The sequence below is a fragment of the Micromonospora sp. B11E3 genome (assembly GCF_039871625.1).
Classification (GTDB): domain Bacteria; phylum Actinomycetota; class Actinomycetes; order Mycobacteriales; family Micromonosporaceae; genus Micromonospora.
Map to the genome: position 1 here is coordinate 1 of NZ_JBDPMC010000061.1, position 41,395 is coordinate 41,395.

The following is a 41,395-nucleotide window of genomic DNA, read 5'->3' on the forward strand; positions in this document are numbered from 1 at the left end:
CCCCCACCCCCGCCTGACCTCCGCGATCTTGCAGTTTCGGCCCCCCGACGAACGGGGCAAATGCCGCGAACCAGGGGCCATAGGTGCAAGATCGCCGGGGGAGAGGGGAGAGAGGTGCGGGGTCAGGCGCGGAGGGTGGTGGCCAGGGCGCGGCCCAGGGCGCGGCCCGAGCGCCAGGCCGTCTGGACACGGGAGGTGACGCCGAACGCGTCCCCGGCCAGCCCGATCCCGTCGGCGTCGAGGTGGTACGTCCCGTCGCCGCCGACGGTCGGCTTCGCGTACGTCCAGCGGTGCACGTGCACGTGCTCGGCCGGCTCGGGCAGGCCGAACAGGTCCCGGACCGCCTGCTCGATCGCCGGCGCGGCCCCGGTCGGCTGGGCGAGGTGCCCGGCGGCGAACTCCGGTGTGGTGTGCGCGACGAGCACCGGCGCCCCGTCGCCGCGCCGGTCGCCGTCGTCGCAGACGACGGTCAGCAGCGGGTGGTCGTTGACGAACGCGCCCCGGAAGTCGGGCCACCGCCGGCCCGGGAAGCGCAGCACCCCGGTCAGCGACGGCGACCACCGCTGGGCCTGCACGGCGGCGGTCGCCGCCGCCAGGGCCGGGTCGAGCAGCAGGGCCGCCTGGGGGCCCGGCATGGCCAGCGCCACGGCGGCGCAGGGCTCTCCGTCGACCGTCGGGCCCGGCTCGACCCCGAGCACCAGCCGGTCGACCGTGACCGGCAGCCCGGCGGCCAGGTGCTCGATCAGCGAGCGAAGCCCGCGCGGCGCGGCCCAGCGCATCGGGCCGGGAACCTCCCGCCGGCCCTGCGCCGAGTACGCCACGAACGTGTCGGTCCACTCCCGGGCCAGTCCGGCGGCCGCCCAGCCGCGCACCACCTCGGCGAAGTCCGGGTCGCTCACGGTGAAGTACGCCGCGCCGATGTCGGCGGGACGCCCGTCGAACCGCTTGCTGGCCATCCGGCCGCCGGCTACCCGGGCGCGCTCCCGGATCTGCACGGGCACGCCCGCCCGCACCAGCTCGGCCGCGCACGCCACGCCGGCGATCCCCGCACCGACCACCACAACCCGCGCCCGTTCGGCAACCACCGGGCGATGGTATGCGCGCCGGACGGATGCGCCGCTGAGCGGGGCGCGTGTCGGCCGCCCCACCGAACGCCGGTCCCTGTGGAGCTGCCCCACCTGTGCGTCCGGGCGCCGTGCCCCGTCTGTGCGGGCAGCTCCACAGGCGGCGGACCAGGCAGACCGCGCGGCGGACCAGGCAGACCGCGCGGGCCGGGCTCAGCGGCGCGTCGGCAGGCGGTGCAGCTCGACCCGGCCGAGCCGCCCCGCCACCACCTCCGCCGTCAGGTAGGTGGCGTACGGCTGCCGGCGCCGGTCCGTCGGCGAGCCGGGGTTGAGCAGGCGCAGCCCGCCCGGGGCGACGCTGTCCCAGGGAATGTGCGAGTGGCCGAAGACGAGCAGGTCGCAGTCCCCGTACGCGGCGGCGCAGCGCTCCTCCCGGCGGACGCTCGGGCCGGTCTCGTGCACCACCGCCACCCGCAGGCCGGCGAGGTCGACCCGGGCCACCTCGGGCAGCCGCGCCCGCAGCTCGGGCCCGTCGTTGTTGCCGTACACGCCGACGAGCCGGCGGGCGCGGCGCTGCAGCGCGTCCAGCAGCGCGACGTCGACCCAGTCTCCGGCGTGCAGCACCACGTCGGCGGCGTCGATCGCCGCCCAGAGCTGTTCGGGCAGGTCCCGGGCCCGCTTCGGGACATGGGTGTCGGCGGTGACCACCAGGCGCACGCCCACCATTGTCGCCCGAGCCGGGTGGGCGCGCGCCCTTCCGCGTCACGCGCCCTGGCCCTGGTTCTGCATGAGGCCGCCGTCCATGAAGTACGTCGACCCCGTGACGTAGTCGGCGTCGTCGCTGGCCAGGAAGACCGCCAGCCTGCCGATCTCCTCGGGCTGGGCGGCCCGCTTCCACGGGATGCTCTGCACCTGTTCCTCCAGGTACTTCGGGTTGTCGATCGCCTCCTGGTTGAACGGGGTGAGCACCATCCCGGGGCCGATGTTGTTGACATTGAGGTGCATCGGCGCCACCTCCAGGGCGAGGCTCTTGGCGAACTCCAGCAGCGCCCCCTTGCTGGCGTCGTAGTCGGCGCCGCCGGCCCGGGCCACCTCCTGGTGGATGGACGTGATGTTGATGATCTTCCCCCGGCCGCCCTGGTCCCTGCGGTGCCGCACGAAGCGGCGGGAACAGAAGAAGGCGCCGTACACGTTGGTCCGGATCGCCCGGTCCCAGGTCTCGGTGTCCAGGTCGGCGACGGGAATGCCGGAGGCGTCCACGCCGGCGTCGTTCATCAGCACGTCGAGGGTGCCGAACTCCGCCAGGGCCTCGTCGAACATCGCCTCGACCTGCCGCTCGTCGCTGATGTCGCCCTGCACCACCACGGCCCGCCGGCCCGCCTCGGCCACCTTGTCCCGGGTGTGGTTGGCACCGGCGTGATCATGCAGGTAGTGCACCACCACGTCGGCGCCCTCGCGGGCGAACTCGATCGCGGTCGCCTGGCCGATGCCCGAGTCCGAGCCGGTGATCAGGGCGGTCTTCCCCGCGAGCCGTCCGGTCATCGCTGCTCTCCCTCCGTACGTCCCGTACCGACGGGCACGGGCCGACGCGGACGGTCCGCGCCCTGGCGTCGCCGCTCCGCCGCGTCGGTCAGCAGGCCCGCGGCGTTGATCAGTCCGATGTGCGAGAACGCCTGCGGGAAGTTGCCCAGCTGCTCCCCGCTGACCTGGTCGATCTGCTCGGCGTACAGCCCGAGGTCGTTGACCCGCGCCGCGAGCCGCCCGAACAGGAGGTCGGCACGCTCCAGCTCCCCGGCCAGCGCCAGGCAGCCGACCAGCCAGAACGAGCAGATGACGAAGCCGGCCGGGTCGGTGTCCCAGCGGCGCAGCAGGCCGTCGCGGGACAGCGCGGCCTCGACCACGTCCATCGTCGAGCGCATCCGCGGGTCGTCGGCCGGCAGGAAACCCACCAGCGGCATGATCAGGACGGAGGAGTCCAGCTCGTCGGAGTCGAAGGCCCCCGTGTACGCGCCGAGCCGATCGTTCCAGCCCCGGCTCAGCACCGCCTCGCGTACGGCGTCGCGCGCCGCCGCCCAGCGGGCCACGTCCGCCGGGTCGCCGATGCGGGGGCCGAAGCGCACCGCCCGGTCCAGCGCCGTCCAGCACTGCACCTTCGACGACACGTAGTGCCGCTCGGCGTCCCGCGCCTCCCACATGCCGGCGTCGGGCCGGCGCCAGTCGGTGACCGCCTGGTCGGCCAGGTCGCGCAGCAGTTGGCGCACCTCCGGGGCCATCGGGTCGAGGTAGTGGCGCATCAGCCAGGCCGCGTCGAGGACCTCGCCGAGCACATCGGTCTGCCGCTGCCGCCAGGCGTCGTTGCCCACGTAGACCGGCCGGCTGTCGGCGTACCCGGAGAGGTGGTCGAGGGGATGCTCGGTGAGGTCCCGCTCCCCCTGGACGCCGTACATGATCGGCACCGGCTCGTCGCCGATCCGGCCCATCGCATGGGCCACCCAGGCGAACTGCCGGTTGGCCTCGTCCGGACAGGCCGCCAGCCACAGCGCCTGCAGGGTGAGGCTGAAGTCGCGGACCCAGACGAAGCGGTAGTCGTAGTTGCGGTCCCCGCCCAACTGCTCGGGCAGTGACGTGGTCGCCGCCGCGACGATCGCGCCGCTGGGCTGGTACGTCATGCCCTGCACCACCAGCGCGCTGCGCCGCACCTGCTCCGGGTACCGGCCGTGGTACGGGTGCAGCCCCGCCCAGGACCGCCAGCCCTCGGCCGTACCGGCGACCGTCCGCGCCGCGTCGGGAACCTGCGGCGGGCCGGAGTCGTACGTCGGGGCGTACCCGAGGGTGAAGCCGTACGACTCGCCGGCCCGGACGGTGAACCTGGCGGTCGCCTCCCCTGGTCCGTCCTCCACGGCAACGGGCACGTCGCCGCGCAGCCGCAGCCGCTCCGCCCCGGCCGTGGCGTCGACCCCGCCGTCGTCCTCCACCAGGTAGGGGGTGACCCGGCCGTACTCGAAGCGCGGCCGGTACCGCAGCCGCACCGGCACCGCGCCGGAGAGGCCCTCCACCAGCCGCGCCAGCACCCGGGGCGAGCGCAGCCCGATGTCGTGCCCCCGCGCGCCCGGCTCCAGCGCCAGCGCGTCCGTCACCGCCACCGACCCCGTCCGGGTCGTGAACACGGTACGCAGCACCAACGTGTCGTCCAGGTACGCCCGCTCGGCGCCGAAGTCGTCCTCGGGCCGGATGGACCAGTGCCCGGCGTCGTCGTCGAGCAGCCGCCCGAGGACCGACGGGGAGTCGAACCGGGCCGGACACCACCAGTTGACCGAACCGGCCCGGTCCACCAGGGCCGCGCTGCGGCCGTCGGCCAGGAAGCCGTGCTCGGCGATCCGTCCGCTGTCCACGCCGGTGCGTACCCGGCAGCCCGCCGATCAGGCGCTATGTCGGCGACATGGCGGCGTCCGCGTGCGCCGGTCCGCGCCATGTCGGCGACATGGCGGTGCCGGGCGAGGTGTTAACGCCCCGGCGGGGGCGGGAACCCGGGCGGCTGACGAAGGAGGATGCTCATGGACAGACCCTCGAGCCAGACCGCCGCCTGGCGTCCCGGGATGCCGGGCCGCGACAACCTCCCGTCCGGCCCGGGGGGCCAGCCGGCGCCGCCCGGCGCCGACGGCCACGGGCCGGAGACCGGGGCGCCCGCGGTGACGATCGGGTCGTACCCGGACTACCCGTCCGCCCAGCGCGTGGTGGACTACCTGGCCGACAACCGGTTCCCGGTGGAGCGCAGCAGCATCGTCGGGACGAACCTCACCCTGGTCGAGACGGTGCTCGGCCGGATGACCACGGGCCGGGCCGCCCTGATCGGCGCGGGCACCGGGGCCTGGTTCGGCCTGTTCATCGGGCTGCTGTTCGGCGTCTTCACCGGTGGGAACTGGGTCGCCGTGATCCTGGTGGGCCTGGTGGTCGGCGCGATCTGGGGCGCCGTGTTCGGCGCGGTGGCCCACGCCATCACCGGCGGGCAGCGGGACTTCACCTCGGCCAGCGCCCTGCGTGCCGGCCAGTACGCGGTCATCGTCGACGCGGACCTGGCCGACCAGGCCCGGCAGTTGCTGGGCCGGATGCACCTGACGCCGACCGGCGCCACGGCCCGCTGACCCGCCGCGCCGCACGGGGTCAGCCGTCGGTGGCGAGACGGGCGTGCAGGTGTTCGTCGTACCGGATGCCGTCGCCGTAGCGGTACGACTCGCGCAGCGTGCCCTCGGCGACGTAGCCGGCGCGCTCGGCCACCCGGCAGGACGCCACGTTGGGCACGGCGTGGCACAGCTCGATCCGGTGCAGGCCGAGCCGCGCGAACGCCCACCCGGTGAGCAGGGTGACCGCAGCGGTGGCGACGCCCCGGCCGCGCGCCGCCGGGACGGTCCAGTAGCCGATGGCGGCGTCGCCCTCCTGGACTCGGACGCGGTGCAGGGAGATCGAGCCGAGCGGCACCTCCCCGGTCGGGTCGGCGACCGCGAGCGAGACGTGGTCGCCGGCGGACCAGTCGGCGCGCCGGCGGACCCAGCCCAGCGCGCCGGGCAGGTCGACCACCTCGGGCGACGGGTTCCACCGGGCCAGGGCCGGGTCACGCAGGGCCGCCAGCACGGCGGGGGCGTCCGCGTCCCGCCAGGGGCGCAGCAGCAGGCCGGGGGCGGCGAGTTCGAACGGGTCCACGAGGCAGCAGTGTGGCACGCCCGCGAACCGAGCCGCCCCCGAATGTTCGGTGGATGCTTCAAATCCGAATGTCCCCCGCCGGTTATGACGGTTGTCGCGCCGGTCACACCGGACGTCGAGCACTAGTTAAATTTTGAAGGAATGCTACTGTGGGCGCGTGACCGAGAGCTTGGACGCGGAGCGGATGGCCTGCTGGCGCGCGTACATCGAGTCGAGCCAGCGGCTGTTCACGCGCCTGGAGGACGACCTCCGGGCCGACAGCGAGCTGAGCTTCGCCGACTACCACGTGCTGGTCCTGCTCTCCGAGGCGCCGGGCCAGCGGCTGCGCATGGGTGAGCTGGCCGGCCGCCTGGTCTTCTCGCCGAGCCGGCTGACGTACCAGGTCTCGTCGATGCAGCGGCGGGGCCTGGTGGCCCGGCAGTCCTGCCCGCAGGACCGCCGCGGCAGCGAGGCGGTGCTCACCGCCGCCGGGCTGCTGGCCCTGCGCGAGGCCGCGCCGCACCACCTGCGCTCGGTGCGCGCCCACCTGATGGACGACCTCGACGACGCCGAGGTCGCCTGCCTGACCCGGGTCTTCGAACGCCTCGGCCGGCGGCTGCGCCCCGACCGCGACGACTCGTCCACCCACCCCGAGTAAGGAGTCCCGAGATGCCCGCCATCACCGTCGACGACGTCCTCGTCCTGCCCCGCCTGCCCCGGCTCGACGAGTCCACCAGCTACCGGCCGGTCCGCCGGCTCACGACCGCCCCCAGCGGGTACGAGGGTGAGGGCTTCCCGGTGCGCCGGGCGTTCGCCGGGGTTCCGATGCACGAGCTGGACCCGTTCATCCACCTCGACCAGATGGGCGAGGTCGACTACGCCCCCGGGGAGCCGAAGGGGACGAGCTGGCACCCGCACCGCGGCTTCGAGACGGTCACCTACATGATCGACGGGATCATGGAGCACCAGGACTCGACGGGCGGCGGGGGCACCATCACCGACGGCGACACCCAGTGGATGACGGCGGGCAGCGGCCTGCTGCACATCGAGGCCCCACCGGAGCACCTCGTCGTCAGTGGCGGTCTGTTCCACGGCCTCCAGCTCTGGGTCAACCTGCCCAGGGTGGCGAAGATGAAGCCGCCGCGGTACCAGGACATCCGCGGCCGGGAGGCGGCGCTGCTCACCACGCCGGACGGCGGCGCGCTGATCCGGGTCATCGCGGGCGAGGTCGCCGGGCACCGGGGGCCGGGCTCCACCCACACCCCGATCACCATCGCCCACGTCACGGTGCAGCCCGGCGCGGAGCTGAGCCTGCCGTGGCAGCCGGACTTCAACGCGCTGGTGTACGTGCTCGCCGGGCGCGGCACGGTCGGCGCCGACCGGCGGCCGATCCACACCGGGCAGTTGGCCGTGCACGGCGCGGGCGACGCGCTGCGGGTCACCGCCGACGCGCGGCAGGACTCGAACGCCCCGGCCCTGGAGCTGTACGTCATGGGCGGGCAGCCGATCCGGGAGCCCGTGGCCCACTACGGGCCGTTCGTGATGAACACCCGCGAGGAGCTGATCCAGGCGGTCGAGGACTTCCAGGCCGGCCGGCTCGGGGTCATCCCGACCGGGCGGATGCCGCACACCGGCGGGCAGGGCGACCGCGCCTGACCGACCCGACACTGGCCCCGGGGCCGCCCGCGGCGCCCGGGCCGGTCGGTCAGGAGACGGCGAAGATCCCGGCCACCCCCAGCAGCACCATCACCAGCACCGCCACCAGCGCGCCGCGCTCGCTCTCCACCGGCTGTTGGCGGTACTCGGTCACGGCATCGGTCGTCTCGGCGGGCATCGTGCGGCCTCCTCGGGTGCGCGTCGGGGTACGGGTGGGGTGTCGGGCACGGGCCGTCGGCCGGCTGACCGGGGGTACCGGTCGGCGTGCGGTCCGTCCACCGGGGTCCTACGGTGAGGACGTTGTCGACCTCGGGAGGAGCGTGCCCATGCGGGACTGGTTTCTCGCCGCACCGGAACGCGCCAACCCGGCCTCTGAGTTACCCGTCTGGACGGCCGGAAACCTCGCCGAGCCGCTCATTCACGGCGCCGCGTACTTCGACCGGCTGGTGGACGAGGTGGGGGCGCTGGGCCCGGGCGACCACCTGTTCTTCACCGACTGGCGGGGCGACCCGGACGAGCTGATGCGCCCCGGCGGCCCGACGGTGGCCCAGCTGTTCAGCCGGGCCGCGCAGCGCGGCGTGGTCGTCAAGGGCCTGGTCTGGCGCTCCCACCTCGACGCCCTGTCGTTCAGCGAGGCGGAGAACCGCAGCCTCAGCGAGGCCGTCTCCGCGGCCGGCGGCGAGGTGCTGCTCGACCAGCGGGTCCGCCGGGGCGGCTCGCACCACCAGAAGCTGGTGGTGCTGCGCCATCCCGGCGCGCCGGAGCAGGACGTCGCCTTCGCCGGCGGCATCGACCTGTGCCACAGTCGTCGGGACGACGCCGAGCACCGCGGCGATCCGCAGGCCGTGGCGATGTCGCCCCGGTACGGCGCCCGCCCGCCCTGGCACGACGTGCAGCTCGCGCTGCGCGGGCCGGTGGTCGGGGCGCTGGACACGACGTTCCGGGAGCGGTGGACGGACCCGACGCCGCTGGACTCGGAGAACCCGCTGGCCTACCTGCGGGACCGGCTGCGCAGCGCGGACCTGCGCCCCGACCCGCTGCCCGAGCAGCCGGCCGACCCGCCGCCGTGCGGGCCGCACCGGATCCAGGTGCTGCGCACCTACCCGGTGGTGCGCCCGCGTTACCCGTTCGCCCCCGACGGCGAGCGGACGGTGGCCCGCGGGTACGCCAAGGCGGTCCGCCGGGCCCGGCGGCTGATCTACCTGGAGGACCAGTACCTCTGGTCGACGGAGGTCGCCGACCTGTTCGCCCGGGCCCTGCGCGACAACCCGGACCTGCACCTGGTGGCCGTGGTCCCCCGGCACCCCGACGTCGACGGCCGGTTCGCGCTGCCGCCGAACCTGGTCGGCCGGGAGCAGGCGGTGGCGCTGTGCGACAGGGCGGCCCCCGACCGGGTGCACGTGTTCGACCTGGAGAACCACGCGGGCGACCCGGTCTACGTGCACGCGAAGGTGTGCGTGGTGGACGACGTGTGGGCGAGCGTGGGCAGCGACAACTTCAACCGCCGGTCCTGGACCCACGACAGCGAGCTGTCCTGCGCGGTGCTCGACGACACCCGCGACGGGCGGGCGCCGGCCGACCCCGCGGGGCTGGGCGACGGGGCCCGACGCTTCGCCCGGGAGCTGCGGCTGCGGCTGCTGCGCGAGCACCTCGACCGGGACCCGGACGGCGGCGAGGACGACGACCTGCTGGACCCGGCCGCGGCGGTGCGGGTGATCACGGCGGCCGCCGACGCGCTCCAACGCTGGCACGACTCGGGCCGGGTGGGGCCCCGGCCGCCGGGGCGGCTGCGCCCGCACCGCCCGGATCGCCTGCCCTGGTACACCCGCGCGTGGGCGCTGCCCGCGTACCGGCTCGTCTACGACCCGGACGGCCGGCCGCTGCGGGCGCGGCGGGCGGGCGCCTGGTGACCGGCCTGGGCGCCCGGGGCGCGGCGGCCGGCGGCCGGCGGGGCGACGGCGCTCTCCCCGCCCGGGTACGCGAACGAGGCGCGCGGGGAGTAGAAGCCGGCGGTGATGAGCAGCGGGTTGGCCGGGCGTAGCGGATAGACCGGGTGGTCCCGGTCGAGGAAGTCGACCGACTCGACCTCGAACGGGCTCACCGGCTCGGCCACGTACGGGTAGACGCCGCTGACCAGGCGCCCGTCCCGGGCGGCGAGGTAGCGGTGGTGGCCGTTGAGGACGACGTGGCCGGTCTCGCCGACGTGGACCCGTACGCGGATCAGCGGCACCCCGTCGACCTCGGTCTGCGTCATCAGGGTGCCGCCGTGCTCCGTGAGCCGGGTGCGGCCGTCCGTCGCCGGGGCACCACGGGCGGCGGCGTACCGGCGAACCTGGGGCTCGGAGCAGAGGTAGTGGGTCCACCAGCCGGCGGGCACCGCGCCGCCCGGGGCGTCCAGGCCGGCCAGCGACACCCCGAGGTACGTCAGCGAGTACGCCCCGACGCCGGAGGTCTGGGCGTCGTCGTCGACCACGTACTGGTTCATGAAGACCTGGTGGTCGGCGCGGGCGCACAGGCCGGGCGGCAGCAGGGCGGCCGCCGCGTCGGGGTCGGCCGGCAGCCAGCGGAAGTAGAGCATGCGGCTGTGCACGACGAGATGCGGGTCGGCGGGGTCCAGCACGATGCCCTCCGGGCCTGGGAGTGTTCCCAGCGACGGTACGGAACGTCCCGTCGAAGGGACAACCGCAGAGATCTGACAGCGGGGTCGCCTGCCGGGTTCGGGATCGACGGACAGGCCCGCGGGCATCGGCCGATCGGCCGACGCATGGCCGTTCCTACAGCCCTGCCGCCCGGGCCGAACCGTCGGGGCGGCAGGGCCGGCCCGGGCCGAGACGCCGCCCGGTCGCAGCCGGCGGCCGGTCACCCGGCCCGGCTCGCGGCTCCGGCTGGCCCCAACGACGGGGTACGATCAGCCACCCGAAGCCGTAATCACGATCACAACTTCCGCTTTCCGCGCCCGATTCAGGGTTTTTGTTCGCAAAAACGTCTTAAGTGCATCGTACTTTCGGCTAGATTTCCTAGGACCGACGGGGCTAAGGTGAGTCCCGAATGGCCCATACGAAGCTAAACCAGAGCGTCACGTCTTTTCTCCGCGGACGAGGTGCAGGGAGGACCACCCATGACCGCGCACACCATCAGCGGGCGGACGACAGCACCGTCCACCACCGGGAAGCTCGACCCGCGGGCCCTCAGCGACAGCGCCACCGACCTCCTCAACGCGATGGCCGCGCTGCCCGCCAACCACCCGTCGCGCGCCGCGCTGCGGGACCGGGCGATCGAGGCCTGGCTGCCGCTGGCCAACCACCTGGCCCACCGCTACAGCGGGCGGGGCGAGCCCACCGACGACCTGGCGCAGACCGCCGCGGTCGGCCTGATCAAGGCCATCGACAAGTTCGACCCGTCCCGCGGCGTCGACTTCGCCGGCTACGCGATCCCGACCATCATCGGCGAGCTGAAGCGGCACTTCCGCGACCGCACCTGGGACATCCGGGTGCCCCGCCGCCTCCAGGAGCTGCGGCTGGCCATCTCGGACGCGAACAGCTCCCTGCTGCAGACGCTGGGCCGCTCCCCGACGGTCGCCGACATCGCCGCCCACCTCAAGATCACCGAGGAGGAGGTGCTGGAGGGCCTGGAGGGCGCCCGCGCGTACAACGCCGTGTCGCTGTCCACCCCGACCGGCGACGGCGACCGGGCGACCGAACTGGGCGACATGCTCGGCGGCGAGGACGGCGAGTTCGAGCTGGCCGAGCTGCGGGTGGCCCTCGGCCCGGCGCTCGCCACGCTCGACGAGCGCGAGCAGAAGATCCTCACGCTGCGCTTCTACGGCAACCTGACCCAGTCGCAGATCGCCGACCAGATCGGCGTCTCGCAGATGCACGTGTCCCGGCTGCTGGCTCGGGCGCTGACGAAGCTGCGCGGGCAGCTCGACGGCACGTACTAGGCAACGGCGGGCGACCCGCCCGGCCCGCGATCGGCGGCGGCCCCCTCGCGTCCCCTCGGACGCCCGGGGGCCGCCGCCGTCTCGGCGTCAGGCTGCCGGTCCCCGTCCCGGCTTCCGGCTCACCGCCGGGCGGTCGCCTCCGGCCCGGCGGGCGCGGGCGCCACCTGCCCGGCGGGCGCGGGACCCGCGTGGCCGGCGGACGCGGGCGCCGCGTGGCCGGCGGGCGCGGGACCCGCGTGGCCGGCCGGCGCAGGCGCCGCGTGGCCGGCCGGCGCGGGCGCCGGGGCCGCGAGCAGGGCCGCCGCCTCCGCGCCCAGTCCGATCCGGGCGTACACGTCCGGCCGGGTCGCGCGCAGCAGCAGCGCCCAGAGCACCCCGAGCAGCGCCAGCACCGGGTACGCCGCCGGGACGGCCCAGCGCAGCGGCGAGTCCGCCGCGACACCGAGCAGGACGGCGAAGTCGCCCACGGCCACCACGCCGATGGCGACCAGGCACACGGTCGCGAGCCCCGGGGCCACCAGCCGCTGCCACGGCCCCTCCCCGGCCGGGTGCCGGGCGAAGTACGCGAGCACCGCGATCGAGGTGACGGCGATCAGCAGCAGTACCCCGAACCCGCCGCCGGCGCTCGCCCGGTAGAACAGTTCCAGCACCGGGTCCCCGCCGTGCACCGCGTACAGCAGGATCACCGCCAGGCCGAGGGCGCTCTGCGCGAGCGACGCCACCCGGGGCGAGCCGGTACGCGGCGCGGCCCGCCCGAACGCGGCCGGCAGCACCCGTTCCCGGCCGAGCGCGAACGCGTACCGGGCGGTGGCGTTGTGGAACGAGATCATCGCGGCCAGCAGCGAGGTCACGAACAGCACCTCCCCGACGGCGACGGCGGTGTCCCCGAGGTGCTTCCCGGCCAGGTTGAAGATCAGCCCGAGGCCCTGCTCCCCGGCCTCCGCGGCGATCCGCTCCGGCCCGGTGGCCACGGTCATCGTCCACGAGGACAGGGCGTAGAGCGCGGCGACGAGCGCCACCGACAGGTACGTGGCCGCTGGGACGGTGCGGCCCGGGTCCCTGCTCTCCTCGCGGAGCAGCACCGCGGACTCGAAGCCCACGAAGCCGATCATGGCGAGCACGAGCAGCGCGCCGGCCCCGGGCACGAGGAGGCTGTCCGGTGACAGGGCGGTGAGGCTCGCCGTCCCGCCGGCCGGGTCGCCGAGGTGCCCGAGGTCGAACGCCAGGATCACCACGACCTCGGCGGCCAGCAGCGCCGCGAGCACCAGGCCGTTGACCCGGAACAGGCCGAGCGTGGCGACCAGGGCCCAGCTGGGCAGGGCCAGCAGCCACCAGTCGGGGGTGATGTCGAACAACCGGTCCAGCACCGGGGCCGCCGCCGCGCCGATCGCGCCGTACATGCCGATCTGGAGGGCGTTGTACGCCAGCAGGGCGACCCAGGCCGCGCCGACGCCGGCGGGCCGGCCCAGCCCCCGGGAGACGTACGCGTAGAAGGCGGCCGGGTTCTCCACCCGGCGGGACATCGCCACGTACCCCACGGAGAACAGGGCGAGCACCGCCGCGACCGCGAGGAACGCCAGCGGCATGCCCGTGCCGCCGGTGACCGCGTACCCGGTGGTGACCAGGCCGGCCAGCACGGCCAGCGGCGCCGCCCCGGACAGCACGAAGAGGACCACCGACGGCACGCCGAGCCGGCCGCGGGCCAGGGCGACGGAGACGCCGCCGGATCTCCCGGGTGTCGCCGTGGGGGGCATGGGGGCGGCTCCGATGGTGAGGCGTGGGTGCGGAAGGCGGACGGTCAGGGAATGCCGCGCAGCACCGCGGCGCCGACGGCGGCCTCGGTGTGGGCGACCAGCTCCCGCAGCGGCGGCGGCAACGCCGGGACGAGGACGTCGAGCCGGTGGTGGGCGCTCGGGTCGACGCTCCACAGCAGCTCGCGGGTGAGGCCGGCCGCGCAGACCAGGCCGAGCAGCAGCGCGTCCGGCGCCGTCGGCGGTGCCGGCCGGTCCAGCAGGGCGCGCAGCCGGGTGGCCGGCCAGGCGACCGCGTTGAGGTCGAGCGGGACGTACGTGACGGTGGTGCGCAGCAGCCGCCGGCTCTCCCGCGGGCTCAGCACCCCGGCGCGGGCGAGCCGCTGGGCGACCGACGCCGCCGCGCTCCGGGCCAGGATGCCCAGCCAGGTACGGACGGCCTGGGGCTCGGGCTCGCCGACGAGCTGGTCCAGCACGGTGTGGGCGAGGTCGTCGGCGGGCGGGCGGCGGTCCACCACGGACACCTGTCCGCCGGAGACGGCGATCTGTCCGAGCAGGACCAGCTCACCGAGCAGGCCGGCCGCCAGACCGATGCCGGCCGCCGTCGGATGCAGCTTCGCCCTGCCCCGGCTGTCGTCGTGGGAGATCAGGTAGAACTCGTCGGCGATGAGCACCGAGCCTCCCGATCGACCGTCCACAACTGACGGGGTGAAAGGATGCCCGGCGGCCGGCTGCAACGCAACTCCCGTTTTGACCGGTTGCACTCCGTGCTCGCACGACCTGCGGATCTTGGCGTGACAGACTCGGAGGGTGACCGCGAGCCCGACCGTCCGCCGCCGCCGCATCGCCCGCGAGCTTCGCCAGTTGCGCGAGCGCGCCGGGATGACCCTCGATGTCGCCGCGCGCCAACTGGACATGTCCAAGAGCAACCTGTCCCGCATCGAGACCGCCCAGATCGGAATCAAGCCCCGGGACGTCCGCGCCGCGCTGGCGCTCTACCAGGTCACCGGCTCCGACGCCGAGGCGTTGATCGAGATCGCCCGGGGCGCCCAGCAGCGCGGCTGGTGGCAGAACTACAGCGACGTGCTGCCCGAGTGGTTCGAGTTCTACGTCGGGCTGGAGGCCGAGGCCGCGTCGCTGCGGACGTACGAGGCCGAGGCCGTGCCGGGGCTGCTGCAGACCGAGGCGTACGCGCGGGCGATCTACCGGGTGACCGCCGGCGAGGAGGGCGTCGAGCGCAAGGTCGCCGCGCGGCTGCACCGGCAGAACGTCCTGCACCGGGAGAACCCGGTCGAGCTGTCGGTGGTGCTGAACGAGGCCGTGCTGCTGCGTCCGGTCGGCACCCCGGCCGGGATGGCCGAGCAGTTGGCTCACATCGGCCGAGTGGCTCGACTACCCAACGTGACGGTGCAGGTACTTCCGTTCTCGGCCGGCGGCCACCCGGCGATGACCACGCCGTACGTCATCCTGAGCTTCCCCGACGCCGCCGACGCGTCCGTGGTTTACCTGGATAACCTCACGATGGGGCTGGCTCTGGAGGGTGCCGACCACGTGCGCGGGTATAGCCTGTTGCACGAGAAGCTGTGCGCCATGGCGCTGTCTCCGGCGGACTCGTTGGCCCGCTTGGAGGAGGCTTCTCGTCACTTCGCGTGACGCCTTGCGGCACGCCAGGAGAAGACGAGAGGTACGGCATGACCGCGCTCGACCTGTCCCGGGCGGCCTGGCGCACCAGCAGCCGCAGCAGCGGCAACGGCAACTGCGTCGAGGTGGCCCCGGCGGACGGCAGCGTCGCCGTCCGGGACTCCAAGGACCGTTCTGGTCCCGTGCTGGTCTTCCCCCCGTCGGCCTGGGCCGCGTTCGTCGCCGGCCTCGACGCGGTACGCCCCGACTGACGCTCCCGGGGCGCGGTGCGAGAGTAGGACGGTGCTCGCCGACGTACCCCTCGACCTGCCGGTCCGGCCCGCCCTGCCCGCGCTGCTCGACGCGCTGCGCGCGGCCGGCGGCGCGGTCCTCGTCGCGCCGCCCGGGACCGGCAAGACCACCCTCGCCCCGCTGGCCTTGGCCGGGGAGGTCGCCGGGCGGGTGGTGATCGCCCAGCCGCGCCGGGTGGCCGCCCGCGCGGCGGCGCGCCGGATGGCGGACCTGCTCGGCGAGCGGGTCGGCGAGCGGATCGGGTACGCGGTGCGCGGCGAGCGGCGCGTCGGCCCCGCCACCCGGGTCGAGGTGGTCACCACCGGCCTGCTGGTGCGCCGCCTGCACCACGACCCGGAACTTCCCGGCGTCGGCGCGGTACTGCTCGACGAGTGCCACGAGCGGCAGCTCGACGCCGACCTGGCGCTCGCGTTCACGGTGGAGGCGCGCGCGGCCCTGCGTCCCGACCTGTGGCTGCTGGCCATGTCGGCGACGCCGGACGCGGACCGGTTCGCGGCGCTGCTCGGCGCGGACGGCGTACCGGCCCCGGTGGTCCGGGCGCCGGCGGCGCTGCACCCGGTGACCCGGATCTGGGCCCCGCCGCCGCGGCCGGCCCCGGTGACCGCGTCCGGCCGGGTCGCCCCGGCGCTGCTGGACCACGTCGCGGCCACCGTCCGTCGGGCCCTGCGCGAGCGCGCCGGGGACCTGCTGGTATTCCTGCCCGGGGTGGGTGAGATCGCCGCGGTCGCGGGCCGGCTGGCCGACCTGCGCAACGAGGTGGCCCTGCTGCCGCTGCACGGGCGGCTGCCCGGCGCCGAGCAGGACGCCGCGCTGCGCCCGGCCGACCGGCGGCGGGTGGTGCTGGCCACGGCCGTGGCGGAGAGCAGCCTGACCGTGCCCGGAGTGCGGGTGGTGGTCGACGCCGGACTCGCCCGGGTGCCGCGGGTGGACCTGGCCCGCGGGCTGGGCGCGCTGGTCACCGTGCCGGTGTCCCGGGCGGCGGCCACCCAGCGGGCCGGCCGGGCCGGCCGGGAGGCCCCCGGGCACGTCTACCGGTGCTGGTCCGAGGCGACCCACGAGCGGCTGGCCGCACAGCCGGAGCCGGAGATCGCCACGGCCGACCTGACGGGGTTCGCCCTGGAGCTGGCGGCGTGGGGCGACCCGGACGGCACCGGCCTGGCCCTGCCCGATCCGCCGCCGGCCGCGGCGCTGACCGTCGCCCGGGACACCCTGCGGGGATTGGGCGCGGTGGACGCCGAGGGGCGAATCACCGACCGGGGGCGGGCGATCGCGGGCGCGGGGGCGCATCCCCGGCTGGCCCGGGCACTGCTCGACGGCGCCGCACGGGTGGGCGCCGTCCGGGCCGCCGAGGTGGTGGCGCTGCTGGCCGAGGAGGGCGTCGCGGGGCCGGGCGACGACCTGACCGCCGCGTGGCGCCGGCTGCGCGGGGGCGCGGACGGCGCCGCCACGGCCCGCTGGCGTGCCGAGGTACGCCGGCTGCGCGCGGCCGTGGACGACGCTGCCCGGGACCCGGCCGTCCGCTCAGGCCTCGCCTCGGCAGCGGCTGACACCGTGCGCGACGGCCCCTTTGCTCTGCACCCACCGACGCGGCGGCCCCCCACCGAGCCACGAAGCGACGACCCACGACACACCCACCCACGACACGACCACCCGCAACGCGACCACCCACGACGCGACCACCCGCAACGCGACGATCCGCGACGCGACGATCCGCAACGCGACCACCCACGACGCGACCACCCACGACGCGACCACCCGCGAAGCGACGATCCAGGCCACCTGCCCGACGATCTCGCCGCCGCGCTGCTGGTCGGCCTGGCGTACCCGGAGCGGCTGGGCCGGGCGCGCCGCGCCGGCGGGTCGACGTACCTGATGGCGGGCGGGACCGCCGCGGAGCTGGCGCCCGGCTCCGGGCTCGCCGGGTCGGCGTGGCTGGCGGTCGCGGTGGCCGACCGCTCCCCCGGCGCGCCGACCGCCCGGGTCCGGCTGGCGGCCCCGCTCGACGAGGCGACCGCCCGTGAGGCCGCCGGGCCGCTGCTGCGCTCCGGACGGGAGGTGGCCTGGGCCGGCGGGGACGTCGTGGCCCGGGAGACGGTCCGGCTCGGCGCGATCGAGCTGGCCTCACGGCATTTGCCCCGGCCCGACCCGGCGCTGGTCGCCGAGGCCCTGCGCGACGGGCTGCGCCGGGACGGCCTGGCGCTGCTGACCTGGACGCCGGCCGCGCACGCCCTGCGCGAGCGGATGGCGTTCTGCCGGCACGCGCTCGGCCCCGACTGGCCGGACGTGGGCGACGCGGCGCTGCTGGCCGGAGTGGACGACTGGCTGGGCCCCGAGCTGACCGCCGCCCGCCGCCGCGCCGACCTGGCCCGGATCGACGTGGCCGCCGCGCTGCGCCGGCTGCTGCCCTGGCCGCAGGCGGCCCGACTCGACGAGCTGGCGCCGGAACGGCTCGCCGTGCCCAGCGGGTCCCGGGTCCGGGTGGACTACACCGACCCGGCCGCCCCGGTGCTCGCGGTGAAGCTCCAGGAGACCTTCGGCTGGGCCGACGCGCCGCGGATCGCCGGCGGCCGGGTGCCGGTGCTGCTGCACCTGCTCTCCCCCGCCGGGCGGCCGGTGGCGGTGACCGCCGACCTGGCGTCGTTCTGGCGGGGCGGGTACCCGCAGGTCCGCGCCGAACTGCGAGGCCGCTATCCCCGGCACCCCTGGCCCGAGGACCCGACCACGGCCGAGCCGACCCGCCGGACGAACGCCCGCCGTTGACCCGCCGCCGGGCGGCCGTGGGACTGCGCCGACCCGGCGGGCGGCCCGGGATTGCCGCCATGTCGCCGACACGGCGGTGTCCGGCGGCCGGGATTGCCGCCATGTCGCCGACATGGCGGCGCGGCCCACCGGCGGTCAGCCCTCGGCGACCACGTCGCCGATGACCACGGTGACGTTGTCGGGGCCGCCCGCGCGCAGCGCCAGGTCGATCAGCTTGCGGGCGCAGTCGCCCCGATCCGGGCACCCGGCGAGCACCTCGGCGAGGGTGTCGGGGCGGACCACGTTCGAGAGGCCGTCGCTGCACAGCAGCCACCGGTCGCCGGCCCGGGGCACCATCGTGGCGTACGCCGGGGAGACCTCGTCGCCCTGCAACGCCTGAGTCACCACCGCACGGCGGGGGTGGCTGGCGGCCTGGTCGGGGGTGATGAGGCCCTGGTCGACGAGCATCTGCACGAAGGTGTCGTCGCGGGTGACCTGCTTGAGCACGCCCTCCCGGTGCAGGTAGGCGCGGGAGTCGCCGACGTGGGCGAGGGCCAGGACACTGCCGGTACGGGCGAACAGCAGGGCGGTCAGCGTGGTGCCCATGCCCTGCCGCTCCGGGTCCTCCTCCACCGCCTGCCGGATTCTGGCTGTCGCCAACTCGATCCCGCTCTGCAGGGCGGCGACGAGGGCGTCCTCCGGTGTCTCCAGGTCCAGGGGCCCGATCGCGTCGATCGCAATCCGGCTGGCCAGGTCACCGGCAGCCATCCCGCCCATGCCGTCGGCGACGGCGACGAGCCAGGTGCCGGCGTGCAGGGCGTCCTGGTTGCCGCTGCGGATCAGCCCGCGGTCACTCGCCCCCACGGAACGCAGCTTCAGGGTCATGGGACGCAGCCTGCCAGTTGGAGGGCTCGGTTGTCTCTAGGAGATCGCCAACCTCGTCGCGTGGCGCGGCGCATCTCACCGAAAACCCACCGCATCCGCGCCCTGCAGGATCGCGCAGTTTCCTGGAAACGGTGGCCTCCTTGGGCGCTGCCCTCTGGAGCCAGCAACTTCCCCGAAGTTGCTGCCCGCCGCGCTCGCGAGGCAGCAACTTCACCGAAGGTGTCGGAGCGGTCAGGGCGTGGGGCGGCGCATCGCGACCCGGGCGGCGGGGTCCAGGCCCAGGGCCGCCTCCGCGGCCAGCAGGGCGGCGAGCCCCGGCGTCAGCTCGGCGGGTGCCAGGGGGCGGAAGCCGCAGCGGGCGTAGTACGGGGCGTTCCACGGCACCGCCTGGAACGTGGTGAGGGTGAGCGCGGGCAGACCCCGCCCGCCTGCCCACGCGCCGACGTGATCGAGCAGCGTACGGCCGATGCGGCGGCGGGCGAAGTCGGGGCGCACGCTGAGTTGCTGCACGTGGGCGGCCCCGTCCAGCGGGTCGACCACGGCGAAGGCGGCCGGGGCGTCGGCCGGGTCGACGGCTACCCAGGCCCGGCCGGCGCGCTGGAACCGGGCCAGGGCGTCGAGGGGCAGCGGCGGCATGTCAGCGATCGCGACCATGCCGATCGCGCGGAACAGTTCGCCCGAGGCCACCTCGATCCGCTGGAGTGCCGTCAGCTCGTCGGGCCTGGCGGCCCGCACCCGTAGGGAATCCACATTCGACACCCCAGCAGCGCAACGGCCGTGGCCGCAAATCGATTTCGCCCGCCTAGGCGCCGCGGCGGCGCCGGCGCCCCGACCGCGCAGGCGCCCCAGCCATGCGGGCAACTCCACAGGGCCGGCGTTCACTGCGTCGTGCGGCGCGAGGGGACGCCCCGCCGCGGCGGCGTGCAATGGGCCGGGCCCGTCAGCCGATCTCCTCGTCGACGAAGCACCAGCGCCACTGCTCGCCCGGCTGGATGGAGCGCATCACCGGGTGCCCGGTGGCCTCGAAGTGCCGCGTCGCGTGCTGGTACGGCGACGAGTCGCAGCAGCCGACGTGCCCGCAGGTCAGGCAGGAGCGCAGGTGCACCCAGTCGGCGTTGCCGACGGCCACGCAGTCCGGGCACTCATCCGTCGTGTGCGGCTCGGCCGCGCCCGCCCCCGTCAGGTGCTCGCAGCTCACTCCTCCACCTTCCGTCGCAGCAAGGATTCCTCCAGGTCCAGGTCACGGTACGCCCGCACCAGCGCCTCCTCCGGAATCCGGCCGGCGTCGCGGGCCGCCCGGAACACCTCCCGCTCCGCGTCGATCATCTCCTGCCGCAGCCGCGCGTACGCCTCGGACGGGGTTTCCCGCTCGGTGCCGCCCAGCCGTTCCCAGGCCAGGTTGGTGCGGTCCTCCAGCATCCGGCGGGCCCGGTCGGCGACGGACTTGGGAACCGTGTCGGCGAGCGCGTCGAGCCGTTCCCGGGCCGCCCGGCTGGCCTGCTGCTGCACCGCCGCGGCGGAGAGCGCGTCCTGCACCGGGTCGTCGGGCGGCAGCCGCAGCCGGCGCGCGACCATCGGCAGGGTGGCGCCCTGGACGACCAGGCTCACCACGATCACCGCGAAGGCCAGCCAGATGAGCAGGGCCCGCTGGTACGGCCGGTCCCCGGCGAGCGTCAGCGGGAGGGCCAGGGCGGCGGCCAGCGTGACCACGCCCCGCATCCCGGCCCAGCCGATCACGACGGGGAACTTCACCGACGGCGCCGGGTCCCGCTGCCGCACCCGGGGCACGAGCCGGGCCAGGTAGGTCGCGGGGAACAGCCAGACGAACCGGGTCAGGAAGACGGTCAGCAGCACCGCCGCGGTGATCCCGACGAGGGAGCCGAGCGGCTCGTCCAGGTCGCGGAGCACCTCCCGCAGTTGCAGCCCGACCAGCAGGAACACCAGCCCCTCCAGCAGGAACCGGGTCAGCCGCCAGAACGCGGCGACCTGGAGCCGGGAGGCGGCCGACATCAGCAGCGGCATCCGGTGGCCGATGCCCAGCCCGGTGACCACCACGGCCACCACCCCGGAGGCGTGGATGTTCTCGGCGGCGAAGACCACCGCGAAGGGGATGATCAGCGACAGCGCGTTGTCCAGCACGGCGTCGGTGATCCGCCGGTGCAGGAAGCTGAAGACCACCACGCCGAGCAGGCCGATCACGATGCCGCCGCCGGCGGCGACCAGCACCTCCCGGGCCACCTCGCCGGCGCCGACCCCGCCGCCGGTCGCGGTGACCGCCACGATCGACACCCGCAGCAGCACCAGCGCGGTCGCGTCGTTGAGCAGGCTCTCGCCCTCCAGGATAGTGACGACCCGCCGGGGCAGCCCGACCCGCCGCGCCACCGCCGTCGCCGCGACCGCGTCGGGCGGGGCGACGATCGCGCCGAGGGCCAGGCAGATCGCGTACGGCAGGTGCGGCAGGAACAGGTGCACCACCGTGCCGACGACGAACGCGGTGAACAGTACGAGCCCCACGGCCAGCAGCAGGATCGGCCGCAGGTTCAGCCGGAACGCCGGCACCGACGTCTCCAGGGCCGCCACGTACAGCAGCGGCGGCAGGATGCCCACCAGCACCAGTTCCGGGTCGAGCCGGACGTGGGGGAAGCCGGGCAGGAAGGACAGCAGCAGGCCCAGCACCACGAGCACGATCGGGGCGAGCAGGCCGAGCCTGCGGGCCAGCGCCGCGCCGAGCGTCGCGATCGCGAGGAAGACGACGACCTCGAACAGTCCCTCCATGGGATACGAGCCTAGGCCGCCAGCCCGTCGTACCTGCTCACGCCTCCCGCAGCTTGGGCAGCACCTCGGCGCCGAACGCGTCGACGAACGCGCGCTGCTCCTGCCCGACGTGGTGCAGGGCGATCTGGTCGAAGCCCAGTTCCACGTACTCCGCCAGCCAGCCGAGGTGCCGGCCGAGGTCGGCCGAGACGTTGACCGTCGAGGTGACCCGCTCCATCGGCACCTGCTCGGAGACGGCGTCGAACAGCTCGGCCGTCTCCAGGTCCCAGCAGACCGGCGGGGCGAAGACGTTGCTGCGCCACTGGTCGTACGCGAGCGCCTCGGCCTCGGCCTGGTCGGGCGCCCAGCTCAGGTGCACCTGCAGGTGCAGGGGCCCGCGTCCGCCGGCGTCCCGGTAGGCGTCGATCATCTTCCGCAGGTGCTCGCGGGGGGCGTTGACGGTGATCAGGCCGTCTGCCCACTCGGCGCACCAGCGGGCGGTGGCGACACTGACGGCGGCGCCGATCAGCGCGGGCGGCCGCTCGGGGCGGGTCCACAGCCGCGCCCGGTCCACCCGGACCAGGCCGTCGTGGCTGACCTCCTCGCCGGCCAGGAGGGCCCGGATCACGTCCACGCACTCGCGCAGCCGGGCGGCGCGCACGTCCTTGCGCGGCCAGCCGTCGCCGGTGATGTGCTCGTTGCTGGCCTCGCCGGTGCCGACGGCGGCCCAGAACCGTCCCGGGTACATCGCGGCGAGGGTGCCGATCTTCTGCGCGACGATCGCCGGGTGGTACCGCTGGCCGGGCGCGGTGACCACCCCGAAGGGCAGCCCGGTGGCCTGGAGCGCGGCCCCGAGCCAGGACCAGGCGTACCCGGAGTGCCCCTGGCGGGCGCTCCACGGGGAGAAGTGGTCGGACGACATGGCGGCGTCGAAGCCGGCGCGCTCGGCGTGGACCACCGCCTCCAGCAGCCGGCCCGGGTGGATCTGCTCGTGCGAGGCGTGGAGGGCGAACACCGTCATGGGCGCACTCCGTACCCACGCCCCCGCCCACCCATGCCTGCGCGCGGCTACTCGGCGTGCGCGCCCGCCCCCGCCGACGGCGCGCCCTCGCCCACCCAGACGGTCTTGGTGTTGCAGAACTCGCGCATGCCCAGCGCGGACAGCTCGCGGCCGTACCCGGAGTTGCGCACCCCGCCGAACGGCAGCTCCGGGAACGACGTGGTCATCCCGTTGACGAAGACGCTGCCCGCGTCCAGGTCGTCGGCGAAGCGCTCCTGCTCGGCCGGGTCGGTGGTCCAGGTGTTGGAGCCCAGGCCGTACGCCGTGCCGTTGGCCACCTCGACCGCCTCGTCGTACGACGACACCCGGAACAGGCCGGCGACCGGCCCGAACACCTCCTCCGACCACATCCGCATCCCCGGGTGCAGGTCGGCGACCACAGTCGGCGGGTAGAACCAGCCGTCCCCGGCGGGCAGTTCGCCGCCGCAGAGCACGCTGGCCCCCTTGTCCGCCGCGTCCCGCACCTGCCCGTCGACCTCGTCGCGGCCCCGCTCGGTGGCCAGCGGGCCGACGTCGGTGTCGGCGTCCATCGGGTCGCCGACCCGCAGGGCGGCCATGTTCGCGACGAACCGCTCGGCGAACGCGTCGTACACGTCGGCGTGGACGATGAACCGCTTGGCGGCGATGCAGGACTGGCCGTTGTTCTGGCAGCGGGCGGTGGTGGCGACCTCGGCGGCCCGGTCCAGGTCGGCCGAGGGCATCACCACGAACGGGTCGCTGCCGCCCAGCTCCAGCACGGTCTTCTTCAGGTTCCGCCCGGCGCTGGCGGCGATGGACCGGCCGGCCCCCTCGCTGCCGGTGAGGGTGGCGGCGCGGACCCGGGGGTCGGCGAGGATGCGGTCGACGGCCTGCGAGCCGACGAGCAGGGTGGTGAACGCGCCCTCGGGGAAGCCCGCCCGGCGGAACAGGTCCTCCAGGTACAGGGCGGTCTGCGGCACGTTGGACGCGTGCTTGAGCAGGCCGGTGTTGCCGGCCATCAGGGCGGGCGCGGCGAAGCGGATCACCTGCCAGAGCGGGAAGTTCCACGGCATCACCGCGAGCACCGGCCCCAGTGGCTGGTACCGCACGAACGCCCGGACGGCCTTGACCGCCCGCGCGTCGGCCGGCTCGTCGGCCAGCATCCGCTCGGCGTGCGCGGCGTAGAACCGGCACGCCGCGGCGCACTTGGTCACCTCGGCCTTGGCGGCCGCGTACGTCTTGCCCATCTCCGTGGTCATCAGCCGGGCGGTGTCGTCCCGCTCGGCGTCGAGCCGGTCGGCCGCCGCGGACATCCACCGGCCGCGCTGGGCGATCGTGGTACGGCGCAGGTCCCGGAACGCCAGGTCGGTCCGCTCGATCGCGGCGTCGACCTGCTCGTCCGACATCGGGTCGTACGTCTTGAGCACCTGTCCGGTGGCGGGGTTGGTGGTGGCGATGGGCATCTCGTACTCCTGTCACTCGAACAGCGAGTGCCGCGCGCCCGGCTGCTCCCGGTGGCGCGCGGCCCGGCGGCGCTGGATGACGACCAGGTCGACCACGGCGACGGCGGCGAGGATCGCGCAGAGCACGCCCAGCCAGGCGACACCCGCCCAGAAGGCGAGCACGGCGAAGATCACCATCGTCACCAGGCCGAAGGTGGCGAGCACGAGGCGGAGGTTGAGCGCGCTGTACGCGTGGCCCACCGTGCCGCGGCGGCGCCGGGGCTGCGATCTCGTCATCCCTGCGAGCTACCCCGGTTCGCCCGGCTTAACCGACTCGTCCCGGTGCGACCGGTACGCGGGTGTCCGCAGCGGCGGTTCGCCGCGGGCGTCCCGCTGGCTGTCCGTACGCTGCTCACAACCCTGTGCCTGACCCCGCTGATGACGTACCTGGTGCTGCCCCGGCTCACCCGGGCCCTGCACCGATGGCTGCACGGCCAGCGGGCGCCCCGGCGCGCACCCCGCTGACCGCCCAGCACCGTCCACCGCGCGTCGGTCAGGTCGTCCGACACGCGTCCTAACAGACCGGAAGGCCGAGGCTCCATCCACCGGGCCGGCACATTTTCCGGTCCGCAACCGGAATCCGGCCACCCGGTCAGGTGTGGGGGAATCCTCCCAACGCGTCCGACCAGCCAGTATGCAAACCTCTCACCACTGCTCTGCAGGCATCGCCCACACCGTGGCCACCCGGACACCCGCGGTACGGGGGAACGCCTTTCTTCGACCTGGGGGAAAGTCTCGTGACGAACCTTGACGTCTCGCTGAAAAACGCGATGCAGATCGAGGGCGCGATCGGTGTCGCGGTGGTGGACTACACCAGCGGGATGACGCTGGGCGTGGCGGGGGGAACGGCCGAACTGGACCTGACCGTCGCCGCCGCCGGCAACACCGACGTCGTCCGCGCGAAGCTGCGCACGATGGAGATGCTCAACCTCGACGACGAGATCGAGGACATCCTCATCACGCTCGGCTCGCAGTACCACATCATCCGACCGGTCACCAGCCGCAGCGGTAAGGGACTCTTCCTCTACCTGATGCTCAGCAAGAACCGGGCCAACCTGGCGCTCGCCCGCCACCAGCTTCGCAGCGTCGAGGAGCAGCTGGAGCTTTGAACGCCTCCGGAACGTACGACACCGCACTCCCCCGCCGCGTCCCGCGGACCAGCACGCTGCCCCCGGCGGAGCACCTCCCGGCATCGCTGGCCGGCAACCTCTCCCTGCCGTACGGGGCGATCGACACCGAACTCTCGGAGCTCCGGCTGCAGATCCCCGGCGTGAACGGCTGCGTCCTGGGCGGCGTGGACGGACTCCTCATCACCCACAACATGCCCGAGGGCAGCCGGCCGGAGGACCTGGCCGCGCTCGCCGCGAGCACGTTCGGGCTGGGGCGGCAGGTCGGCCTGAGCCTCGGGCAGGGGCCGTTCCGGCAGTCCACCGTCCGCAACGCAGGCGGCTACCTGAGCGTCTACGCCGTCAACAGCCAGGCGCTGCTCGCGGTGGTCGGCGAGGACGCGGTGAACGTGGCCCGGCTCCACCTGAACGCCCCCGCCGTGGCCGAGCGCCTCGCGGTGCTGCTGGGCGCCGGCGGCTGAGGCCCGGCCCACCCTCCAACTGCTCCTAGCACACCCCGGCCCCCGGCGGCGGGTTCTGCCGGAAAGCCGACAGCAGCCGGCCGCGCACCCCCGCCCGGCGCGTACGGTTACCGCGCCGTCGCTCTCCGCCGCGCAGGAGTGGGGGATCATGCCACGTCGCTGGGTCACCGCCGTCGCCTGCCTGCTGGCCCTGACCGCGCTCGCCTGCGAGAGCGGCGGGTCCGCCTCGCCCCGGCCGTCCGGCCGTCCGCCCGCGCCGGGCTCGCCGGCGGTGATGGTCGCCCTCGGTGACTCGATCAGCACCGGCTTCGGCTCCTGCCTGATGCTCACCTCCTGCCAGCGCAACTCCTGGTCCAGCGGCGACGGGCTGCGGGTGGACAGTCACTACCGGCGGCTGCTCGACCGCGACCCACGCATCCGCGGCAAGGCGTACAACCACGCCGCGCCGGGCGCCCGGGCCGCGGCCCTCGCCGGGCAGGCCGAGGCGGCCGTACGCGACCGCGCCGACTACGTCACGGTGCTGATCGGGGCGAACGACGTGTGCCGGGGCGGGGTCGAGGCGATGACGCCGGTGGCGACGTTCCGCGCCGAGGTGGACCGCGGCCTGCGGGTGCTGCGCAGGGGCCGGCCGAAGGCGCGGGTGCTGGTGGTGAGCATCCCCGACCTGTACCGGCTGTGGCAGGTCGGGCACACCGACTCCCGGGCGCTGCGGGCGTGGCGGCACGGCGTGTGCCCCGCGCTGCTGGCCGACGCGGCCTCGACCGCGCCGGACGACGTGGCCCGCCGGGCCGCCGTCCGGCAGCGCATCGACGCGTACAACGCCGAACTGCGGGCGGCCTGCCGGGCGTACGGCTCGCGGTGCCGGCACGACGGCGGGGCCGTGCACCGGGTGCGGTTCAGCCTCGACCTGGTCAACGCGCTGGACTGGTTCCACCCGAACGTGGCCGGGCAGGGCCGGCTCGCCGAGGTGACCTGGCGCGCCGCGGGCTTCGACTAGAGCGACGCCGCGGGCCTCGCCCAGAGCGCGCCGCGGGCCTCGCCCAGAGCGCGCCGCGGGCCTCGCCCAGAGCGCGCCGCGGGCCTCGCCCAGAGCGCGCCGCGGGCCTCGACCAGAGCCGCCAGGGGTCAGGGACGGCGGGGCCGCGGTATCCCGCCCGGACCCGTCGCGCGGTAGAGCTGCCGGGACCGGTCGGCGAGATCCTTGGTGGCCGACGAGTTGGCCCAGGTGCCGAGGATGATCGCGGCGCCCGGCACGACCTTCGCGAAGAGCCGCTTCGCCGCGCGTACCCCGGCCATCCGGGCCAGCCGTACGCTCAGCCGCAGCATGACCCTGCCCAGCGCGGGCTGCCCGCCGGTGCCGAAGAGCGCCCCGGCCCGCTCCCGCCCGGCGGCCACGCCCAGCGCCAGCCGGGCGGTCTCGGCGGCCTTGTGCACCCGCTGCAGCACCAACAGGTCGGTGGCCCGGTCGGGATGCTTCGGGTCGGCCCCGTACGCCGCCGCGACGTGCAGCACCATCCGAGCCTGGGTCCAGGCGAGCACCCCGACGTCGATCACCGCGCCGGGCAGGCCGGCGGCGCCGGAGACCGCGCCCGACAGCCGCGCCAGGTTGACGAACCGGCGGACCGCCTGGTCGGCCAACTCGTCGGCCGGGGCGTCCGGCCGTTCCGCCCGGGCCCCCGCCGCCCACTGCGCCGCCTCCGGCCCGAGCCTGCGCACGGCCTCCAGGGCCAGGTGCTCCGGGGCGTACTGCGGATCCTCGCGCATCCGGTCCCACAGCGTGGCCGGCGGACCCTCCGGGGCGTCCGGGGCCACCGCCGGCGGCTGCGACGCCGGCTGGGGTGCGGGGGTGGTGGGCTGGCCGTCGGCGGGGGCGGGGTCGGTCACGGGGGCTCCCGGTGGTCGGTGACGATCGGGTACGGCGGGCGCGGCGCCGGGTCAGCGCCGGCTGGACAGGCGTGTGGCGAGCTGCCTCAGCTTCCGCTGGGTCTCCGGCTTGGCCAGTTCGCGGCGTCCCCGTTCGACCAGCCGCTGCCCCTGCGGGGACCGGAGGAACCTGCTGATCCGCTGCACCAGTGCTGACATGTCGCCCTCCTGTCGGTCGCTCCTCATCATGTGTACCCGGACCCGGCAACCATCAAGCGTCCACTATGGACGATAACGGTCCGCCGGCCGACCGGGCGCCGGCCCCCGGCGGGCCGGGCTCACCTGCCCAGGAACGCGTCGACCACCTCGGTCGCCCGCCACTCGTGCTGGGCGTACGCCCACGGGTACGCGGAGACCTGCACCGCCTGGGCGGCGTCGGTGAGCGCCATGTCCTCCCACCCCGGGATCTCCCGCAGCGCGGTGAGGAACTGCCGGGTGGCGAACGCGGGGTTCATGAGCTGGCCGACCTCGCCCCACCCGCTGCTGGGCCGCTGCTGGAACAGCCCGACGGAGTCGTGGTCCCAGCCGATGGCCTGGTGCGGGTAGTTCTGCGACTCGGGCAGCACCCCGCTGGCGTAGTTGTAGAGGTTGCTCTCCTGCATCGCCGTCGCCACGGCGATGACCAGGCCCCGCCGGGGGACGCCCATCTTCCGGCCGGTCGTCACGATCGTCTTCGCGTTGATCATCTGGACGCGGGTCAGGCCGGCCACCGGGGCGGGGTCGGCGGGGCGGGCGGGCGACCTGCGGGGCGCCGGCGTACGGGTGGTGTCCGGGTCGGCCGAGGGAGTGGCGGAGGGAGTGGCGGAGGGAGTGGCGACCGGTGTGCGGGGCAGCGACCGGGACGCCGCGTCCCCACCGGCGCGTTCGGCCGCGTCGGCCGTGGATCCGGCCCGGGTGGTGGGCTGGACCGCCTCGCCCCTGGCCTGGGCGAAGGCGGCCAGGCCGAGGCAGCAGACCACACCGGTGGCCAGCGCCACCCGCGCCCAGGCCGGGCCGGATCCGGGGCGGCCGGGCAGGAGGAGGTTTCGGAGCGAGCCGAAGCGGGTACGGGACAGGCCAGCGAGGGAACTCCAGGGGCGCCGGGGGGGCGCGCTGGCAGTGGTGGAGGCTGGCCGTTCGGGCGAGGGGGTAACGTCCGAACGGCCAGTCGTGCCACCGGGGCCGTACTGGTCGTCGAGGGTGCCGTCGTCGCGCATCTGACGAGGCTAGGCAGGCCGCGCGCCGCCGGCCCAGGCAGGCGGAGTGGTGGTTCCCACAGTTTTTCATCGAAAATGCGGATATTCCATTGATCGACGGGGCACCGCCTGGCACTTCGGGCGATCCGGACGGACCTCCGCCCCTGGCCGGGGCGGACCGACCCGGGCAGGTAACGTCCCGCCGGCGACCCGCCAGGATCGCGTCCCCATACCTCCGCCGTTCGGCCGGCGTCCACTCACCCAAACAGCCGATCACGCAGGTCCCCTACCCGGTCTTCCCCTGGCCACGGCCGAGGGGTCTTCCGGCGGATCACCCCCACGAGGAATGCACGAGGATGTCGGGTACGTTCCCCGAACCGGGAGCCGTGCGCGCCACGGCTTCCGCACGCTGATCCCCAGGGAGGTCCGCACCGGTGCTCGACCCACACGAGCTCTACGAGCTCACCGACGATCTGCCCGACCTCGGACAGCCTGTCCTCATCCAGGCCCTCACCGGCTTCGTCGACGCCGGGAACGCGACCCGGCTCGCCCGTGAGCAGCTGCTCACCTCGCTCGACGCGCAGCCCGTCGCCCGCTTCGACGTCGACCAGCTCTACGACTACCGGTCGCGACGCCCGCCGATGACCTTCGTCGAGGACCACTGGACGGAATACGAGGCCCCCCAGCTCGAGGTGCACCTGCTGCGCGACGACGACGAGACCCCGTTCCTGCTGCTCAGCGGCCCCGAGCCGGACCTGCAGTGGGAGCGGTTCGTGGCCGCCGTCGCCGGGCTCGCCGCCCGCCTCGACGTCCGGCTCACCGTCGGGCTCAACTCCATCCCGATGGCCGTGCCGCACACCCGCCCGACCGGGGTGACCGCGCACGCCACCCGGCGCGAGCTGATCGCCGGCTACGAGCCGTGGCTGCAGCGCGTCCAGGTTCCCGGCAGCGTGGGCCACCTGCTGGAGTACCGCCTCGGTGAGCAGGGCCGCGACGCGCTCGGCTTCGCCGCGCACGTACCGCACTACGTCGCACAGACCGAGTACCCCGCGGCGGCGGAGGTGCTGCTCGCCTCGGTGTCGCGCAGCACCGGCCTGCTGCTGCCCCGTGACGGCCTGCGCTCCGCCGCCGAGGTCGTCCGGGTCGAGATCGACCGCCAGGTCGCCCAGACCGACGAGGCCGCCGCCCTCGTGCGGGCACTGGAGGAGCAGTACGACGCGTTCGCCCGGGGCCGGGGGGAGAAGAACCTGCTGGCCGCCGAGACCGGTCCGCTGCCCACCGCCGACGAACTCGGCGCGGAACTGGAGCGGTTCCTGGCCGAGCAGGGCCGGCCGGGCGACACCCCGGGGAGCTGATCGGGCGGGCGGGCCCGGGATGGGGCAGGCTAGGGACATGCGCCTGGCCACCTGGAACGTGAACTCGGTGAAGGCCCGCCTGCCCCGGCTGCTCGACTGGCTGGCCACCACCACGCCCGACGTCGTCTGCCTCCAGGAGACCAAGTGCCCCGACGGGGCGTTCCCGGCGGCCGAGGTCGGCGCGCTGGGCTACGAGGTGGCCAGCCACAGCGACGGCCGGTGGAACGGGGTGGCGATCCTGTCCCGGGTGGGCCTGGCCGACGTGGCGGTCGGCTTCCCCGGCGAGCCGGGCTTCCCCGAACCGGAGGCGCGCGCCATCTCGGCCACCTGCGCCGGGCTGCGGGTCTGGTCGGTGTACGTGCCGAACGGCCGCGCCCCGGACGACCCGCACTACGCGTACAAGCTGGCCTGGTTCGCCGCCCTGCGCGACGCGCTGGAGCAGGAGCTGACCAGTCCCCTGCCGCTGACGGTCTGCGGCGACTTCAACGTCGCCCCGACCGACGCCGACGTCTGGGACCCGGCGCTGTTCGTCAGCTCCACCCACGTCACCCCGGCCGAGCGGGCGGCCCTGGCGGCGCTGCGCGACCTCGGGCTCAGCGACGTGGTGCCCACCCCGATGAAGGGCCCGCACCCGTACACGTACTGGGACTACCGGGCCGGGATGTTCCACCAGAACAAGGGCATGCGGATCGACCTCGTATACGCCTCGGCGCCCTTCGCCCGGACGGTCCGCTCCGCGTACGTGGACCGGGAGGCGCGCAAGGGCAAGGGGCCCTCCGACCACGCGCCGATCGTCGTCGACGCCGAGCTGGTCCCGGCCGTCGAGCCGCTCTGACCACTAGTGTGGAGCCATGGCGGTTGTGAAGATCAACGCGATCGACGTCCCCGAGGGCGCGGGCGAGGAGCTGGAGCGCCGGTTCGCGGCCCGGGCCGGCGCGGTGGAGAACTCCCCCGGCTTCCTCGGCTTCGAGCTGCTGCGCCCCGTCGCCGGGGAGAGCCGCTACTTCGTGTACACGCGATGGGAGTCGGAGGAGGCGTACCAGGCGTGGGCGTCGGGGCCGGCGCGGGCCGCGCACGCCGGCGGTCCGGGCGGCGAGCAGCGCCGGCCGGTCGCCTCGGGCGCGACGCTGCTGGAGTTCGAGGTCGTCCAGCAGGTGCCGGGCCGGGCCTGAGCCACGCTGACCCGGCCGACCCGGCCGGCTTGGCGGGCGGGGCGCCATGTCGCCGACATCGCGCGGCCCGCGCGGCGGGACACCCCCACGTCGCCGACAACGCGGTCTCCGCGGCGCCGGGAAGCCGCCACGTCGCCGACAACGCGCGGTCCGCGCGGCCTGGCGTCCCGCGGCGCGCGGCGGGACGGGTGCGCTCACGGGAGGCGGGTGTCGACCAGCGAGGCGAAGGCGATGACGTTGTCGGCGTAGCCGGTGCGCCCGCCGACCCAGTCGCCGCCGCAGGTGATCAGCCGGAGCGCGGGCGGGCCGTCGTCGCCGTACACCCGGTCGGCGGGCAGGTCGTCCTTGCCGAAGTGCTCGACGGAGTCCACCGCGAAGACCACCACCGTGCGGTCGGCCCGGGTCACCTCGATCCGGTCGCCGGCCTTCAGGCGGCCCAGGTCGTAGAAGACCGCCGGGCCGGCCTTCGTGTCCACGTGCCCGACGATGATCGCCCGGCCCGGCTCGCCCGGGGTCGGGCCCCGGTCGTACCAGCCGGTCTGGTCGTGCTTGCTCAGCGGCGGGACGGCGATCGACCCGTCCGGGGCCTCACCGACCGGATCCACGGGCGCGGCGACCCGGATCGCCGGCACGGCCAGGCTGACCGGGCGGCTGGCGGTGAGCCTGGCGGCCCCGTCGGCGGAGGCGGTCCCCCCGCCGGTGGCCCGGTCGAACGGCCCGACCGTGCGCCCCAGCCCCGCGCCGGTGGCGAAGACGCCGATCACCACCAGGACCACGGCCGCCGGCACCGACCAGGGCCGCCGCCGTCCCGCCGGGGCGGCCGATCCGGGTACGCGCGTGGACGCCACGGCCGCCCTCACCGCCTCCCGCCGCGGCCGGCCCGGGGCCGGCGTGCCGCGAACACGCCGATCGTCACGCCGGCCACGGTCAGCGCCAGACCGCCGGGCAGCAGCAGCCCGCCGGTGGCGTCCCGGGCGGTGCCCCCGAAGCCGGTGGCGGGGCCGCGGCTGGGCCGGTGCGTCGGCCCGTGGGTCGGTGTCGGCATCCGTTTGACCACCTGGAGCATCGTGGAGGCGGTCTCCTCGTCCCGGCACTCCAGCTTGACCGGGTAGTTGCCCGGCCGGGTGCGCTCCCGCACCATCGGGGACGCGGTGAGCAGCCCCCACTGCGGCTGCACGCCGATCCGGCCGAAGGCGTCGGAGACCACGATCGCGGGCACGGAGTTGTCCCGGCAGCTCGCCCGGATGCCGACGAGGAAGCCGGCCTCCACGGTGCCGGGGGTGACCTGGACGAAGACCCGGCCGGGCGGGACAGCGCCGGGGTCGGGCTGGTCGTTGCCGGGATCGGGCTGGGCCGCGGCGGGCGCCTCCGCGGCGCGCGCGACCGCCGCAAGGGGGCCGGCGAACGCGGTGACCACGATCGCCAGCGCGGCGCCGAGGCGAGCGGCTGACCCCATGACCCCTCCCGGCGCGGTGTCGCGACGCCGGGCGGCCGCCCGGCCTGCCATACGGGATGAATCCTCTCATCCCCGGTCGTACATCACATCCGATTCGGCGCGACCGTCGCGTACGCTCGGGTCGCTGTGACTGCCATCGACCAGAACCCCACCGGAACCGCGCCCCACCTGGCCCGGATCCGCACCTTCCATCCCCGCCGCGGCCGGATGAGCGGCCGGCAGGCCGACGCCCTCGACCGGCTCTGGCCCGCGTACGGCCTGACGATCGACGACGGCCTCGCCGCGCCGGTGGACCTGGCGTCGCTCTTCGGCCGACGGGCCCCCGTGGTGCTGGAGATCGGCTCCGGCATGGGTGACGCGACGGCCGCGATGGCCGCCGACGACCCGGACCGAGATTATCTGGCGGTCGAGGTGCACACGCCCGGAATCGGCAACCTGCTCGACCTGGTGGAGCGCCGGGGCCTGCCCAACGTGCGGGTGGCCCGGGGCGACGCCCTGGATCTGGTCCGGGCGCTGCCCGAGGAGTCCCTGGACGCGGTGCACGTGTTCTTTCCCGACCCGTGGCCGAAGGCACGCCACCACAAGCGGCGGATCATCCAGCCGGCGCACGTGGCGCTGCTGCGCTCCCGGCTGGCGCCCGGCGGCACCCTGCACTGCGCGACGGACTGGGCCGAGTACGCCGAGTCGATGCGCGAGACGCTGACCGCCGACCCGGGGCTGACCGACCCGCACGGCGGGTACGCGCCGCGACCCGATCACCGCCCGGTCACCCGGTTCGAGCGCCGCGCCCGCACCGCCGGCCGCCCGGTCTTCGACCTGGTCCACCTGAAGGGAACGGCCCCTTCTTGACTCCCCTGCGGCGACCGTCCGACGAAGCGGCACGGACGTCGGCGGCCGCCCCGGTTGGCGCTGGCAGCCATGATCCAGGCACCATGGACGCGCTATGACCCTCACCGCCGCGCTGCCCGCGACCGCCGACCCCGACACCCTCTACGACGCGTTCGCCGGCTGGGCGTCCGAGCGCGGCCTCGACCTCTACCCCCACCAGGAGGAGGCGGTCATCGAGATCGTCTCCGGGGCGAACGTGATCATGAATACGCCGACCGGCTCCGGCAAGAGCCTGGTCGCGATCGCCGCGCACTTCGCCGCCCTGGCCGACGGCCGGACCACCTTCTACACCGCGCCGATCAAGGCCCTGGTGTCGGAGAAGTTCTTCGCCCTCTGCGAGGTCTTCGGCGCCGACAACGTCGGCATGCTCACCGGCGACGCCAGCGTCAACCCGGACGCCCCGGTCATCTGCTGCACCGCCGAGATCCTGGCCAACCTCGCGCTGCGCGAGGGCGCCCGGGCCGACGTCGGCCAGGTGATCATGGACGAGTTCCACTTCTACGCCGAGCCCGACCGCGGCTGGGCCTGGCAGGTGCCGCTGATCGAGCTGCCGCAGGCGCAGTTCGTCCTGATGTCCGCCACGCTCGGCGACACCACCCGCTTCGTCGACGACCTCACCCGGCGCACCGGCCGGCCGACCGCCGTCGTCCGCTCGGCCGAGCGGCCGGTCCCGCTCCTCTTCTCGTACGCGACGACGCCGCTGCACGAGACCCTGGAGGAGCTGCTGGAGACCAAGCAGGCCCCGGTGTACGTCGTGCACTTCACGCAGGCCGCGGCGTTGGAGCGCGCCCAGGCGCTGATGAGCGTGAACGTCTGCACCCGCGCCGAGAAGGACATGATCGCGCAGGCGATCGGCAACTTCCGGTTCACCTCCGGCTTCGGCAAGACCTTGTCCCGGCTGGTCCGGCACGGCATCGGCGTGCACCACGCCGGCATGCTGCCCAAGTACCGCCGCCTGGTGGAGACCCTGGCCCAGGCCGGCCTGCTGAAGGTCATCTGCGGCACCGACACCCTCGGCGTCGGCATCAACGTGCCCATCCGCACCGTGCTGTTCACCGGCCTGTCGAAGTACGACGGCACGCGTACCCGCCTGCTCAAGGCCCGCGAGTTCCACCAGATCGCCGGCCGCGCCGGCCGGGCCGGCTTCGACACCCTCGGCCGGGTGGTGGTGCAGGCGCCCGAGCACGTCATCGAGAACGAGAAGGCCCTCGCCAAGGCCGGCGACGACCCGAAGAAGCGGCGCAAGGTCGTCAAGAAGAAGCCGCCGGAGGGCTCGGTCGGCTGGGGGAGGCCCACCTTCGACCGCCTCGTCGAGGCCGAGCCGGAGCCGCTGACCTCCAGCTTCCAGGTCAGCCACTCGATGCTGCTCAACGTCATCGGCCGGCCCGGCGACGCGTTCGCCGCGATGCGGCACCTGCTCACCGACAACCACGAGGACCGGGCCGCCCAGCGCCGCCACATCCGCCGGGCCGTCGCCATCTACCGGGCGCTGCGGGCCGGCGGTGTGGTCGAGGAGCTGCCCGAGCCGGACGAGGCCGGCCGCCGCGTCCGGCTCACCGTCGACCTCCAGCTCGACTTCGCGCTCAACCAGCCGCTGTCGCCGCTCGCCCTGGCCGCGATCGAACTGCTGGACCGGGAGTCCCCCGCGTACGCCCTTGACGTGCTGAGCGTGATCGAGTCGATCCTCGACGACCCCCGCCAGGTGCTGTCCGCGCAGCAGTTCAAGGCCCGCGGCGAGGCGGTCGCCGCGATGAAGGCCGAGGGCATCGAGTACGAGGCCCGCCTCGAACTGCTCGACGAGGTGACCTGGCCCAAGCCGCTCGCCGAGCTGCTGGAGGGCGCGTACGAGATGTACCGGCAGGGGCATCCGTGGGTGGCCGACCACCAGCTCTCCCCCAAGTCCGTCGTCCGCGACATGTACGAACGGGCGATGACCTTCACCGAGTACGTGCAGTTCTACGGCCTGTCCCGGTCCGAGGGTCTGGTGCTGCGGTACCTCGCCGACGCGTACAAGACGCTGCGGCAGACCGTCCCCGAGGACGCCAAGACCGACGAGCTGGTCGACCTCATCGAGTGGCTCGGCGAGCTGGTCCGCCAGGTGGACTCCAGCCTGATCGACGAGTGGGAGCGGCTGCGCAACCCGTCCGACGTCGCCGAGGCGGCCGAGGCGCACGCCGCCCTGGACGACCGGCCGCCGGCGGTCACCCGCAACGCCCGCGCGTTCCGGGTCCTCGTCCGCAACGCGCTGTTCCGCCGGGTCGAGCTGGCCGCCCTGCGCCGCTGGGATCTCCTCGGCGAGCTGGACGCCGAGGCGGGCTGGAACGCCGACGCGTGGGCGGACGCGCTGGAGCCGTACTTCGAGGCGTACGACTCGATCGGGACCGGGCCGGACGCCCGCGGCCCGGCGCTGCTGATGATCGAGCAGGGCCCGCAGCGGTGGACGGTCCGGCAGATACTCGACGACCCGGACGGCGACCACGACTGGGGCATCAGCGCCGAGATCGACCTGGCCGCCTCCGACGAGGCGGGTGCCGCCGTCGTCCGGATCACCGACGTCGGGCAGCTGTAGGACCTCTTTCCAGGGCCGTGGAACCCTCTTTTCCAGGGGCCGTGGAAACTCTTCACAGGGGCCGTGGAAACTCTTCGCAGGGGCCGTCCGGGATGCCCGGACGGCCCCTTTCGTTCCCTGGGCGATGTCAGCCCCGTCGATTAGAATGTATGTACTAATCGAAGTCCTGACCTGGGAGGACGTCCGTGACCGCGCCCACCTCCAGCACCCTCCCGCCCTACGCCACCCTCCTCGGCTTCACCCGGTACGTCGACCGCACCGGGCCGACCAAGGCCAGCTTCGTCGGTGGCCTACGCAAGCAGCGGGCCAGCAAGCACGGGTTCAACCCGCACGGCCAGTTCGTCAAGGCGCTCAAGGCCGACATCGCCTTCCACACCGGCGGCACCCACCTCGCCCAGGTGGCCGACCTCGTCAAGCCGCGCTGGCGCCCGCTCTACCAGGCCCTCGTCCCCGGGGCGACCGCCTGGCTGCACACCCTCGGCGAGCCGACCGGCGTCGACCTGGCGCAGACCCGCGACGCCCTGGCCATGCTCGGCGACCTACCTGTCAAGATCAACCCGCACTTCGGCATCCGATACGCCGACGGCCGGGCGGAGGCCGTCCGGCTGCACTTCGACGAGGCCCCGCCGAGCGAGGAGGCCGCCCTGGCCACCCTGCACCTGATGGCCCGGCACCGGGACGCGGTGCTCCCGCACGCCGAGCCGGTCCTGGTCGACGTCCGTCGCGGCGAGGCCCACCGCATGCCCGAGGGCGCCAGGCCCGACCAGATCGAGCAGTGGCTGGCCGGCGAGGCGGCCGCCTTCCGCGCCATCTGGTCCACCGCCGCCTGACCCACCGCTGCCTGACCACCGCTGCCTGACCCACCGCCACCCACCCGCCCACCCACCCCCGCCCCCCACCCCGCGCGCCGCGCGCGGCGCGCCGCGCCCCACCGCGCCCCAAGATCCGCGCAACTTCGGTGAACATGCTGCATCGCCGCGCCGTGACCCGGCATCTTCGCTGAAGTTGCGCGGATCTTGCAGTCCTGGCAGGGGATCGAGGTTATCCACAGGGGTCGCGGAGGGGGGTCGGGGGCGGTCAGGGTTGGTGGATGGCGGTTTCTCCTCGGCGTCCCGATCAGTTGCGGGGGCGCGTCTTCCGGGGTTCACAGGTCGTCGCCCGCGGGCTGCTGACCCGGTCCGAGCTGCGCAGCCGGGCCTGGCGACCGCTGTTCAAGGACATCTACGTCGATGCGAACGTCCCTATCTCGCACCGGCTCCGGTGCGTCGCAGCCGCCCGGTGGCTGCTTCCCGACGGCATCACGATTGCCGGGCGCAGTGCGGCCGCCCTGTTCGGCGCGGGGACCGTCGATGCCACCGCCCCTCTCGACGTCCTGGTGCCCGCCGGTCGGCGCTTCGGTCCCGTCGCCGGCCTCGCCGTGCACACGGCGGCGATGACGGAAGGCGACATCCGGCAGCGCGACGGGATCCCGGTGACCACGCCGGAGCGCACCTGCTGGGACCTGGCACAGTGGCTCGGGGTCGAGGATTCGGTGGCGCTGGTGGACTGCCTTGTCCGGCACGGGCTGGTTCGCCCCGGTCAGCTGCGAGATCGAGCCCGGGCCAGCGTGGGCGTCCGGGGCTGGAAACGCATGCTCCGCGTCGCCGAGTTGGCCGACGGAGGGGCCGAGTCGCCGCAGGAGTCGCGGGTGCGGGTCCGGCTCGTGCTTGCCGGCCTTCCACGACCGGTGACGCAGTTCGTCGTGGAGCGGGACGGCCGGTTCATCGCCCGGGTCGATCTCGCCTGGCCGGAGCTGAAGGTCGCGGTCGAGTACGACGGACTGTGGCACCACGACCCCGAGCAGTTCCACCGCGACCGGCAACGCCTCAACCGCCTACTCGGCGAGGAGTGGGTCGTCCTGCACCTCACGGCAAAACGCTTCGGCACGGACTTCGACGGCTTCCTGACCGAGCTCCGCCGAGTCTTGTCCTCCCGCACCGCTCGCTTGCGCTGACGCGAAGATCCGCGCAACTTCACGGGAGCTGCTGCCCCGTCCAGTATCGAGGCAGCATCTTCCCAGAAGTTGCGCGGATCTTGAGCGGCCCCGAAGGGCGAGGCGGGTCAGGCGGTCAGGTACTTGGCCAGGTCGTCGAGGATCTTGTTGGCGGCGCCGACGCCGATGCCGGTCATCCAGACCTCGTCGGAGACCACGTACGCCTTGCCGGCCTTGACCGCCAACAGGCCCTTCCACAGGGCACCGCCGGTGACGTTGGCCTGCTCCGCGGCGGCCTTCTCGCCGTACGCGGTCACGAAGATGACGTCGCCGTCGACCTCGTTGACCCGCTCGGCGCTGACCACGTCGAAGCGCCTGTCCTCCTTGCCGGCGAGTTGCTGCCGTTCGGGGCGGCCCAGGCCGGTGTCGCCGACGACGATGCCGGAGAACGAGTCGGGCCCGTACACGCGGATCGCGCCGGGGATGAAGCGGACGATGGAGATCTTCCGGTTCGCGGCGTCGCCCAGCTTCGCACCGAACTCCTCGGCCCGCTTCTCGTACGCGGCGAGCAGATCCTTGGCCTGCTGCTCCTTGCCCAGCGCCTTGCCGTCGAGGAGGAAGTTCTCCTTCCAGGTGATGCCCACCTTGTCGGTGAACACCGTCGGGGCGATGGCGGACAGCTCGTCGTAGAACTTCTCCTGGCGGAACTTGCTGCCGAGGATCAGGTCGGGGTGCAGCGCGTTGATCGCCTCCAGGTCGGGCTCGGTGAGCACCCCGACCTCCTTGATCCCGGCCAGCTTGTCCGCGCCGAAGTACGTCGGCCAGCTCTTCGCCTGACCGGCGGTGGCGGCGCCGACCGGCATGACGCCGAGCGACAGCGCCGTGTCGATCTTGTCGGTGTCGAGGACGACGACCCGCTTCGGGTCGGCGGGCACCTTCGTGGTGCCCATGGCGTGGGTGATCTCCCGGGTCTCCCCGGTGGCGGTGCCGGCGACGGGGTCGCTCTCACCGCAGGCGGTGAGCCCGACGCCGAGGGCGAGGGCCGCGACGAGCGCGGCGGCGAGACGACGCATGGGTTTCCTTTCCGATGGTTCAACCGGCGGTCGGGCCGGCGCAGGTAGAGGCGGAGACGGCCGGCACGGAAGCGGCACCCGGAGCAGCAGCCGGCACGGAAACGGCACCCGGAGCAGCAGCCGGCACGGAAACGGCACCCGGAGCAGCAGCCGGCACGGAAACGGCACCCGGAGCAGCAGCCGGCACGGAAACGGCACCCGGAGCAGCAGCCGGCACGGAAACGGCACCCGGAGAGGCAGCCGGCACGGAAGCGGCGGCCGGAGCAGGGGCCGAGGCGGCGGCCAGGGAGGGGGACGTGAGGGCGGGCACCACGAGGGGCGCGCCGGTCACCGGGCAGGGCACGACGACGCAGTCGAGCCCGAAGACGTCGCGAACCAGCTCGGCGGTGAGGATCTCCCGGGGCGGGCCGGCGGCCACCACCCGGCCGGCGCGCATGGCGACCAGGTGGTCGGCGTACCGGGCGGCCTGGTTCAGGTCGTGCAGCACGGCGACCACGGTCCGGCCCCGCTCGGCGCGCAGCCGGTGCAGCAGGTCCAGCACCTCCACCTGATGGGCCAGGTCGAGGAAGGTGGTCGGCTCGTCCAGCAGCAGCGCCTCGGTGTCCTGGGCGAGGGTCATGGCGATCCAGACCCGCTGCCGCTGGCCGCCGGAGAGGGTGTCCACCGGGCGGTCGGCGAGCTCCGCCACGTCGGCGAGGGCCATCGCCTCGGCGACCGCCTCGGCGTCCCGCGCCGACCACTGCCGCCACCACCGCTGGTACGGCTGCCTACCCCGGCCCACCAGGTCGGCGACGGTGACCCCCTCGGGGACCAGCGGGCTCTGCGGCAGCACCCCGAGCCGCTGGGCGACCTGGCGGGTGGGCAGGTCGCGGATCGCGGTGCCGTCGAGCAGCACCGCACCCCGGCGCGGGGTGAGCAGCCGGGCCATGGTGCGCAGCAGGGTGGACTTGCCGCAGGCATTGGGCCCGACGACGACGGTGAACGCGTCGGCGGGCAGCTCGACGTCGAGGCCGTCCAGCACGATCCGCTCGTCGTAGCCGACGACCAGGTCACGGGTGGAGAGCATCGCGGCTCCTCGGGTGGTGGGATCGGCGGGCGGTCGCACGACGTCGGGACCGGGCATCACGACGTCCTCCGCCGGCCGCGCAGCAGCAGGAACATGAGGTACGGCCCGCCGATCGCAGCGGTCAGCACGCCGGCCGGCAACTGGGTGGGCGCCAACAGCCGGCGGCCGGCGAGGTCGGCCAGGACCAGCAGCAGCGCGCCGAGCAGGGCGGAGCAGAGCAGCGGGGGGCGCTCGGCCCGGACGAGCCGGCGGGCCAGCTGGGGGGCGACCAGGGCGACGAAGTCGACGGCGCCGACCTGGGCGGTGACCATCGCGGCGGCGAGTACGCCCGTGCCGGCCAGCCCGACCCGCCGGGCCACCGGGCGCACCCCGATCCCCCGGGCGGTGTCGTCGTCGAGGGAGCTGCTGTTCAGCGCCCAGCCGGCCCAGAGCAGCACGGGCAGCAGCACCACCAGCGTGCCGGCGATCCACGCCGCCTCTGCCCAGCCCTTGCCGGCGAGGGTGCCGATGAGCCAGACCTGCGCGCGCAGCCCGTCGATCGGGTCGGCGGTGAGCATGACCACCTCGATCAGCGCCCGCAGGGCGAAGGCCACCGCCACCCCGGCGAGGACGAACCGCTGGGCGGCCAGCCCGTGCCGGGCGCCGAGGGCGAGCACGACGGCCGCCGCGGCGAGCCCGCCGAGCAGCGCCGCCGGCGCCACCAGGACGGCGGCGGCGCCGCTGGTCAGGGCCACGGTGGCGGCGAGCCCGGCGCCCTGGGTGATGCCGATGACGTCGGGGCTGGCCAGCGGATTGCGGGCCACGCTCTGGATCAGCGTGCCGGCGACGCCGAACGCCGCGCCGGCCGCCGCCGCGAGCACCAGCCGGGGCAGCCGCAGGTCCAGCACCACCAGGTCGTACGGGGTGCCGGCTCCGGAGAGCGCGCGCAGCACGTCCGCCGGCGCGACGTACGGGGTGCCGAGGGCGAGGCTGAGCACCCCGGCGACGGCGAGCAGGACGACCAGCGCGGCGGCGACGAGCAGCGGGCGGCGGCGCACCGGCACCCGTACCGGCCCGACGCGCAGCAGCCACCGCCCGGCCGGCGCGGCGGGAACGAGAGTGCCGGTGCTCATGCCGTCACCGCGCTGCGCTCGGCGCCGTCATGAGCCGTGACACTGAACAGGCCGATTCGCTCGCCGCGCTCCCTCATGCCCGTCACCGCGCTGCGCTCGGCGCCGTCATGAGCCGTGACACTGAACAG

General features: G+C 74.6%; 39 protein-coding genes and 5 pseudogenes. 20 read left to right on the forward strand and 24 right to left on the reverse strand.

Annotated features, from left to right (window positions below):
* Window positions 1-122: 122 nt before the first annotated feature.
* From ABGB16_RS24915 to ABGB16_RS24930, 4 genes are all read right to left on the reverse strand, one after another.
* Window positions 123-1,085: an FAD-dependent oxidoreductase gene (locus tag ABGB16_RS24915; protein WP_347670517.1), complete on the reverse strand. Its 963-nt coding sequence runs from the start codon at window positions 1,083-1,085 to the stop codon at window positions 123-125.
* Window positions 1,086-1,277: 192 nt separating this feature from the next.
* Window positions 1,278-1,781, reverse strand: a complete 504-nt coding sequence (locus ABGB16_RS24920) for a metallophosphoesterase (RefSeq protein ID WP_347670518.1) — start codon at window positions 1,779-1,781, stop codon at window positions 1,278-1,280.
* Window positions 1,782-1,826: 45 nt separating this feature from the next.
* Window positions 1,827-2,606 (reverse strand): glucose 1-dehydrogenase, encoded by a 780-nt coding sequence (locus ABGB16_RS24925; RefSeq protein WP_347670519.1) that lies wholly within the window; start codon window positions 2,604-2,606, stop codon window positions 1,827-1,829.
* Entirely contained in the window at window positions 2,603-4,456 is a 1,854-nt protein-coding gene (locus tag ABGB16_RS24930) for a glycoside hydrolase family 15 protein (RefSeq protein WP_347670520.1), read from the reverse strand. The genes ABGB16_RS24925 and ABGB16_RS24930 overlap by 4 nt, the downstream gene beginning before the upstream one ends.
* A gap of 162 nt (window positions 4,457-4,618) precedes the next feature.
* Between ABGB16_RS24930 and ABGB16_RS24935 the strand changes: the two genes are divergently transcribed.
* Window positions 4,619-5,206, forward strand: coding sequence for a general stress protein (locus ABGB16_RS24935; protein WP_347670521.1), 588 nt, complete (start codon window positions 4,619-4,621; stop codon window positions 5,204-5,206).
* 19 nt (window positions 5,207-5,225) lie between these two features.
* On the opposite strand, the gene ABGB16_RS24940 is transcribed toward ABGB16_RS24935, so the two are convergent.
* Entirely contained in the window at window positions 5,226-5,762 is a 537-nt protein-coding gene (locus tag ABGB16_RS24940) for a GNAT family N-acetyltransferase (protein ID WP_347670522.1), read from the reverse strand.
* Window positions 5,763-5,919: 157 nt separating this feature from the next.
* On the opposite strand from ABGB16_RS24940, the gene ABGB16_RS24945 reads away from it, so the two are divergent.
* Both ABGB16_RS24945 and ABGB16_RS24950 read left to right on the forward strand, forming a co-directional pair.
* On the forward strand, window positions 5,920-6,399 hold the full coding sequence (locus ABGB16_RS24945) for a MarR family transcriptional regulator (RefSeq protein WP_347670523.1): 480 nt from the start codon (window positions 5,920-5,922) through the stop codon (window positions 6,397-6,399).
* Between the two features lie 11 nt (window positions 6,400-6,410).
* Entirely contained in the window at window positions 6,411-7,397 is a 987-nt protein-coding gene (locus tag ABGB16_RS24950; RefSeq protein WP_347670524.1) for a pirin family protein, read from the forward strand.
* 49 nt (window positions 7,398-7,446) lie between these two features.
* On the opposite strand, the gene ABGB16_RS24955 is transcribed toward ABGB16_RS24950, so the two are convergent.
* Window positions 7,447-7,575, reverse strand: coding sequence for a hypothetical protein (locus ABGB16_RS24955; protein ID WP_347670525.1), 129 nt, complete (start codon window positions 7,573-7,575; stop codon window positions 7,447-7,449).
* Between the two features lie 142 nt (window positions 7,576-7,717).
* Between ABGB16_RS24955 and ABGB16_RS24960 the strand changes: the two genes are divergently transcribed.
* Entirely contained in the window at window positions 7,718-9,307 is a 1,590-nt protein-coding gene (locus ABGB16_RS24960) for a phospholipase D-like domain-containing protein (protein ID WP_347670526.1), read from the forward strand.
* Here the strand turns inward: ABGB16_RS24960 and ABGB16_RS24965 are convergent.
* On the reverse strand, window positions 9,256-10,017 hold the full coding sequence (locus ABGB16_RS24965) for a hypothetical protein (RefSeq protein ID WP_347670527.1): 762 nt from the start codon (window positions 10,015-10,017) through the stop codon (window positions 9,256-9,258). The two genes, ABGB16_RS24960 and ABGB16_RS24965, sit on opposite strands and share 52 nt — an antisense overlap.
* 498 nt (window positions 10,018-10,515) lie before the next feature.
* Between ABGB16_RS24965 and ABGB16_RS24970 the strand changes: the two genes are divergently transcribed.
* The gene (locus tag ABGB16_RS24970) at window positions 10,516-11,337 is read left to right on the forward strand and encodes a SigB/SigF/SigG family RNA polymerase sigma factor (RefSeq protein WP_347670528.1); all 822 of its coding nucleotides are present in this window, start codon (window positions 10,516-10,518) and stop codon (window positions 11,335-11,337) included.
* A 296-nt stretch (window positions 11,338-11,633) separates the two neighbouring features.
* On the opposite strand, the pseudogene ABGB16_RS24975 reads toward ABGB16_RS24970, so the two are convergent.
* Both ABGB16_RS24975 and ABGB16_RS24980 read right to left on the reverse strand, forming a co-directional pair.
* A pseudogene (locus ABGB16_RS24975) lies at window positions 11,634-13,091 on the reverse strand (APC family permease); the annotation flags it as partial.
* A 44-nt stretch (window positions 13,092-13,135) separates the two neighbouring features.
* On the reverse strand, window positions 13,136-13,762 hold the full coding sequence (locus tag ABGB16_RS24980) for a GPP34 family phosphoprotein (RefSeq protein ID WP_347670529.1): 627 nt from the start codon (window positions 13,760-13,762) through the stop codon (window positions 13,136-13,138).
* Window positions 13,763-13,898: 136 nt separating this feature from the next.
* Here ABGB16_RS24980 and ABGB16_RS24985 point away from each other — a divergent pair, with 136 nt between their 5' ends.
* The 4 genes and pseudogenes from ABGB16_RS24985 to ABGB16_RS25000 all read left to right on the forward strand — a co-directional run.
* Window positions 13,899-14,741 (forward strand): helix-turn-helix transcriptional regulator, encoded by an 843-nt coding sequence (locus ABGB16_RS24985; RefSeq protein ID WP_347670530.1) that lies wholly within the window; start codon window positions 13,899-13,901, stop codon window positions 14,739-14,741.
* Window positions 14,742-14,779: 38 nt separating this feature from the next.
* Window positions 14,780-14,980, forward strand: coding sequence for a DUF397 domain-containing protein (locus ABGB16_RS24990; protein ID WP_347670531.1), 201 nt, complete (start codon window positions 14,780-14,782; stop codon window positions 14,978-14,980).
* 31 nt (window positions 14,981-15,011) lie between these two features.
* Window positions 15,012-16,511 (forward strand): annotated as a pseudogene (locus ABGB16_RS24995) (helicase-related protein); the annotation flags it as partial.
* Window positions 16,512-16,799: 288 nt separating this feature from the next.
* A pseudogene (locus ABGB16_RS25000) lies at window positions 16,800-17,780 on the forward strand (ATP-dependent helicase C-terminal domain-containing protein); the annotation flags it as partial.
* A gap of 135 nt (window positions 17,781-17,915) precedes the next feature.
* Here the strand turns inward: ABGB16_RS25000 and ABGB16_RS25005 are convergent.
* The 7 genes from ABGB16_RS25005 to ABGB16_RS25035 form a co-directional block, all read right to left on the reverse strand.
* Window positions 17,916-18,644 (reverse strand): protein phosphatase 2C domain-containing protein, encoded by a 729-nt coding sequence (locus ABGB16_RS25005; protein WP_347670532.1) that lies wholly within the window; start codon window positions 18,642-18,644, stop codon window positions 17,916-17,918.
* A gap of 231 nt (window positions 18,645-18,875) precedes the next feature.
* A complete protein-coding gene (locus ABGB16_RS25010) occupies window positions 18,876-19,394 on the reverse strand; it encodes a GNAT family N-acetyltransferase (RefSeq protein WP_347670533.1) in 519 nt (172 codons plus the stop codon).
* 190 nt (window positions 19,395-19,584) lie between these two features.
* Window positions 19,585-19,842: a UBP-type zinc finger domain-containing protein gene (locus ABGB16_RS25015; RefSeq protein WP_347670534.1), complete on the reverse strand. Its 258-nt coding sequence runs from the start codon at window positions 19,840-19,842 to the stop codon at window positions 19,585-19,587.
* The gene (locus ABGB16_RS25020; RefSeq protein WP_347670535.1) at window positions 19,839-21,419 is read right to left on the reverse strand and encodes a Na+/H+ antiporter; all 1,581 of its coding nucleotides are present in this window, start codon (window positions 21,417-21,419) and stop codon (window positions 19,839-19,841) included. Before ABGB16_RS25020 ends, ABGB16_RS25015 begins: the two co-directional genes overlap by 4 nt.
* Before the next feature lie 37 nt (window positions 21,420-21,456).
* Window positions 21,457-22,419, reverse strand: a complete 963-nt coding sequence (locus ABGB16_RS25025) for a TIGR03885 family FMN-dependent LLM class oxidoreductase (protein WP_347670536.1) — start codon at window positions 22,417-22,419, stop codon at window positions 21,457-21,459.
* Between the two features lie 47 nt (window positions 22,420-22,466).
* A complete protein-coding gene (locus ABGB16_RS25030) occupies window positions 22,467-23,879 on the reverse strand; it encodes an NADP-dependent succinic semialdehyde dehydrogenase (RefSeq protein ID WP_347670537.1) in 1,413 nt (470 codons plus the stop codon).
* A 12-nt stretch (window positions 23,880-23,891) separates the two neighbouring features.
* Complete coding sequence (locus ABGB16_RS25035; RefSeq protein WP_347670538.1) at window positions 23,892-24,155, reverse strand: DUF6343 family protein; 264 nt, start codon at window positions 24,153-24,155, stop codon at window positions 23,892-23,894.
* A gap of 90 nt (window positions 24,156-24,245) precedes the next feature.
* Here ABGB16_RS25035 and ABGB16_RS25040 point away from each other — a divergent pair.
* The 4 genes and pseudogenes from ABGB16_RS25040 to ABGB16_RS25055 form a co-directional block, all read left to right on the forward strand.
* A pseudogene (locus tag ABGB16_RS25040) lies at window positions 24,246-24,383 on the forward strand (antibiotic biosynthesis monooxygenase); the annotation flags it as partial.
* Between the two features lie 272 nt (window positions 24,384-24,655).
* Window positions 24,656-25,027: a hypothetical protein gene (locus tag ABGB16_RS25045; protein WP_347670539.1), complete on the forward strand. Its 372-nt coding sequence runs from the start codon at window positions 24,656-24,658 to the stop codon at window positions 25,025-25,027.
* Window positions 25,024-25,506, forward strand: a complete 483-nt coding sequence (locus tag ABGB16_RS25050) for a roadblock/LC7 domain-containing protein (protein ID WP_347670540.1) — start codon at window positions 25,024-25,026, stop codon at window positions 25,504-25,506. The genes ABGB16_RS25045 and ABGB16_RS25050 overlap by 4 nt, the downstream gene beginning before the upstream one ends.
* 148 nt (window positions 25,507-25,654) lie before the next feature.
* Window positions 25,655-26,503 carry a GDSL-type esterase/lipase family protein gene (locus tag ABGB16_RS25055; protein WP_347670541.1) on the forward strand — a complete coding sequence of 283 codons (849 nt, stop codon included), beginning with the start codon at window positions 25,655-25,657 and terminating at the stop codon, window positions 26,501-26,503.
* Window positions 26,504-26,631: 128 nt separating this feature from the next.
* On the opposite strand, the gene ABGB16_RS25060 is transcribed toward ABGB16_RS25055, so the two are convergent.
* The 3 genes from ABGB16_RS25060 to ABGB16_RS25070 all read right to left on the reverse strand — a co-directional run bounded on the left by ABGB16_RS25060 (window position 26,632) and on the right by ABGB16_RS25070 (window position 28,625).
* On the reverse strand, window positions 26,632-27,390 hold the full coding sequence (locus ABGB16_RS25060; protein WP_347670542.1) for an EcsC family protein: 759 nt from the start codon (window positions 27,388-27,390) through the stop codon (window positions 26,632-26,634).
* Window positions 27,391-27,441: 51 nt separating this feature from the next.
* Complete coding sequence (locus ABGB16_RS25065) at window positions 27,442-27,588, reverse strand: hypothetical protein (protein WP_347670543.1); 147 nt, start codon at window positions 27,586-27,588, stop codon at window positions 27,442-27,444.
* A 119-nt stretch (window positions 27,589-27,707) separates the two neighbouring features.
* A complete protein-coding gene (locus tag ABGB16_RS25070) occupies window positions 27,708-28,625 on the reverse strand; it encodes a peptidase M23 (RefSeq protein WP_347670544.1) in 918 nt (305 codons plus the stop codon).
* Window positions 28,626-29,038: 413 nt separating this feature from the next.
* On the opposite strand from ABGB16_RS25070, the gene ABGB16_RS25075 reads away from it, so the two are divergent.
* Genes ABGB16_RS25075 through ABGB16_RS25085 form a run of 3 tightly spaced genes read left to right on the forward strand, consistent with a single transcriptional unit; the run spans window position 29,039 to window position 31,131 of the window.
* A complete protein-coding gene (locus tag ABGB16_RS25075) occupies window positions 29,039-29,959 on the forward strand; it encodes a PAC2 family protein (protein ID WP_347670545.1) in 921 nt (306 codons plus the stop codon).
* 37 nt (window positions 29,960-29,996) lie between these two features.
* Window positions 29,997-30,794 carry an exodeoxyribonuclease III gene (locus ABGB16_RS25080; protein WP_347670546.1) on the forward strand — a complete coding sequence of 266 codons (798 nt, stop codon included), beginning with the start codon at window positions 29,997-29,999 and terminating at the stop codon, window positions 30,792-30,794.
* Between the two features lie 16 nt (window positions 30,795-30,810).
* Window positions 30,811-31,131, forward strand: a complete 321-nt coding sequence (locus ABGB16_RS25085) for an antibiotic biosynthesis monooxygenase (protein WP_347670547.1) — start codon at window positions 30,811-30,813, stop codon at window positions 31,129-31,131.
* A 194-nt stretch (window positions 31,132-31,325) separates the two neighbouring features.
* On the opposite strand, the gene ABGB16_RS25090 is transcribed toward ABGB16_RS25085, so the two are convergent.
* On the reverse strand, window positions 31,326-31,979 hold the full coding sequence (locus ABGB16_RS25090) for a class F sortase (RefSeq protein WP_347670548.1): 654 nt from the start codon (window positions 31,977-31,979) through the stop codon (window positions 31,326-31,328).
* Between the two features lie 8 nt (window positions 31,980-31,987).
* On the reverse strand, window positions 31,988-32,587 hold the full coding sequence (locus ABGB16_RS25095) for a hypothetical protein (RefSeq protein WP_347670549.1): 600 nt from the start codon (window positions 32,585-32,587) through the stop codon (window positions 31,988-31,990).
* A gap of 207 nt (window positions 32,588-32,794) precedes the next feature.
* Between ABGB16_RS25095 and trmB the strand changes: the two genes are divergently transcribed.
* From trmB to ABGB16_RS25115, 4 genes are all read left to right on the forward strand, one after another.
* Complete coding sequence (gene trmB, locus ABGB16_RS25100) at window positions 32,795-33,436, forward strand: tRNA (guanosine(46)-N7)-methyltransferase TrmB (protein ID WP_347670555.1); 642 nt, start codon at window positions 32,795-32,797, stop codon at window positions 33,434-33,436.
* Window positions 33,437-33,530: 94 nt separating this feature from the next.
* On the forward strand, window positions 33,531-36,044 hold the full coding sequence (locus ABGB16_RS25105) for a DUF3516 domain-containing protein (RefSeq protein WP_347670550.1): 2,514 nt from the start codon (window positions 33,531-33,533) through the stop codon (window positions 36,042-36,044).
* 185 nt (window positions 36,045-36,229) lie between these two features.
* Entirely contained in the window at window positions 36,230-36,874 is a 645-nt protein-coding gene (locus ABGB16_RS25110; protein ID WP_347670551.1) for a hypothetical protein, read from the forward strand.
* Between the two features lie 260 nt (window positions 36,875-37,134).
* Window positions 37,135-38,037, forward strand: a complete 903-nt coding sequence (locus ABGB16_RS25115; RefSeq protein WP_347670552.1) for a hypothetical protein — start codon at window positions 37,135-37,137, stop codon at window positions 38,035-38,037.
* A 107-nt stretch (window positions 38,038-38,144) separates the two neighbouring features.
* On the opposite strand, the gene ABGB16_RS25120 is transcribed toward ABGB16_RS25115, so the two are convergent.
* The 3 genes and pseudogenes from ABGB16_RS25120 to ABGB16_RS25130 form a co-directional block, all read right to left on the reverse strand.
* Entirely contained in the window at window positions 38,145-39,089 is a 945-nt protein-coding gene (locus ABGB16_RS25120; RefSeq protein WP_347670553.1) for an iron-siderophore ABC transporter substrate-binding protein, read from the reverse strand.
* A gap of 301 nt (window positions 39,090-39,390) precedes the next feature.
* Window positions 39,391-40,155: pseudogene (locus ABGB16_RS25125) on the reverse strand (ABC transporter ATP-binding protein); the annotation flags it as partial.
* A gap of 56 nt (window positions 40,156-40,211) precedes the next feature.
* Window positions 40,212-41,267, reverse strand: a complete 1,056-nt coding sequence (locus ABGB16_RS25130) for an iron ABC transporter permease (RefSeq protein WP_347670554.1) — start codon at window positions 41,265-41,267, stop codon at window positions 40,212-40,214.
* Between the last annotated feature and the right edge of the window lie 128 nt (window positions 41,268-41,395).

Coding starts and splice junctions, on each gene's coding strand:
- ABGB16_RS24925 (WP_347670519.1), bottom strand. CDS start 2,606: ATGACCGGACGGCTCGCGGGGAAGACCGCCCTGATCACCGGCTCGGAC.
- ABGB16_RS24935 (WP_347670521.1), top strand. CDS start 4,619: ATGGACAGACCCTCGAGCCAGACCGCCGCCTGGCGTCCCGGGATGCCG.
- ABGB16_RS24950 (WP_347670524.1), top strand. CDS start 6,411: ATGCCCGCCATCACCGTCGACGACGTCCTCGTCCTGCCCCGCCTGCCC.
- ABGB16_RS24955 (WP_347670525.1), bottom strand. CDS start 7,575: ATGCCCGCCGAGACGACCGATGCCGTGACCGAGTACCGCCAACAGCCG.
- ABGB16_RS24970 (WP_347670528.1), top strand. CDS start 10,516: ATGACCGCGCACACCATCAGCGGGCGGACGACAGCACCGTCCACCACC.
- ABGB16_RS24990 (WP_347670531.1), top strand. CDS start 14,780: ATGACCGCGCTCGACCTGTCCCGGGCGGCCTGGCGCACCAGCAGCCGC.
- ABGB16_RS25005 (WP_347670532.1), bottom strand. CDS start 18,644: ATGACCCTGAAGCTGCGTTCCGTGGGGGCGAGTGACCGCGGGCTGATC.
- ABGB16_RS25020 (WP_347670535.1), bottom strand. CDS start 21,419: ATGGAGGGACTGTTCGAGGTCGTCGTCTTCCTCGCGATCGCGACGCTC.
- ABGB16_RS25025 (WP_347670536.1), bottom strand. CDS start 22,419: ATGACGGTGTTCGCCCTCCACGCCTCGCACGAGCAGATCCACCCGGGC.
- ABGB16_RS25030 (WP_347670537.1), bottom strand. CDS start 23,879: ATGCCCATCGCCACCACCAACCCCGCCACCGGACAGGTGCTCAAGACG.
- ABGB16_RS25035 (WP_347670538.1), bottom strand. CDS start 24,155: ATGACGAGATCGCAGCCCCGGCGCCGCCGCGGCACGGTGGGCCACGCG.
- ABGB16_RS25055 (WP_347670541.1), top strand. CDS start 25,655: ATGCCACGTCGCTGGGTCACCGCCGTCGCCTGCCTGCTGGCCCTGACC.
- ABGB16_RS25065 (WP_347670543.1), bottom strand. CDS start 27,588: ATGTCAGCACTGGTGCAGCGGATCAGCAGGTTCCTCCGGTCCCCGCAG.
- ABGB16_RS25070 (WP_347670544.1), bottom strand. CDS start 28,625: ATGCGCGACGACGGCACCCTCGACGACCAGTACGGCCCCGGTGGCACG.
- ABGB16_RS25080 (WP_347670546.1), top strand. CDS start 29,997: ATGCGCCTGGCCACCTGGAACGTGAACTCGGTGAAGGCCCGCCTGCCC.
- ABGB16_RS25085 (WP_347670547.1), top strand. CDS start 30,811: ATGGCGGTTGTGAAGATCAACGCGATCGACGTCCCCGAGGGCGCGGGC.
- ABGB16_RS25095 (WP_347670549.1), bottom strand. CDS start 32,587: ATGGGGTCAGCCGCTCGCCTCGGCGCCGCGCTGGCGATCGTGGTCACC.
- trmB (WP_347670555.1), top strand. CDS start 32,795: ATGAGCGGCCGGCAGGCCGACGCCCTCGACCGGCTCTGGCCCGCGTAC.
- ABGB16_RS25105 (WP_347670550.1), top strand. CDS start 33,531: ATGACCCTCACCGCCGCGCTGCCCGCGACCGCCGACCCCGACACCCTC.
- ABGB16_RS25115 (WP_347670552.1), top strand. CDS start 37,135: ATGGCGGTTTCTCCTCGGCGTCCCGATCAGTTGCGGGGGCGCGTCTTC.
- ABGB16_RS25120 (WP_347670553.1), bottom strand. CDS start 39,089: ATGCGTCGTCTCGCCGCCGCGCTCGTCGCGGCCCTCGCCCTCGGCGTC.
- ABGB16_RS25130 (WP_347670554.1), bottom strand. CDS start 41,267: ATGAGCACCGGCACTCTCGTTCCCGCCGCGCCGGCCGGGCGGTGGCTG.